The 57,671-nt window shown below is 40.3% G+C and carries 53 protein-coding genes (2 of these 53 running past the window's edge); 22 read left to right on the top strand and 31 right to left on the bottom strand.

The window, feature by feature from the left end:
* The 9 genes from J4526_08640 to J4526_08600 all read right to left on the bottom strand — a co-directional run.
* On the bottom strand, positions 1–737 hold the 5' end (the start) of the coding sequence (locus J4526_08640; GenBank protein ID WFO75126.1) for a right-handed parallel beta-helix repeat-containing protein. Its footprint begins 3,124 nt before the window's first position; 737 of the gene's 3,861 nt are visible here — the first part of the coding sequence; the start codon lies at positions 735–737; its stop codon lies off the left edge, out of view.
* 218 nt (positions 738–955) lie between these two features.
* Entirely contained in the window at positions 956–3,850 is a 2,895-nt protein-coding gene (locus J4526_08635; protein WFO75125.1) for a metallophosphoesterase, read from the bottom strand.
* 65 nt (positions 3,851–3,915) lie between these two features.
* Entirely contained in the window at positions 3,916–6,162 is a 2,247-nt protein-coding gene (locus tag J4526_08630; protein WFO75124.1) for a beta-galactosidase, read from the bottom strand.
* On the bottom strand, positions 6,159–7,064 hold the full coding sequence (locus tag J4526_08625) for an ABC transporter permease (protein ID WFO75123.1): 906 nt from the start codon (positions 7,062–7,064) through the stop codon (positions 6,159–6,161). Before J4526_08625 ends, J4526_08630 begins: the two co-directional genes overlap by 4 nt.
* A 5-nt stretch (positions 7,065–7,069) precedes the next feature.
* Complete coding sequence (locus tag J4526_08620) at positions 7,070–8,062, bottom strand: ABC transporter permease (protein ID WFO75122.1); 993 nt, start codon at positions 8,060–8,062, stop codon at positions 7,070–7,072.
* Positions 8,063–8,149: 87 nt separating this feature from the next.
* Positions 8,150–10,123, bottom strand: coding sequence for an ABC transporter substrate-binding protein (locus J4526_08615; protein WFO75121.1), 1,974 nt, complete (start codon positions 10,121–10,123; stop codon positions 8,150–8,152).
* Positions 10,124–10,195: 72 nt separating this feature from the next.
* Positions 10,196–10,396 carry a hypothetical protein gene (locus tag J4526_08610; GenBank protein WFO75120.1) on the bottom strand — a complete coding sequence of 67 codons (201 nt, stop codon included), beginning with the start codon at positions 10,394–10,396 and terminating at the stop codon, positions 10,196–10,198.
* A gap of 9 nt (positions 10,397–10,405) precedes the next feature.
* Positions 10,406–11,431: an ABC transporter ATP-binding protein gene (locus tag J4526_08605; protein WFO75119.1), complete on the bottom strand. Its 1,026-nt coding sequence runs from the start codon at positions 11,429–11,431 to the stop codon at positions 10,406–10,408.
* A complete protein-coding gene (locus J4526_08600) occupies positions 11,410–12,471 on the bottom strand; it encodes an ABC transporter ATP-binding protein (protein WFO75118.1) in 1,062 nt (353 codons plus the stop codon). Before J4526_08600 ends, J4526_08605 begins: the two co-directional genes overlap by 22 nt.
* Positions 12,472–12,645: 174 nt before the next feature.
* On the opposite strand from J4526_08600, the gene J4526_08595 reads away from it, so the two are divergent.
* The 3 genes from J4526_08595 to J4526_08585 all read left to right on the top strand — a co-directional run bounded on the left by J4526_08595 (position 12,646) and on the right by J4526_08585 (position 16,600).
* Complete coding sequence (locus J4526_08595; GenBank protein ID WFO75117.1) at positions 12,646–14,187, top strand: hypothetical protein; 1,542 nt, start codon at positions 12,646–12,648, stop codon at positions 14,185–14,187.
* A 128-nt stretch (positions 14,188–14,315) separates the two neighbouring features.
* The gene (locus J4526_08590) at positions 14,316–15,257 is read left to right on the top strand and encodes a hypothetical protein (GenBank protein ID WFO75116.1); all 942 of its coding nucleotides are present in this window, start codon (positions 14,316–14,318) and stop codon (positions 15,255–15,257) included.
* Between the two features lie 14 nt (positions 15,258–15,271).
* Complete coding sequence (locus J4526_08585; protein WFO75115.1) at positions 15,272–16,600, top strand: hypothetical protein; 1,329 nt, start codon at positions 15,272–15,274, stop codon at positions 16,598–16,600.
* A gap of 48 nt (positions 16,601–16,648) precedes the next feature.
* Here J4526_08585 and J4526_08580 read toward each other — a convergent pair whose 3' ends face one another.
* From J4526_08580 to J4526_08570, 3 genes are all read right to left on the bottom strand, one after another.
* Complete coding sequence (locus J4526_08580; protein ID WFO75114.1) at positions 16,649–17,635, bottom strand: hypothetical protein; 987 nt, start codon at positions 17,633–17,635, stop codon at positions 16,649–16,651.
* Positions 17,636–17,806: 171 nt separating this feature from the next.
* Complete coding sequence (locus J4526_08575) at positions 17,807–18,832, bottom strand: hypothetical protein (GenBank protein WFO75113.1); 1,026 nt, start codon at positions 18,830–18,832, stop codon at positions 17,807–17,809.
* Positions 18,833–18,976: 144 nt separating this feature from the next.
* A complete protein-coding gene (locus J4526_08570; GenBank protein WFO75112.1) occupies positions 18,977–19,978 on the bottom strand; it encodes a hypothetical protein in 1,002 nt (333 codons plus the stop codon).
* 157 nt (positions 19,979–20,135) lie between these two features.
* Between J4526_08570 and J4526_08565 the strand changes: the two genes are divergently transcribed.
* Positions 20,136–20,852, top strand: coding sequence for a phosphoglycolate phosphatase (locus J4526_08565; protein ID WFO75111.1), 717 nt, complete (start codon positions 20,136–20,138; stop codon positions 20,850–20,852).
* The gene (locus J4526_08560) at positions 20,849–21,646 is read left to right on the top strand and encodes a hypothetical protein (protein ID WFO75110.1); all 798 of its coding nucleotides are present in this window, start codon (positions 20,849–20,851) and stop codon (positions 21,644–21,646) included. Before J4526_08565 ends, J4526_08560 begins: the two co-directional genes overlap by 4 nt.
* A gap of 76 nt (positions 21,647–21,722) precedes the next feature.
* Here J4526_08560 and J4526_08555 read toward each other — a convergent pair whose 3' ends face one another.
* Positions 21,723–22,163 (bottom strand): hypothetical protein, encoded by a 441-nt coding sequence (locus J4526_08555; GenBank protein ID WFO75109.1) that lies wholly within the window; start codon positions 22,161–22,163, stop codon positions 21,723–21,725.
* 184 nt (positions 22,164–22,347) lie between these two features.
* On the opposite strand from J4526_08555, the gene J4526_08550 reads away from it, so the two are divergent.
* The 3 genes from J4526_08550 to J4526_08540 all read left to right on the top strand — a co-directional run bounded on the left by J4526_08550 (position 22,348) and on the right by J4526_08540 (position 24,823).
* Positions 22,348–22,794, top strand: coding sequence for a metal-dependent transcriptional regulator (locus J4526_08550; GenBank protein ID WFO75108.1), 447 nt, complete (start codon positions 22,348–22,350; stop codon positions 22,792–22,794).
* A 146-nt stretch (positions 22,795–22,940) separates the two neighbouring features.
* Positions 22,941–23,201, top strand: coding sequence for a hypothetical protein (locus tag J4526_08545; protein WFO75107.1), 261 nt, complete (start codon positions 22,941–22,943; stop codon positions 23,199–23,201).
* Between the two features lie 407 nt (positions 23,202–23,608).
* The gene (locus tag J4526_08540; GenBank protein WFO75106.1) at positions 23,609–24,823 is read left to right on the top strand and encodes a hypothetical protein; all 1,215 of its coding nucleotides are present in this window, start codon (positions 23,609–23,611) and stop codon (positions 24,821–24,823) included.
* A 117-nt stretch (positions 24,824–24,940) separates the two neighbouring features.
* Here the strand turns inward: J4526_08540 and J4526_08535 are convergent, their stop codons facing one another.
* The 6 genes from J4526_08535 to J4526_08510 form a co-directional block, all read right to left on the bottom strand.
* On the bottom strand, positions 24,941–26,110 hold the full coding sequence (locus tag J4526_08535) for a radical SAM protein (GenBank protein WFO75105.1): 1,170 nt from the start codon (positions 26,108–26,110) through the stop codon (positions 24,941–24,943).
* Positions 26,111–26,379: 269 nt separating this feature from the next.
* Positions 26,380–26,829: a hypothetical protein gene (locus tag J4526_08530; protein ID WFO75104.1), complete on the bottom strand. Its 450-nt coding sequence runs from the start codon at positions 26,827–26,829 to the stop codon at positions 26,380–26,382.
* Positions 26,830–26,994: 165 nt separating this feature from the next.
* A complete protein-coding gene (locus J4526_08525) occupies positions 26,995–27,942 on the bottom strand; it encodes a class I SAM-dependent methyltransferase (GenBank protein ID WFO75103.1) in 948 nt (315 codons plus the stop codon).
* A gap of 128 nt (positions 27,943–28,070) precedes the next feature.
* A complete protein-coding gene (locus tag J4526_08520; GenBank protein WFO75102.1) occupies positions 28,071–29,162 on the bottom strand; it encodes a saccharopine dehydrogenase NADP-binding domain-containing protein in 1,092 nt (363 codons plus the stop codon).
* Positions 29,163–29,589: 427 nt separating this feature from the next.
* On the bottom strand, positions 29,590–30,633 hold the full coding sequence (locus J4526_08515; protein ID WFO75101.1) for a hypothetical protein: 1,044 nt from the start codon (positions 30,631–30,633) through the stop codon (positions 29,590–29,592).
* A gap of 62 nt (positions 30,634–30,695) precedes the next feature.
* A complete protein-coding gene (locus tag J4526_08510; protein ID WFO75100.1) occupies positions 30,696–31,163 on the bottom strand; it encodes a deoxyuridine 5'-triphosphate nucleotidohydrolase in 468 nt (155 codons plus the stop codon).
* A gap of 177 nt (positions 31,164–31,340) precedes the next feature.
* Between J4526_08510 and J4526_08505 the strand changes: the two genes are divergently transcribed.
* From J4526_08505 to J4526_08495, 3 genes are read left to right on the top strand one after another with little or no spacing between them, the layout of a single operon-like run.
* On the top strand, positions 31,341–31,757 hold the full coding sequence (locus tag J4526_08505; protein WFO75099.1) for a helix-turn-helix domain-containing protein: 417 nt from the start codon (positions 31,341–31,343) through the stop codon (positions 31,755–31,757).
* On the top strand, positions 31,738–32,106 hold the full coding sequence (locus tag J4526_08500) for a hypothetical protein (GenBank protein ID WFO75098.1): 369 nt from the start codon (positions 31,738–31,740) through the stop codon (positions 32,104–32,106). The genes J4526_08505 and J4526_08500 overlap by 20 nt, the downstream gene beginning before the upstream one ends.
* Before the next feature lie 19 nt (positions 32,107–32,125).
* Positions 32,126–33,637 carry a B12-binding domain-containing radical SAM protein gene (locus J4526_08495; GenBank protein WFO75097.1) on the top strand — a complete coding sequence of 504 codons (1,512 nt, stop codon included), beginning with the start codon at positions 32,126–32,128 and terminating at the stop codon, positions 33,635–33,637.
* Here the strand turns inward: J4526_08495 and J4526_08490 are convergent.
* Together J4526_08490 and J4526_08485 are read right to left on the bottom strand one after the other, a co-directional pair.
* Complete coding sequence (locus J4526_08490) at positions 33,620–34,105, bottom strand: DUF488 family protein (GenBank protein ID WFO75096.1); 486 nt, start codon at positions 34,103–34,105, stop codon at positions 33,620–33,622. The two genes, J4526_08495 and J4526_08490, sit on opposite strands and share 18 nt — an antisense overlap.
* A 55-nt stretch (positions 34,106–34,160) precedes the next feature.
* Complete coding sequence (locus J4526_08485) at positions 34,161–34,712, bottom strand: hypothetical protein (protein ID WFO75095.1); 552 nt, start codon at positions 34,710–34,712, stop codon at positions 34,161–34,163.
* A 433-nt stretch (positions 34,713–35,145) separates the two neighbouring features.
* Here J4526_08485 and J4526_08480 point away from each other — a divergent pair, with 433 nt between their 5' ends.
* The gene (locus J4526_08480; GenBank protein WFO75094.1) at positions 35,146–35,823 is read left to right on the top strand and encodes a restriction endonuclease; all 678 of its coding nucleotides are present in this window, start codon (positions 35,146–35,148) and stop codon (positions 35,821–35,823) included.
* Positions 35,824–36,080: 257 nt separating this feature from the next.
* On the opposite strand, the gene J4526_08475 is transcribed toward J4526_08480, so the two are convergent.
* From J4526_08475 to J4526_08465, 3 genes are all read right to left on the bottom strand, one after another.
* Positions 36,081–36,731 (bottom strand): RNA 2'-phosphotransferase, encoded by a 651-nt coding sequence (locus tag J4526_08475; GenBank protein ID WFO75093.1) that lies wholly within the window; start codon positions 36,729–36,731, stop codon positions 36,081–36,083.
* Between the two features lie 144 nt (positions 36,732–36,875).
* Positions 36,876–37,625: a hypothetical protein gene (locus tag J4526_08470; GenBank protein WFO75092.1), complete on the bottom strand. Its 750-nt coding sequence runs from the start codon at positions 37,623–37,625 to the stop codon at positions 36,876–36,878.
* 114 nt (positions 37,626–37,739) lie between these two features.
* Positions 37,740–38,411: an ATP-binding protein gene (locus tag J4526_08465; GenBank protein WFO75091.1), complete on the bottom strand. Its 672-nt coding sequence runs from the start codon at positions 38,409–38,411 to the stop codon at positions 37,740–37,742.
* Between the two features lie 103 nt (positions 38,412–38,514).
* Here J4526_08465 and J4526_08460 point away from each other — a divergent pair, with 103 nt between their 5' ends.
* Positions 38,515–40,644: a beta-propeller domain-containing protein gene (locus J4526_08460; protein WFO75090.1), complete on the top strand. Its 2,130-nt coding sequence runs from the start codon at positions 38,515–38,517 to the stop codon at positions 40,642–40,644.
* Between the two features lie 266 nt (positions 40,645–40,910).
* Here the strand turns inward: J4526_08460 and J4526_08455 are convergent, their stop codons facing one another.
* Positions 40,911–41,555 carry a DUF47 family protein gene (locus J4526_08455; GenBank protein ID WFO76387.1) on the bottom strand — a complete coding sequence of 215 codons (645 nt, stop codon included), beginning with the start codon at positions 41,553–41,555 and terminating at the stop codon, positions 40,911–40,913.
* A 177-nt stretch (positions 41,556–41,732) separates the two neighbouring features.
* On the opposite strand from J4526_08455, the gene J4526_08450 reads away from it, so the two are divergent.
* A complete protein-coding gene (locus J4526_08450; GenBank protein WFO75089.1) occupies positions 41,733–42,263 on the top strand; it encodes a THUMP domain-containing protein in 531 nt (176 codons plus the stop codon).
* A 77-nt stretch (positions 42,264–42,340) separates the two neighbouring features.
* On the opposite strand, the gene J4526_08445 is transcribed toward J4526_08450, so the two are convergent.
* On the bottom strand, positions 42,341–44,008 hold the full coding sequence (locus J4526_08445) for a phenylalanine--tRNA ligase subunit beta (protein WFO75088.1): 1,668 nt from the start codon (positions 44,006–44,008) through the stop codon (positions 42,341–42,343).
* 157 nt (positions 44,009–44,165) lie between these two features.
* Here J4526_08445 and J4526_08440 point away from each other — a divergent pair, with 157 nt between their 5' ends.
* The 3 genes from J4526_08440 to J4526_08430 all read left to right on the top strand — a co-directional run bounded on the left by J4526_08440 (position 44,166) and on the right by J4526_08430 (position 46,576).
* Positions 44,166–44,918: an NAD-dependent deacylase gene (locus J4526_08440; protein WFO75087.1), complete on the top strand. Its 753-nt coding sequence runs from the start codon at positions 44,166–44,168 to the stop codon at positions 44,916–44,918.
* Positions 44,919–45,057: 139 nt separating this feature from the next.
* Positions 45,058–45,627: a ZPR1 zinc finger domain-containing protein gene (locus tag J4526_08435; protein ID WFO75086.1), complete on the top strand. Its 570-nt coding sequence runs from the start codon at positions 45,058–45,060 to the stop codon at positions 45,625–45,627.
* Complete coding sequence (locus J4526_08430; GenBank protein ID WFO75085.1) at positions 45,620–46,576, top strand: radical SAM protein; 957 nt, start codon at positions 45,620–45,622, stop codon at positions 46,574–46,576. Before J4526_08435 ends, J4526_08430 begins: the two co-directional genes overlap by 8 nt.
* 45 nt (positions 46,577–46,621) lie before the next feature.
* On the opposite strand, the gene J4526_08425 is transcribed toward J4526_08430, so the two are convergent.
* The 4 genes from J4526_08425 to J4526_08410 form a co-directional block, all read right to left on the bottom strand.
* Positions 46,622–47,269 carry a hypothetical protein gene (locus tag J4526_08425; protein WFO75084.1) on the bottom strand — a complete coding sequence of 216 codons (648 nt, stop codon included), beginning with the start codon at positions 47,267–47,269 and terminating at the stop codon, positions 46,622–46,624.
* 33 nt (positions 47,270–47,302) lie between these two features.
* Positions 47,303–48,292, bottom strand: coding sequence for an ArsA family ATPase (locus J4526_08420; GenBank protein ID WFO75083.1), 990 nt, complete (start codon positions 48,290–48,292; stop codon positions 47,303–47,305).
* Between the two features lie 35 nt (positions 48,293–48,327).
* Complete coding sequence (locus tag J4526_08415; protein ID WFO75082.1) at positions 48,328–48,597, bottom strand: hypothetical protein; 270 nt, start codon at positions 48,595–48,597, stop codon at positions 48,328–48,330.
* 147 nt (positions 48,598–48,744) lie between these two features.
* On the bottom strand, positions 48,745–50,634 hold the full coding sequence (locus J4526_08410) for a carbon starvation protein A (GenBank protein ID WFO75081.1): 1,890 nt from the start codon (positions 50,632–50,634) through the stop codon (positions 48,745–48,747).
* 268 nt (positions 50,635–50,902) lie between these two features.
* On the opposite strand from J4526_08410, the gene J4526_08405 reads away from it, so the two are divergent.
* From J4526_08405 to J4526_08390, 4 genes are all read left to right on the top strand, one after another.
* Positions 50,903–52,066 (top strand): cation:proton antiporter, encoded by a 1,164-nt coding sequence (locus tag J4526_08405; protein ID WFO75080.1) that lies wholly within the window; start codon positions 50,903–50,905, stop codon positions 52,064–52,066.
* 157 nt (positions 52,067–52,223) lie between these two features.
* A complete protein-coding gene (locus J4526_08400; GenBank protein ID WFO75079.1) occupies positions 52,224–53,462 on the top strand; it encodes a phosphoglycerate kinase in 1,239 nt (412 codons plus the stop codon).
* Between the two features lie 7 nt (positions 53,463–53,469).
* Complete coding sequence (locus J4526_08395; GenBank protein WFO75078.1) at positions 53,470–54,501, top strand: type II glyceraldehyde-3-phosphate dehydrogenase; 1,032 nt, start codon at positions 53,470–53,472, stop codon at positions 54,499–54,501.
* A gap of 3 nt (positions 54,502–54,504) precedes the next feature.
* Positions 54,505–54,930, top strand: a complete 426-nt coding sequence (locus tag J4526_08390; GenBank protein ID WFO75077.1) for a universal stress protein — start codon at positions 54,505–54,507, stop codon at positions 54,928–54,930.
* A gap of 58 nt (positions 54,931–54,988) precedes the next feature.
* Here J4526_08390 and J4526_08385 read toward each other — a convergent pair whose 3' ends face one another.
* A complete protein-coding gene (locus tag J4526_08385; protein ID WFO75076.1) occupies positions 54,989–56,941 on the bottom strand; it encodes a glyceraldehyde-3-phosphate ferredoxin oxidoreductase in 1,953 nt (650 codons plus the stop codon).
* A 288-nt stretch (positions 56,942–57,229) separates the two neighbouring features.
* On the opposite strand from J4526_08385, the gene J4526_08380 reads away from it, so the two are divergent.
* A protein-coding gene (locus J4526_08380) for a YkgJ family cysteine cluster protein (GenBank protein ID WFO75075.1) crosses the window boundary here: on the top strand, positions 57,230–57,671 show its 5' portion. 119 nt of this gene lie beyond the right edge of the window; 442 of the gene's 561 nt are visible here — the first part of the coding sequence; it begins with the start codon at positions 57,230–57,232; its stop codon lies beyond the right edge, outside the window.

Here is a 57,671-nt window from a genome sequence, read left to right as displayed (position 1 = left end):
ATAAATGAAGCTGGCCCGGCCGCATCTTTACCGCTTACAGTTGAGTTTACAACATAAATGTTTAGACCAGATGTTGATCCATCAACACGTATCAGTCCTCTCCAGTCAGTACCCCAGCCTACGTCATCTCTGACGCCATAGAGATTTGAATTGAAGACATTTAGTGTCACGTTGTCAACATTACTTACTCTTATGATATGTCCGCCCCAGTATAGTGTTGAGTTATCGATTAAGACCATGGTGTTGTAGGAGTCCTCTATTGTAAGTACTGCCTCCCACCAATCTTTTGATGAAGCATTGTATAATACTGAATTCATTACGTATATAGTTGAGTTTGTGGCACTAATGTAGAGTATTGGTCCTTTGCCTGTTATTCCATGGAGTTTACAGTTCATTATAGTAAGATGTATGTTGCTTACGTTCTTCCATATATTGAGGAGGTAATCGCCTCCATTGTATACTTCGCTATCCTTTATTAGTATGTATCCTCCAGTGAAGTTTGTTAACCATATCTTTCCGCCTTCTAGGGGTAGTGTGCCGAACTCTAGAATCCATGGATCATCGGGTGTACCGCTACCGCCTTTAAAATACTGGGAGTTTGTAATATTATCTTGCGTAATAACGATCTCTACTGGTGTTTGCGCGTATGCTACGTATTTAAGTCCTGTTATCATGGATGGTGGTATTATGCTGAGGATAAAGAGTAATACAACTATTGCCGAAAGAAGCCTCTTCACGGTAGAACACTCTCCAACTGTCTATTACCAAGATATATATGTAGAGTGTACGAATATATATACAAATTTGATGATTCCTAATAACTAATGGGTTAATGAGGTTTTCTTGAAATATTTAGAGATTGAGAATGAGATTAACCATTAGGTAAACCAATATTTTATAGAACGTATTGAATGGGGTTAGGTTAGGGAATTTTGTTATAAAAGAATTGTATGGATTAACGTTTCTTTCTTGTTATTACTATGAATATCACTATTATAAGTAACGCTATAATGGTAATGATTAATGGTTGCAGGAAACTTGGTAGAATTGTAGGTGTTGTAGTTGCCGCTGTTGTTTCTGTAGTTGTGGTGGTCGTTGATGTTGTTATTGTAGTGGTTGTTGTCGTAGTCGTTGTAGTGGTGGTCGTTGTTGTTGTGGTTGTTGTGGCAGGAGATGGTTTTCCTATATGTACTATTTTTGTTAGTGAAGCATTATTACCTGCCTTATCATAAGCGATTATCTTAAGCGTATACGTTCCGTTACTTAATAGACCTAGCTCCCAAAGTTGGTAATCATTTTTCGGAGTACCATAGTATTTTAGTGTATTATTCACGTAAATAGCGATCTTATCAGGGTACGTATCGACGACAAGTATCTTTATTGTTGCAGTGATATTAGGTTTTTCAATGTAGTCTGGGCCAACGAATATTATCTCTGGAGGCGTCTTGTCTATTATTATATTGTAGTCCAGTGATGATTTGTGGCCAAAGTGGTCATAGGCAATGATCTTTAGTACATGTTCTCCTTCACCGTACTTCGATACGTCTATTGTGACATTGATAATGATGCAGGGTTTACTGGCTTTGTCTGAATACACTAGATTATTGTCAACATATATTGAGATGTTGTCTAGTGTGTAATCGGAGACCTCTATTTGTCCTGATATGGTTATCGAGGTGTATTTCGGGAGATACTTTACAATTATTTCCGGAGGATAGACGTCGATGAGTTTTTCTTGTTCCAGGATCTTTGATACATTGATACCATTGGTAGCTATTATAGTAATATTGTAATACTCGTCCTTGGGAATGAAAACGAAGCCCTTGGCTAAAGTATTGGTAATTGGTGTTATCTCATTAGATGAGATTATCGTACCCGAAGATACTATGGAAGACAATGATACCAGGGTGTCTTGTGTAGTATTTAAAGTAAGCAATAATGTTCTATTAGTATCTATTGTTTCTAATATTGTCTGGATACTTGATGGTATATCAAAACTCTTAAGATCAACTATTACAGCACCATTGACTGGATTGTAGAGCTTGTTTCCGATTAAAGCAAACCAGTCACTATCGGCAGGTCCTTTTATTTCTATTGTAGTGTTAGTCATTTTGATTTCTATATTTGTTGTACCATAAGGTGCCTTAATGAATACTTGTACATGGAGTCCCTTGAGGTACTTCTCTATCCTCAATGGGAATATTGTGTGTTCCCCATATACTGTCTCCTTGTAGTTCATTATAGTGTATCTCCAATCTAGAGGACTGATCATTTCTTCTCTGATAGATATGGTTCCCTTATAGGTTCCTACCGGGATGATTTCGTAGGTTCCATCGGGCTTCAGTATAAGGAACACATAATGGTATACTGGTAGGCCTACTGATGAACTAGATAATGGTGCTCCTCCGCCACCCGTTATAATGAGTTTTGTGCCATAGTAGTCCTCAATCCTCCATACATGCCAGTGCCCTGTTATCACTAACTTTATCTTATCACTATGGTCTCTAACCAGTTGACGTAAAAACTCCATTTGTTGATAGCTGAAATCTGTTGGATAATTGTAGTTACTTGTTAACGGGGGCACGTGGAATACTAGTATTATGCTTCTCGACCCACTGTTTTCGACTAAATTTACTATATCGTCTCTACTGATTTTGTTATCGATCGCATATCCGTTTATTAGTATCATTCTCCAGCCGGGTATATCGTCGCGATAGTAAAGGTTTGGTGCAACCATGGTCTCCCAGTAATTGCGATCTGCTCCTAAGTGTGTGTAGCTCCAGTCATGGTTTCCTGCTGTAACCCACATGTTGTTATAGCCTATGAGTACCTTGAGGAACTCGTCTATCTGGTTCCTCTTGCCTGCGCCAACGTGATCACCTGAACCTAGGTAAGCAACAGGATTAGCTATCATGAATTGCGCTAGATTATCATAGAATGGCTGGTCAAATTTATACGAGTTAACCCAGTCACTGGGTCTATTATCGCCATATGCTATAACAGGGTACCAAGGAAGATACTTTGGTATAAATCTATACCACACCCATAACGGTGCCTTGTACTTTTCCAGTACGTTATCAGGTATTTTAGCTAATGGTATTTCTTCAGAGGAAAACGAGACACTAAAGGTCTCTTCAGTACCGTCTACAGTTATGATTATAACTAATGTGGACTTGCTTGTTGACGAAAATACTGTGTCATCAAACAGGACTTCAAGATCCATTGCCACAACCGTCTTTATGGGATAGTATATTCTCCCCGAGGTATTGATGTATATTCTGTAATTCACGTAGCTAGTATTGCTAAGCGGTTTGTCACTAAATACTATGCCTATGTAGAGGTACCCGGGTTTCCGTGTTACCAATACTTTCTCTATGGCAGTACCAGGATAAGCCGGGTAATCGTCTACGCTATTAATAGCTATCTCTTTGTATCGTAGTGCACTCCATTCATTTACGAAACCATCTATTAACGGGCCTTGTCTAGCCATTGATATAATGTCTGGTGCGCAGAAGCTACGTCCATTAAATGGGCTGAATCCACTATACAATTCCTCAAGATCATATAGGCCGTCGCCATCAGTATCGGTTGTGAGCACTTCTTGTAGAAGCTCCCATGCATATACAGGATTTGATTCAACAATATTGTATGCTTCAAGAAGCTTATAGTAAATATCATAATAGGGGATTACATCTTTATACATGTTATAGTAGTAGTTTACAGCAGCAACAATATAATCTGTGTCAATACTTGTTGTGTTAGCCATATAATTAATGTCTTGGGCATTTATAGGTAGTTGAGACAGTAACATTAAGGCGAGTATAAACAGTATAGCCATGTACTTATACACTGTAGGGTTCCCCCTCAATAATGTTTCTAGCAAACTAAGTCGGGAAACCCCTTATTTACTTGACCTTACTTATTAAGTAGTAAAAGTATTGATTCAAGAGACTTGTTCTCTTGAAGAAGGAGATCTAGTTCACGGTAAACGTTGTCGATTAAAGCGACTAATTCATTGTATTTGTCGGTGCCAGGCTCCATGTATAGTATTCTGGAGTGTTTTTCTCTTAGCATAAATAATATCTCCGGGAAATACGATCTATTGTTACATCCTAGCTTCAGTAATAGTGACTCTAAAAACTCTTTCCAATAGATATTACGCCATGAATGCCTTAGTGAAGTTGCTATGTAGACAGCATAGCCTTTACCATACTTTTTAATGGTAACAACAGGGTGTCCATGATAAGCGCCTAATGCTTCAACATCATTGCTGGTGACATTAATGTAGTCGAAATCTGGTCCAAGAACAAGTCTATAGGTCTTGTTACCTAATGCTATACTAACAATACCAAGAGTATGCTCTGTACTATAGTCCATTGGATTATGCATAATGTATTTCCCTGTTCTCGTCACGCCAAATAGTTTTTGAAACACCTTTTGGTCTCCATTGATAATCCATTTAGCGAAGAACGCATCAGCTATTAGTACTCCCCCGTTTTCAACGTATTTGAGTAGATAAGACATTGTCTTGTTTGATACAAAATATGTTGCAGGAGCGAATATCACTGGTAAACTCCAGGGGATTTCATTGGTGAACCCGTTTACTGTTATTCCATCGTATATAAAGTATGGTTTGTAACCAAGAGTGTAAGAAATTGTTGTACATGCGTACAAGTATGAACGTGCCCATATCCAGTCGCTCACTATAAATAAATTATTGTATTCACTATATATGACCCCTGCATCATACTTATAGGATCTATAATACTTCCCTATATCAACCAGGTAATCTTCTAGGTGGTTTAATAAGGCAAGAACCTTCTTTAATTTATAGTATTGTTGTTTAGGTTGTTTATACGGGTCCACAAGCCCATAATATCCTCCATCCATGTAATGGAACATGTCATCCCATTCAAACCATATAATGGCTTTTGCACCATATTGGAGAGCAGCTGATATCCATCGTAGTATTTGTTCTTCAGAAGGATATCCATCCTTGCAATTAATCTCCATCAATGCTATTTCTTTATCTGGGTGAATAGACATCATTATATCGTAGCTAAGTGTAATCCATTCGCTTGTGGTTTCTATAGGATATATGTCAAGACCCATTATGTCGGCTGGATTATAGCTGTAGTATGGGCTTGTACTTGAGTAGGCTCCCTGGCTCCACAACCACCATGGCATAATGTTGATTATGATTGGTTTACCTGGATCAATTGATCTCACTATCTCGGCTAGGTCTTGTGTAAAGTTAGATAATGCCTCGATATGGAATTGACGCCAGAGAATCCATTTTGTAATAAATTCTCTACTTAAGCTCCATGTGGTCCACACATCGCTTCTAGGTCTCGGGATCTCATCTGGTGAAATGTCTATGCCATACTTGTTTCTAGCCCATTCAATAAACGCATCTATAGCATAACTACTATAATCGGCAAGTCTATTGCCCCAGTACATGTTCTCGGGATAATGGGGTTCATTAACTATATTGTAAGCCACAATGCATCCGTAATTCTTTGTTACATTAACTGTTTTCTCAAAGAATGTCTCTATAAACGATCGTACTTTAGGGTTAAATATGTTTGGGAAACTAGTTGGAAGAAGTTCTCCATTCTGATCCTCCATCACGAAGCCTCTTTCCCACATCCAATCAGGAAGAGTATAATGGATAGTCACTATAACACTAAAATTCATTTCACAAGCAAGGCTAAGGAACTGTTCTAGTTTATCATACTTATATTTTAACCCATAAGGAGAGCTGAGCACTATATTTGAAGGAGCTACATAGAATATTCTTATGGTGTTGAAACCAAGATCTCTCATCAACAGTAGGTCTTTTCTCCAGGATTCAGGAGTGTTTTCAAGTGCATGGTATGCTACGCCTACAAGAATTTTCTTGTAGAGAATATGTTCTTGTTCTATTTCTTGTTTTGACGTCGTCGTTGTGGTTACAGTAGTTGTGGTAATGGGAGTGATCGTAGTGGTTGTTTCAATGAGGGTTGTAGTTGTTGTGGTTGTAGTTATTGTTTGAGTGATTGTTGGGGTGGTGCTTGTGTACTCTTGTTGTGTTGGTGTGAACGGTAATGTGGTGAATATGAATGCCACAAGTATTATGAGTACTATTATTGATGTTATGGCTATGATCGTGTTTTTCTTCATTTCTTGGCGCCTTTTCGTGAGATCTTCTTTTTGAACTTCTTATAGTACTCGGATCTTATTCTTGGGTTGAATATTTCTTCGAGAGCGTATGAGAACATTATGAATCCTTCTTGTAGTAGTACTATCGCGAGAAGCGGTGCTATGAGTAGGTAGTATAGCCTGGGTGTTAGGAAAGCGCCGCTTGTGTTGTAGACTATGTTGAGCATCATGCCCCAGTTTGTTGGGTCTACTGGTAGTATTCCAAGGAAGTATAGTCCTACGATCGCATATACGGCTCCTGTTGCATTGAATATGAAGTTTACTGCTATGTAGCTCATGATATTGGGGGCTATTTCACTGAATACTATGTGTCTAGTCGGTAAACCAAGACATTTTGACGCCTCAACGAATGGTTGCTGTTTGATACTTAATACTTGTCCACGTATGGCTCGGGCGAGACCCGCCCATGATGTTATACTCAGCACTCCAGCTATGACGAGCGGGTTGTAGGCTAGCTCTGGTACTCTCTGGAAATACGCTGCTATAGCTATGTATAATGGTAAGCCAGGTATATTCAGTACTATATCAGTTACAGCCATAAGCCCGGAGTCTACTTTTCCGCCTTTGTATCCAGCTAGAATACCTAGTGTGACTCCCACACCCGTCGTTATTAATCCTACAAGTAGGCTTATGAGGAGTATTTTTGCTGCGCCATTTGCAAGGAGTACAAGCATGTCTCTGCCTAGAGGGTCTGTTGCAAGAGGATGTTCAAGGCAAGGCATAATGTTTGATCCTTCATATCTTATGTTGGAGAATGGGGCTATGTATAGTCCTAGGATACCAAGCGCTATGAACATAAATACTAGCATTAAACCTATGAATGCTCTCTTATTCCTCCATATAATCATCAAGATCTCGTGCATGCTCATCACCTACCAGAGACACGCACTCTAGGATCGATTAAACCGTAGAGCAGGTCGGCAAGTGTGACGCCAACTATGATTGCAAGTACCTCAATGAATAGACACGCTTGTACTACAGCGTAGTCACGAGCCCACGTGGACATTATGAAGAAGTATCCTATTCCCCTGTAGGTGAATAGCCACTCGATAAAGTTTGATCCACCGAACATGTAGCCTAGTGTTATGACGAAGCTTGTGAACAGTGGTAGTATAGCGTTTTTACCAACATAAGTAATCGCTATTCTTCTGCCGGGCAAACCACGTGCCTCGGCTGCCGCCACATAGTCTTCGCCGAGGACACCTATTGTGCTACCCCTCATTGCTAGGGCCCATCCGGGGAATCCTACTATTACATATGTTAGTATAGGGAGTGTTGCATGCCATAATACGTCCTTGAAGAACTCTAGGTTGAAACCAGGAGTGACTCCGGCACTATACTCTCCGTAGTACGGGAATAGTTTGAGTTGTACGGCAAATACTATGAGTATAATGATGCCGATAACGTAGTCTGGAATAGCTCTCCAAGCCATCAGCATTACTGTGACTACGCTATCGATCTTGGTTCCTCTTCTATACGCTATCAGCATGCCTATAAGTATGCCTACTATGAACTGTATTGTTATTGCTATGGATAATGTGAAGACAGTCCATGGTAGAGCGCTTAACACAATATCTATTGCTGGCCTGCCTTGGTACTGAAAGCTTTGCCCGAAATTACCGTGGAAAACCGATCTAATGTAGTCGAAGAATTGTTCCCATAGTGGTTTCTGGGGATAAATAGCATAGAGTGTTTTCGCTCTACTATAGGCTATGTCTGGTGGAACACCTTGGGCAAGCTGGCTGTTGATATATGCCTGTATAGGGTTACCTGGCATAAGACGGAGGAGCATGAATCCTATGATAAGTACGGCTAGTAGCGTTGAGAAAGCCAGTATTACTCTGCGGGCAAGCCAGTACAATCTCGCTAACCCCTACTTGATAATATTGGCTTCACGCACTTATTCTATGATGGAAAAAGGGTTTTGATAGATAAAAGATTTTGGTAACTACGTTTTCTTCCTAGCTAGAACAAGCCCTATTGCGCCTAATATGATTACTACAATGGCTGCTAGAAGTAGAGTCGTGTTAATACCGGGGGCAGTTGTTGTCGTTGTTTCTGTGGTTGTTGTCGTCGTGGTTGTGGTTGTCGTTGTTGTAGTGGTCGTGGTTGTTGTAGTTGTGGTGGTTGTCGTTGTAGGCGTTGTCGTTGTTGGTGATGTTGTTTCTGTTAGTGAAGTCTTTGGTATGATTTTTACCTTTCCTAGAAGTATCATCACTATTGTTGTCTCGAATCTACTTATACTGCCATTCCACCAAAGTGGGTCATCGCTTGGAGGCCATTTCATGATGAATGGGCTATCAAGACCCTCTCTTGTGCTAACGTATACAGGTATTCTCTTCTCGCCTATCGGTAAGATGGGTAGTTCTTTGTTTACAAGGATAGATAATAGCCTAACAGCGTTCCTAACAGTGTTCTCGTCACTGCTCTCAAGGTCTCTCCATAGTTTGCTAGCATTAAGAGCACCATAGCCCTCCACGACAAAGGTTGTATTTAGTCCGAGACCCTCGAATCTGCTAACCCATTGCCAGTGGCATGTCCATGGATGTAGTATGTTCCAGGCACCCCACCAGTTGAGGATCATGTCGAATTGTAGGCCAGCCCATATTTGGCTCCAGTAGGTTGTATCTTCTACTGCACGGAAATCTACTTCAAACCCGAATTCCTCGAGCTGTGCTGCTATGGCTTGACCTATGGCAGCCCAGTCAGTCCATCCGCTTGGTGCATAGAATCTTATTGTAAACAACTGGCCGTCAGGGGTATACCATTTGCCGTCGGGCCCCTTATAGAAGCCTATGCTTTCTAGTAACTGTCTTGCTCGTTCGAGATTCTTTTCATATGGGTCGAGCATGTTGATTGTAGCTGGGTCTAGCCATTCGCTTCTCATCCAGTCATGTAGTGCATCAGGTATTTCTACAGGTGTATACACTGATCTCCAGCTTTGGACTGCTTCTGTTCTATCAATAACATAGGCTATTGCTTGTCTAACTTCTGTATAGTTGAACCAGGGTGCTTCGGTATTGAAGTAAATTGCTACACCAGAGTCAGGTACTTTCACTATATATGCCCAAGGCTTGCTGAGTACTTGTGCCTCAACATTCGGGTCCATTACAGCGTCTCCACTGTCAACAACACCGCCTAGATAGTACTGCCACATGTGGGGGTTGTCTTGTGCACGGATAACTTTGATTTTGTCGAATACCTGGCTCTTTGGTCTCCAGTAATGTGGATTCTTCACGAGTATGGCTTCAGCACTTGTTCTAGACTGGAGTATATATGGTCCTGTACCTATTGGTTGAGATGGGTTATAACCAAATACCTGGGCCAAGATCTCTTGTACTTTCGTCATATTACCGGAGGCTTTTGCCTCAACAATTTCTTCAGCCCAGTGTCCATAGATATGGTAGGGCATTGCTATGGGTACACTATACAATATAAAGTATTCTTCGAGGAGACGCCATGTACCGGGTTTTATCTCTAGAACAACGGTGTAATTGTCAGGCGTCTCAATATTCGTTATGTCTTGGTATTCACGCCATCCCCACTCCTTTACTATGATTATTTGTGTCCACAAGTCTTTGCTTGTAAACGGACGACCATCATTCCATGTCACGTTTCTTCTTAGGTGAATAATTAGTTTGTTTCCACTCCACTCCCATGACTCCGCTAGCCATGGTATGAATGAATTGTTTTTACGTACATAAATTGCTAGTTTCTCCCAGATGAGCTCGTTAGCTAGATCCCACCAGAATGCTGGTCCTATGAGGTTGAATTTTGTATCAGAGATTGGTCCAACCCATGATGGTATGACAAATACTTTCTCCCCTTCATTGAACGCTCTAGGTGATAATGCTAGTGTTGTTGTTAAGAGCGATGATGATACTAGGAGTATTAACAGTATTGTATAAACGGATTTTGTCACTCTTGGGACACCCCTAGTATTTAGAATTTTCAACTAGAGATATATGTATTGTCTTTACTTACAGAAACTTACCTATATCTCTCTGTAGGCTCTGGCCTGTCTACGTATATCGATAACCAGTATCATTACGAGAACTAGAAGTATAATCAGTGATATTAGAGATACATAATATTGCGGTGTTGAGGGGTCCAAGTAGAGTAATGGAAGAACCGCCATTACAATCAGTATTAGGAGTATAGTGAAAATCATTTTGCCAAAAACTGGTTCAACCAAACACACCACCTATTTCTTTGCATATAGGTGGCATGCAACATAATGATCTTTCTCGACTTCAATGAGTTTAGGTCTTACCTTTGCACATATATCCTTCTCTAAAGGACATCTTGTATGGAATTTGCATCCAGGAATATACTTTGTTGCACTAGGTATATCAACTCTTCTTAATGGTAATTCCTTTGTCCTCTTTAGTCTTGATAAATCAATTTCTGGTGTTGCTTCAAGTAATGCTCTAGTATAGGGGTGTAGAGGATTAAATATTACTTGACTAGGCTTACCTATTTCGATTACTTCTCCTAGATACATTATAGCTATTTTACCGTTTGTCCTCTCGGCGAAATATCTGCCGCTGGCGAGTTCGTGTGTTATAAAGACATAGCCTATCTTGTATTTCCTCCAGAAATCAATCATAAGGTTCATCAAGTCTATTCTTAAACTAACATCTATAGCTGATATAACCTCGTCTGCTACAATAAGTTTTGGTCTAACCGTTAGAGCACGTGCCAAGCTTATTCTTTGTTTTTCACCGCCACTAAGCTGGTGTGGATACCTGTAAATATACTCCTCGGGTGGTGTGACCTTAACGTCTTCAAGAAGCCTAATCACAGCATCCACAGCTTCTTCCTTCGATTTAACCAGACCCCAGTATTTCAGTGGTGTAGCCAATATATCAAACACGGTCTTAGTAGGGTTAAGCGATGAATAAGGGTCTTGGTGTACAAGCTGTACGCTCCTACGATACTCCATATACTCTTTACCGCCAAGCCTATAGACGTCTCGTCCTTTGAACAATACTCTACCACTGGTGGGTTTCTGTAAGCCAGCTATGACCCTACCGAGTGTTGTTTTTCCACAGCCGCTTTCTCCCGCAACAACGAGTACATCGCCTTGATCTAGGTCAAGCGATATCTCCTCTAATGCACGTACAATAAATCTCCTCTTGAGGAGACCACGTCTTATCTCAAAGTATACTTTGACTTTATCGAGTCTTATTAGGGGGTAACCATGGCTCAAGTCTTGGCTACCTCCCATGGATCGAGTCCAGCCATTTCACTCCATCTATGGCATGCAACCCAGTGCTCTTTGCCAACTTGTACTAATGGTGGATGCTTCTTGAAACACTCTTCACGGGCGACAGGACACCGTGGACTAAACCTGCACCCAGGCGGGGGCTCAATGGGATCAGGATGCTCACCAGGTATTGGTCTAACTTTGGATAAATCGCCTTTAACGGGAGGTATTGATCTAAGTAAGCCCTTGGTGTATGGATGAAGCGGGTTCGTTAGTATCTCCTTTATCTCCGCGAACTCTATTATCTTGAACCCATACATTACTGCAACATAGTCTACAAGACTTGATATTAATGGTAGGTCGTGTGTTATGAATATCATTGTGATACCTGTTTTCTCATGGATACTCCTTAGTAGATCCACGATGACTTTTTGGGATATCGTGTCTAGTGCTGACGTAGGCTCATCAAGTATTAATACCACAGGATCCAATAACAGGCCCAGCGCTATTAGTGTACGTTGTTTCATTCCACCGCTAAGCTGGTGCGGGTAAGCCTCAAGAACACGGTCAGGCTCTAGTTTGACTATTTCTAGTAGTTTTGACGCTTTATCTAGAACAGCTTCTTTATCATACCATCCATGCGCGTAGGCTGTGTCTAGAAAATGGTCTTTGATTTTTATTGTTGGGTTAAACGCGTTTTGTGCCCCCTGGAAAACCATTGCTATTTCTTTCCATCTTATTTTCTTCAGTTGTTTCTTCGGTAAAGATAACACATCTATTTCGCCGAGACTAGGACTCCTAAACAATACTTTGCCAAGAATCTTGCCCGGGGGAGGTATTGTTTTTATTATTGCTGACGCAAGCATTGTTTTACCTGAACCGCTTTCACCAACAATACCTGTGATCTTGTTTTTAGGGATATCTATATTGACGCTATCGACGACACGTGCAATACCACGGGGCATTTTGTATACAACACTCAACTGGCGTAATCCTATAATAGACCACGATGGTAGTCTTGGCTCGGTAAAAGCCTCTAGTGATGCTAGTGTTTTTGCCAACTATGTTCTCCTCCACCTGGCTAGAACGTACTCTAAGACCTAGGTACTAGTTTTGCCTAATATTAATCTTAAAACTAGTTTACATGCCCATTAGTAATAATTATACCTACTTAAATAAAAGAACTGGAATAGAGTATTTTAGTCGATTAACAACTTTAGTAGGAGGATAGCATAGTGTCTAACGCTAAATTGGTGAAGTATCTCACCATACTAGCGATTATACTAGTTGTAGTAGCCTATCCTGTTCTATTAACATTTAACATTAATGTATATCATGATGTTATGGAGCGCTCTGTAAGCTATCCCTACGAGCTAGTCTATACGATAAAGGGATCAACTAATACAATGCAGTTCTCAATACTGTACAATGGATCTTTCACTATAGTTGTAGACAAAAATGGTATCTGGGTAAAGAACTTCACATATAATTACAATATATATTATTATGTACCTGAGGAGCAAGTTGACAAGAAAGAACTCAATGAGAATCTTGTAAACGAAACAATGTTTAAGAAACTGTTCATGTTAAGTAATCCGCTCGTCTATAGTCTCGGCAATAACGTTATCGACGAACTCTTAGCATCAGGAGGTAATCTAGTGGTTATAGATAATGTTGCCCTGATGTATAGAGGAGAAGACACTATTAAGCTTGAAGAATTAGCTAATGCTGTTGCAAAAGTCATTATCATGAGAGCTGGAGAGTACAAGAGAGACAATATTACTGCAGGAGAGCTACCACTAGTTATCACCATACATAAGTATACAGGTATAGCACTAAAAGCAGAATATTATTCATCAAACAAGTATACAACAATAAGAGTGTTCTTGACAAACTATAGTAGTCATCCACTAAAGGAATACTTCCTTTATGCAATAGTTTATGAGCGTCTAGTTGATGTAGATTATGGTAAACACATCATCTTTAATACAGTATTATTCTTTGGGACAATAATAGTTTGGAGTATGCTTGTTGGAGAACTTGGTGAAAAAACTTGTGGCAGGAAAACATATGTGTTAATGATAGTCTCCGGATTAACGTATGCAATAATCGCATTAATGATTGCATCAGGTTATAAGTTATTATATATGGTTGTAGTCTACTATCTATCATTGGCTATATTGTTGTCATGCTTGTCACTATGGTTACGTGAATATACTGGGAGTAGACAAATAACATATACTATCTTGTTGTCTTCAGCGGGACTATTGGTTTTACTCATATACACGTTGATGATGCCATTAATGTATGCAGGAAGTCTCTATAAAATTGGTATAGAAAGTGGAGTTATCACCGAGAACGAGACAGTGCTCTCGCCATATGACCTTATTCAGCGTGGATTAGATCCGTTAATAGTTGTTAAAGAGAATCTCTACTATAGTGTTGAAGGAGTTAATGCAGTGCTTATACCTATACTCTTCTCATCGATCCCATTGATATTGAGTGGTGTTATTGTTTTAAGGTATATCGGTAAGAAACTTGATGCCATATGTTTGATCGTGCTTGGCCTAGCTAATCTGGCTCCAGGACTTGTTGTTCTTAAATTTAATGAACTGCTAGGAATTATGAAGAACAGTATAATTAATTATAAATATTATCTCATAACATTGGGTCTTGACTTAGGGACTACATTCTACGATTATTTGCTTACAATTACTAGCATTATAGTAGCTTTGCTAACTATAAAGTATATTGTATTTGAGCGTACACGTGGTTGAGACGAGCAGTAAGGTAAGTAATGTGTTTGGTTATATAGGTTATATACATGTAATTACTAAACAGCTTTTACTTGAAATTGCTAGTCTTGTTTGTACTGGGTCAGGTTTAGTCTAAAGGGGTGTAGTGTTTGACACTAAAAATACCTAAGCCTCTTGGTACACTGAAGAAATATCCTAAACCCGTCTTAAAACCAGATAATGTAATATGGCGTAAAATAGCTGTATTTAATCCGGCAATATATATTGACAAGGAAGGAAGATTTAAGCTATTGTACCGTGCTATCGGCGAACACTATAGGTATATCAGTAGAATTGGTGTTGCTATTAGTGAAGATGGAATAAACTTTACCTTTATGGGCAACAAGCCCATACTCTATCCTGAAAGGCCTGAGGAATGGTGGGGTGTTGAAGACCCTAGGGTAACATTTATTGATGGAAAGATCATTATGACGTACACTATGTGGGATAGGAGAACAACTCTAGTGGGTATAGCCGAGATAGTAGATATGGGAGACAAGGTTGTCGCCAAACGTAAAGGTATAGTCAAGTTCCCCGCCTACAATAAGAATGCAGCCTTCATAAAAATAGGCGATAAAATACTCTTGATCCATAGACCCTGGTACTGGGGTGTTCGCCCTAGTATATGGGTTTCAAGAGTAGACACGTACAAGGGTATTGTAAAAGCTGTTCCAAGCCAGTCTTGGATACTCTATGACACTCCTGTCAACGACATAAAAGCAGGCATGGCTGCTCCACCGATAAGACTTGATAATGGTGAGTGGCTCTTCTTGTATCATGTGGTTCATCCTCCAGAGTACTATACAGTCCATGCCGCACTTGTTGACAAAGAGTTTAACAGGATAATAGCGGATGCGCCTAAGCCAATACTAGTGCCTTCAACGATCTGGGAGCTGCATGGAGATGTGCCTTTTGTAGTCTTTCCATGTGGTGCAATAGTTATTGATGATGAACTTAGGATATATTATGGTGCCGGAGACAAGGTAGTAATGATGGCTTATGGTAGTTTAAGCGAGTTGGTATCAATACTAGACAAGCATAGAATTGAGTAGTAGGGAAAACCACTATGGTATTGGAATGTAAACGTCCCTTATGCTCAGCAACGGTTTTTGCATGTAACACGGCAGCTGCTCTCTTAGACACATACACTAAGCTTGTTCCAGTGAAAACAGAATACACTCCCCCGGAGTTCACTAGGCTAGACCTAGATGATGAAGCGAGAATTGTTACAGATCTATACAAGCATGGTAAATACGAGTACGTAGTAATTGGAGCGCCAAGCGGCGGTGCTGCCCAGTTAGCTATACTGTTCAATGCACCTCTCCTTCCATGCAATATTCTTACACCAGTTAAACGAGATAGGAGAGGCCATCCCGATGATATTGATTCTTATCTTAGTGAAGCATTAGAACTGGCTCTATTGCTTGAGCGGAGGACTGGTAATAAAATCGATATTTTGATCCACTATGACCCTATTCACGACAGAAACTGGGTTACACATAACCTGACAATAAGAATTCACTTTAAGAAACTACCCCAAGTATACAAGGAGTTCATCAAGGGTAAACTAGTATCCAATGGGACAATAATATATGTCGATGTGAAGCATCCTTGGATACAATACAAGTTTACTGAAAACATATACGTGCAAGTGGGTGGAGCAGATGACCTGGATGACTGGGAGTACGTAGAGGAGTCCGATAAGATAAAGAAGTATGTTGATGTATTTAATATAGAAAAGTATCCTTGGAGAACAGATCTTCTTGATGAAGCAGAGAAGACGAGATTACCTGAAAGCGAATGGGGTTCAAGAGAGCAGCTTCTAGAAGACGTAAAGCATTTTGCTGAAGAGAATGGCTACAGGCTAGAAGTGATAACACTTGATAACTTCTACCATACAATGTTTCTTGGAACCTCGGCTTACTTGGCGCTGATGGGGGAGTACAAGGGAGTTGTTGTAGAGAATTATAAACAGAGTTCTTCAACACTATTTGTCAAAAAGAAGTACTTGCCTCTATGGAGTGTGTTTACTACGCGGAAATCACTGTATTATACCGACAAGTTGTTGGAGAAGATAATCGATGGAAATAAAGTAAGCGAGTTAGTGTACGTGACTGTCCCATATGGTTATAAAGAACAGAGGACCAAGTGGCCAGACGCTCTTAGTGTTAATGACTGGCTTGAAGTATTCAATAAGTATGCTAGGGATACAGTACTTATTCCAAGAGAGATCAAGCCATATCAATCTACGCGGACACTAGATGTAATGAATAAAATCTATGAGGAGGCTTGGAGTCTAGGACGGGAAAAACCCTACATTAAAAGTAATGTAAATAGCGAGGCTATCTTGAGTGTAAAGAAGTTTCTAGTAGAATTTATTCATTACATTAGTTAACCTATGTGGTATATTGTTTTACATTGTATCGTAACTTTTATTTTGTGTTTATTTAAATATACTCTTTGCAGTAATTGCTACTATAAAAGCGGTGAAGAATATTATTGTGGTTAATGCGATAATTTTTTCTTCATAAGTAGGCTCGCCTGGTAACTGTATTGGGCCATGGTCGAACACTATAGGTGTTGTTGTATTGTTTTCTCTGGTATACCCTATGAAGTGTACTCTTATTATCCAGTTCTCAAGGTTTGTCACGTTTACGTGTAGCTCATAGGTGCTGAGTACTAATGCTGATGTCTGCATACTCCAGTGTAGTTCAACAAAGTATATGTCTATAGTCTTGTTGTCTTTATGTATAACAGGGTTCTCTAAATTACATACATAATGTACTACATCTTCTGGTGGCTGGTTTATAGGGAAAACAAGTACTCCATCGGGTCCGGTACTCCATACTCTAACAATAATTACGCTGTTGTTAGGAGCGGGTTTCCACGCGATGACTGCCTTATTGTACCCCGGTATTTCTTGCACATATGGTGTCCAATGTGGTATAAAGTCTAGTTTCATATAGCCTGTGGTTTGGCTGGAAACGTTTACCTCTATGTTTTTCTCAAGAACTTTCTTGGAGTTTATGAAGAACAAAATAGTGTACTTCCCTTGCTCGGGAAGGCTAATGTGAATTTTTTTAATTATAATAGAGTGTAGTGTTGTGTTCAAGGAGTTTTTATTCACAATTACCAGCACTTCAAGTATGATGTACTTAGTATTATTAACTTCTATAATTGATGGTCTAAACCAATATACATTATATAGTAGGGACCTCAAGTAAAACCCTGCATTAACAACAATAGTGCCATTAGGGTACTCAGCTATTTTACTAACCCAAGGACTAGTTATCAAATACAATGGTGCAAGAATGTAGTCCTCTGAAGATAAAGCATGTATCCCATATGTAAAACCAGAACATATAGGTGCTATAAGGCTTGTAACCATAATAGTCAGCATTGTCATTATTCCAACGGAGACTTTCTCCAAAGAGTACTCGCCTCCCACTACTATTTGTGTCAAAAACAGTATATGAATAGATAGTTGCATAACAATATAGTAACTGTATGTACGGTAATACTATGTAGTCGAGAAAATATGGTTGTATTATTAAATAGTTCTTGTTGTCATGTCATCTTTTGTCAGGTTATTTTCGACTACTTATTTTATTGTTTTTGTCCCGGCTATTCTTTCGGCTTGTTCTATCTTTGAGAAAAGTATTGTAAGTACTGTAGATACTATTGCTATAGTTGTTACCACTAGTATGAAATGATATACATTGAAATCAATGTAGAGTCTTGCTGTTCCTTCATCGCTTGGAGTCGATGATTTAGATGATGTAGGGAGCACGAGTTCTCCATTAATATAGACTTTTATCTTCCAATTAGTCAAGGAGAGTTCATCTACATAGTAAGTATATGTGTGACATACTAAGGCAAGACTTACTACACTCCGTTGTAGCTCCAGGAAGTAGAATTCTATAGCTCCTTCATCTTTGTCAACAATGGGATTTTCTATACCATGGGATTCAAACATTATTTGTTCTGGAGGATTGTTAATCGGGAATACAAGAACTCCTATTGGACCGGCAGTCCATATTTTTATTTCTACTTTATGGCCGAAAGCCATGGGAGTTATTTTTACCTCGACTTTAGGGTGTCCTTTGGGAGTCCAGTGGGGGACTGTGTGAAAAACACAATTCGTGATAGCTTCAGCGTCTTTACTGGCATAGTGTAGCTCCATTGTTGTTGTTAAGACTTCCTCTCCGTTGATAAAGAATATTACAGTATAGATGCCTGGCTCGGGAACTGCTACGGGAAAACTTTTCGAAAAGTAGTTTAGGGCTCTAGTCAGGAAAGGCTTAGAAGTAATGACGATTGCTTCAATAATAATATATTTTGTGCTTTCATTGCAGAGAATGACTGTTGGTTTGAACCAGTAAACTCCTATACGGGCATTATGTAGCAGAAACTCAGCTCTGATAATAGTAGTGCCGTTGAGATACTCCTTTACTTTAGCCACTTTTGGAGAAATCACGTTGCTTGGTGGAATAAGCTTGTATGCGCTATCATGACTATCATAGCTATAACTACTTTCAGCATTAACCACATTAAATGAAGGTAATGGTGTCAATGTAATGATCATGCCAAGTAAAAGTAGTAGTGTAAATACAGTGTTTTTATTCAATATTGTTTCCCCGCGACTCTATCTAAAATATTAGTTTAGTTAAGACTGGTTTTTAGTCAAAAGGTTTGAACAATTATATGTAAAAGTACTGTCTTTATGTGGGGGTATGAACTGATAGATTATAGATAAGGCGTTATTCTTTTCTTATGCTACTTTGTTGCTAGGCTGTTTTCCTTCTAGTACTTGTTTTATTGTATTAATTGTCTTATCGAGTATTCTGTGGACGGCTTCCCATGTATTGTATGCTATGTGTGGTGTTATTATTACGTTGGGGTACTTCATTAGGATATGGGCTTCCAGACCTTTCTTTAATTCTTCAAGACTATACTCTTTTCTTCCATAGATGATGTCCATTTCTTCTCTGAGTACACGTTCTCCCTCAATAACATCGAGGGCTGCCCCCGCCAATATGCCTTTGTCTAGTGCTTCTACAAGAGCTTCAGTCTCAACTAATGGGCCTCGTGCTGTGTTTACCAGTATCGCTCCTCTTTTTATCAAATGTATATTGTTCCTATTGATTAAGTGGTAGGTCTCCTTGGTTAATGGTAGATGAAGCGTTATGATGTCAGAGTTCTTTAGTAGAGTCTCTAGGTCAACGTACTTTACACCATATTTTTCCACGAGTTCTTTCCTTGGGTATATATCGTATGCGAGAATCTTCATGCCGAATGCGTGGGCTAGTTTCACGACATAGCTTCCTATTCTCCCGGTGCCCACGACACCTATTGTCTTGCCCTGGAGTTCGTGTCCACGTAGTTTGACCGGATCGAACCACTTGCTCTCCTGGATCTCCTTGAGTCTCCTAAGCAACGCCATTATGAGGAGGAAAGTGAATTCGGCAACAGTATTCGAGCCATAATCAGGTATATTATAGACTTCTACTCCTCTCTCACGACAAGCATCAAGATCTATGTGATCGTATCCTGTGGATCTTGTTACAATAGCTTTTAGTCTAGGTAATTGCTCTAAGACATCTCTGGTTATACGGGAGTAAATGAAGATACTAAGTATTTCGGCATCGCTAATTCTACTAATGATTTCAGGAGCTAGCTTCTCCTTTAAGAGAACAAGGTCATGTCCACTAAGTTCTCTTCTTATAATAGGTTCCTCCCAGCCCTCGAGCTCAAGGAAGACAATTTTTGCCATGCCCACCGCCGCTCTTCTTTCTCGGCATTGGGAGAATACTAAGGGGATATTTATTATTTATTCCCACCAAGTTCCCACGAGGTATGTTTTAAGTTAATAATCCACTTACTCGTATAGATTATTCTCCAAGGTAAGTACAAGTATTGGTGAGAGAAGCTTGGTCAAAGTTCTTGCAACGGATATTGATGGCACTATAACTATTGATAGAACAACTACTATGGTTGATACTGATGTTATAAAGTATATGAGAGCCCTTGAGAAGAAAGGTGTATACGTAGTTCTTGTATCTGCTAATGCGCTACCTATTGTGGTTGGTTTAAAGAAATACTTCGGGCTTAAAGGGCCGTGTATCGGTGAATCTGGTTCACTAGTATTCATGGATGGTAAAATATATTCGCTGACCAATAGGAGTGCTGCTAATGCAGCCAAGGATATAGAGAAACTGTTTAGCGAGTGCATATACCCTAGTTGGCAGAACGCTTTCCGTCTCCACGACTACGCTTTTCATGTGAGAAAAGAGTGTATTAATAACGCGGATAAAGTGATCAATGAGTTAAGGGAGTATATTAGAAAACATTATCCAGATATTAAAGTCGGGTATAGCGGGTACGCCATACATTTAACCCCAGTTGATGTATCTAAGGAGAAAGCGTTATCGTTTATAGCAGAGAAATTAGGGTACAGTCTCGAGGACTTTGTAGCCATAGGCGATAGCGTTATGGATAAAGATATGGTTGAAGCAGTTGGTTTCGGTGTGGCTGTTGCCAACGCTGATGAAGAATTAAAGAAAGTCGCAAAATATGTTACCAGAGGAGCTAGCTCAAAAGGTTTTATCGAGCTTGCCCAAATGATTCTTGAGGGAAGACTAGGTTGAGTAACAAACGGCAACTTGTCTTCGTTAAAATAGGGGGTTCTTTCATAACTTACAAGGATAAGCCATTCACAATAGACTATAGGGCTCTCGAGAGTCTAGCCAAGATCTTAAAGAAAGTAGCAGAGCATGGTGGAATAAGAATTCTGCTTGGACATGGAGGAGGCTCTTTTGCGCATCCGGTAGTAGAGATGTTCAAGAAATCTAGTGATCGCGTGAAAGCTATTGTTTATTGCCAGAAAGCTACAAGGCATCTCAATAAGATTATTCTCGACTATCTTGTCGATGAAGGTATTCCTGTTGTACAAGCCCAGACAAGCATGGTTATTTGTTGCAGTGATGAACTACATGTGAATATAGAACCCATAGTTACTGCTCTAAATAACAACCTTATACCAGTTATCTATGGAGAATGTATTCACGATAAAAACAATGTTTATACAGTGTACTCTACAGAAAAGATCTTCAAGGTGCTTATTGAAAACAATTTGCAGCCAAATAGAATAGTGTTCCTTGAACGGGTTCCAGGAGTCTACAATAAAGATCCTTTCCTCTATAAGGACGCAGTATTGATAAAAGAGATCAATAGGAGAAATATTGGTTTGATCAAAGAGGGGTTGGGTGGAAGCAAGGGTATAGATGTAACAGGTGGTATGGCCTCCAAGATTCTCCTAGCATTAGAGATAGCGAAGAAGTACAAGATACCAAGTATAGTGGTATCGGGGTTCAATATAGAGGACTCAGTGAAAGCAATTGTCTCGGGGAACCCTGGAACTGGCACAGTAATATACTGGTAGAAACAAGACTACGAATAGGGATGATGTACGCTGGATTGTCTGAACATGGTGATGTCTTCCGGCCTTACTGACCTTTTTACACGAAGTATATGGTTGTGGTATGGTCTTCTTTATCTACATAAGCTTGTCTTTTAGCGCTTAGAGAGACTGTTATTGTGTCGCTCGAAATGATTATGTATTCATATAAGTGTGTCCCAGGTGTTACGATCGTTATGTATTCCTCGAACCCGAGGTCCTGTCTCCGGATCTCGTAGTTCTCGATCAAAACCTCTTTGACAACTTCTCCTCTGCCCTTGAAGGGCTCAATGGCTTCTTCAAGGTGGAGATATATGACTTTCTTCCTCTTAGTCTTACCGATCTCTGTTTCCTCGTAATCCCTGATTTTATCCTGTAGAATAATTGCTCGAGGCCTTAGCTCCATTACGAGATTACTTGACTGAAGCGTAAGTATACCTGATTTAACGACAATATCGATAAACCCTTTCTGGAAAGCTATTCTCCTACCGCCAGTCTTCATGAAACATCCCTTCAAACCATAACTATACATGCTATCCTACAATAAATAAGAATATGCTTTTACTTCAAGTAAAACCTGCTAAGATATAAATGAGGTTTACACAAAACTATTTAGAGCTAGTAGTTGTTGCCGAGAAATACTATTGCATAGTAGGTTATTTCATATGAAAATAGGGTGCATATAGTTGCCCCAACAAGCCCCGCATGGCAAGCGTTTCGAAGATTATCTTGAGGCAATATATTTGCTTGAGAAAGAGAAAGGCGTGGCCAGAGTACGTGATCTATCGAGACTCCTCGGCGTAAAGCCCTCGACTGTAGTAGAGCATCTCGAGAAGCTTTCTCGCGAAGGACTTGTTGTCTACGAGAAACGAGAGTATATCAGATTAACAGAGAAAGGCATGGAGTTGGCCAAACAGATATACGAGTACCATAAGGTTGTAAGAAGGTTTCTCAAAGAAATACTGATGCTCCCTGAGGAGATCGCGGAAAAAGATGCATGCTATATAGAACACGGAATCCACAAAGACACTATTATTAGACTAAAACTATTCCTAGAATACTTCGATAAACACTTCAAGGAGAAAGAAAAATTCCTAGAGGAATTAAAACAGTATTATACTGAACATCAGTAACCCCGTTCTAGGCTTTTATCTATAGCTTATTTTCTGGTATCAACGTGTATGTATAGTTTTATTTAAGGCAATAGTTTATATTCTACTATAGCTGTTTAATGAATACTCCTAGTGGAAAATAATTGAGTAGCGGAGGCGCCCGGGATATGCCTAAGACCCCTAGTGTCATACTAAAGAACATGCTTGCCCAAACACAGTACGAGCTACTTGATATCTACAGGTTTAAAGACCATGATCTCGTTCGTGTAAAGAATACCTCCACAAACAAAGTATACCTCGTCAGAATAGAAAAACACGTCAATGACCTTGTCAGCGAGGAAGACTTCAAGAAAACAGTAGAGCAAATACTCAACGAAGTAAAGAAGCTTGAGGAAGAAGAAAAGAAGAAACAACAGAAACAAAGCTAGTCCCCCAGATTTAAACAACCCAAGCAAACAATAATTTTCAATACAATCGACTCGAAACCATCCAGTACATACGTGTCCATAACATTGTACCAAATATCTTCGATGACCAAATACGAACAATCACCATAAACTCATTATTGTAAACGCTTTACTTAACCATATTCTTGGCAATCAATATTCGATTAAATAGTGTTTTGTACCTTAGTAGAGAAAAAATAAGCTTGTTAATGAGAAAGTAATTACTTAGGACAGGTGAAGCTGTTATGTCACAAAGGTCTGGCGAAGTTGTATTAATAGGTCATTTAATAGGTGCTGATGTCTTCTATAGCTATTGGATGAGTGTATATCAAGATATTCAAACCCTGGGTATAACCCCTGTACTAGCTTCCTGATCTGGGTGAAACTGTATGAGAAAACATGGATATCTATTTGTCTCACTCATATTAGTTATTCTACTAACATCGACGACCATGCATATTGCTTTTGGTGTATTGGAGTATAGTAGTGTAGGTGGCAAAGAGCTGTATCATGTCTATAATTATGGAGATGTTATCGTATTTAGAGTAAATCGCCGGGTGTTCACATATGTTAACGGTAACTTCTACGTGTATATCTCGTCGACACCGAATGAGTTCTCCAGTCAAATAGATGAAATCACTGGTATTGTTTTTGAGAAGAATCAAATGCTAATACCCCCAGGTTTTGACCTCAACAATATCGATCTTGATTATGCTGAGAAAAATAAGATGAATTTAAGTACTGTAATGAATTTATTGAGTGAACGAGAAGACCCATATATTGTTTTTAGCTACTTCAATACAAGTATTAGCGGGCTTATCAAGTATAAAGTTGTAGCTAGGTATTTTCATCTAATAGGGCAAGTTGATGCCGAGAAGCTAGGCAATAGTGTTAGCTCGTTCAAGACATATTTACTAAGAATTGTTAAGAGTAAAAGTGAAGCACATTCCATACACTATATGCTAAGAAAATTCATGAACAGCCATGGAGTCCGGAAATACGATGTTGAGGAAATGATCGTGGTAGACGATAATGGTATCAAAGAAAACATCATAATATACATAGATAATGTAGAGCTACCGACAAATCTTCTCGAAGAACTTGGGAGACAAATAAAGAACTCGTTTAAACAAGTCAATACAGTAATAATACTAGACCAGCCCTGGAGTCCTTATAGTTACTACTATCTGCATAAAGATATTCTTTCTCCTCAACTCTACCATGTACTAAAGAATGAGATACCTTGTTTCAATGGCATAGGCTCTATGCAGCTATATATTGACTTCATACATTTGCGTAGTGATTGCGTAATAGATATGACGAATGGTAATACGGGTTTAGAAGAGTTTATAAATAAGATAGTATTCAAGTTGCAGAACATTGAAGAATATGGTGATCTATTTAAACAAGGCGCGTGGCTTATAATAATAGAGCCGCGTACGACAATTACAGCACAATTACCATCTACTGGGGAGGATGATATAGAAGACAATGAGACAGCAGGAGCTGTAGATAATAGTTTATACACAATCATTGTAATAGCTATTCTACTTTCAGCAATTTCATCTATGCTAATAGCTAAGAAGTATTTACCGGGAAGATAATAACCCTAAATAAACACCATATTATTTTTTCAAAATATTCGATGGGTATTGTAGTTTGTGTATCTACAGTCATTTATGGAAACCGGCCGGTTTCCAATAGTGTTGCTAACCGTTATGCTAGTGCTTGCTTTGTATTTTTATGCATATTCTATAGTGGGATTTAATGAGTTCTCCTAGGAACAAGGTTTTTGTTTTGTCTCCCCTGATCTTTATTATTGCTTTGTCTCCTCTAGGAGTTAGTTTTATTTCTTCTACCCTTAGCCCTAGGTGTTTGGCTGCCTCGGTTATTTCTTCGTAGTCTACTTCGGGTGGTTTCTCGAGCCCCTCTTGGAAAGTGGCTATGTTTCTTGCTATCATTGGGTGGCATAACTGGTTGTGGGTGTAGAGGTTCGCCATGCAGGCCATTGGGAATGTTTTGAGCCCGATTGCTCTGGCATGCTCTAGTATCCTGGTTTTGATATCGGTTGTGTCTATATCGACTTGTTCTGTTCCATGAGGAGTCTTCTTGAGTCTTCTCTTGATCTCTCTTGTATTGATCCCTATTTTCTCGAAGAGGAAGAGTATTCTCTCGGTTACCCTAAGCGAGCCAGCGACAACACCCACAGCGCCAGCTTTCTTGGCGCGCTCAAGGATCTCAGGATACTCCCTGTCATTAACACCGGGTATTATTGGGCGGAGAAACAGTATAGGTTTAAGTCCTGCTCGTGCCAGGTTCTCTATGCTTTCAAACCGCTCGTCGGGCGAGGGTGCTTTCGGCTCTAGTCTGCTACTATACTTTATCGTCACGATTGTGACGAGAGGGCTGATACCAGGCTCGAGCTTATAGAGTCTCTTCGCGTCGTCAAGCGATAAATATGCTTTCGTTGAGAACTGTATAGGGTTCCCTAGGAACCGGGATATAGCCTCAATATACTCGAAAGCCTTCTCTCTGGTTTTCTCCAGGAACGGCTCAGTAACAGAGCCCATGGCAATAAAAGTGCCCCTCGGACCCGGGATGAAGAACGGGTTGTTTGCAAGAGCATAAGCGAGCTCGAGGCCAGACAACGGGTAAGGCTTGGCGCCCCACTTAAACCCCATGTCAATGATGTAACAATAAAGACAAGCATAGTCACAGCCAACACCAGTATGGACAGTCATACCGCAAGGGCGAGGCCTCCTACGAGCATGGTAGTCACGGAGAGCACGCCTCCTAGAACCGGGATCAAGAAGTTTCTCTAGCTCCCTCTTAACATTCTCCTTAAACTCGATAACCTCAATAAGACTGCGTGGCTTATTCTTCAATACCATAGACTTTACACCATGGCTTCTACAAGAACTTATGTCCATTAACCAATATAAATACCATTGATATAGGCTCCTTAATTATAATTATGTTCATGAACCCCTACCCAAGGATTCGGTAATGTATTTATAAATTCGCTGTAAAACATCACATTAGCTTCTTCTCTTCTCCTAACCTCCCTCAATACTTTATCAACTGGTTACAAGCAATAGCTCGTTTACTATAGCTGTTGATACGTGTATTGGGTTGAAACGTTATGCCAGAGACCCCATGTTTAAACTGAGGACTGCTTGGAAATAGATTCATGCAATCTGATCAATGTATCGTATTTCATGTATGCTATTAGTAGTAATGCACCTACTAGGATCCATGAGAAGACGAAGCCTAGGATCATGTAGATCAATGTAGCGTTGCGGGCTCTCTTATACTCTTGTCTCTTAATGAGGTTGTTTACGTCGCCGAGGCCTAGAAATATTATGAAGTTTACTATGCCTGAGGCTAGCATAAACAATACGATGGCAAAAAGTATTCCTTTGAAAAAGAATGGCGGTGGCGATGTTGATGACTCAAGCATATGTGATGTTATTGCAAAGAGGAAGAGTGCATATGGTACCTCTATTATGAATATAATGAACGCTATTATTCTCGAAATAGTATTTAATGTCTTCACGAAGTTAGCTTCTTCAAGAAGCTCGTATTGGAGACTACTAGCGGTGTTAGACAATGATATTCACCTTGGTATAGCTATGTGGTTAATTGCGCTGTATCCATGGCAGATTATAGTGTTCCCAAACATACATTGTGTTATGAGTGCTAAATAAATTTTGTACTATGAATCATAGTAGTCAATTATAAGCATGATCTAAACATTGCTTCCACTTAAAACTAGCTATTGTTTAGTTGTTTTTACGCTTATCGTCACTCCAGCAGGGTCGCTTAGTACTGTTATGGACTTGTATTTCTTGTAAACATGTTTAATGTAGTTGGCTGTTAGGTCGCTATTTGATATAGTGTTGTGTGCCAAGATCACTGCTCCTTTAATCAAGTATTGTTCAAAGGCTTTAAGGTAATCGAGGTACTCATCTTTCTTCCCATCAATAAACAACAAGTTCACCTCGTCAGCAAAATCTCTAGGATTCCTTGCATCACTACAGACAAGCTCCACATGATCTATGAGGCCAAGCTTTTTGAGAAACATTCTAGCAGATTCTATACGTTCAGCTGATACATCATAAGAAACTAGCCTGCAACCAGTCTCCATACAGGCATGGGCAAGCCATAGTGTCGAGAAACCTCTGCCAGTACCTACTTCAACGACAATCCCCTTACTATAGTACCTGCAAGCAAACTTCGTCATGATGTATAGAAGGTAGGCAGTATTATAGTGGATTGGATTAGGGCCTTTAATAAATGATTCACGATAAACCTCTATGGTTCCTCTAAGAAAATCGTTGTCAAAACCCCTTCTAGCAAGTAACGCTATCCCTTTGCCAACGGGAATCCATGACCTAGCAAACCCTTGGGAAACAAGCTTTTTCACGAGAAAAGGATCCTTGTAAACACCAAGAATAGGCTCGTCAATAATCAAGACGCCGTTAAAACTCGTGGTAATGCTAGTAGCTACATCATTATTAATATAATCCATTGAAGTATACACGATATCGGCATCAACAAAACCACGGCTCTCAACTAGATCTATAGATAATCTATCGTCGCTAAGGTAACGAGATAATTCCTCACGTACACATTTACTAGGAACAATAATCTTACCACTATCCTTTCTTTCAATAACAATACTGGATAAAACATCAATAAAAACAAGAACAGGAATCTCCACGCCTGGCACACCCAAGTATCTTGATTGATTATATTTTATATTTAATTACTTAGCTGTTCATAAAATAAACGTCTTGTTAAATTAAATACAATTATCTTCTCTAAATAACGAAGCATGATATGGCAATGCTATTTGTACTCTATTTTCATGTATTTGCCTAGGTATTGTTCGTATTCTTCTTTATAGTTGTGGAGTTTTTCTAGTGGTTGCACACCTGGTTCTATGTTGTTTCTTAATGCGATATCTATTGTTTTCGCGTATACTAGTGCTGTGTAGAGTGTTGTTGCTGGTGGTTTCCCGTTTCCTCCTATAAGGTATGATAGGTGGCGTAGTGTTTGTTCTTTCTTCCTGGCTATAACCTCCAGTATGGCGATGTCTTTCGTTTTTATCGATAGTTTTTCTTCAAATAATTTCGCAGTCAGTTTCTTAGGCTCAACACGGACTCCATCGACTTCAACAGGTTTATCCTGGAAGAAGCCCAGTGTCTTCAGTAGCTTCATTGCTTGTAAATGTCCTGGATGCCTGATCGTTATTTCGGCCATTTTCTTGGCCTTTATGTTTCTTAGCATAGTCCTTAGCCCATCACTGTAGAATCCCTCGAATACTCCAAGCCCTTCTATCTCTACACGGTGGATTATCGACAAGGGGTCGACGTACTGTATCGTGTCGTTAAGAACTATCCGGGCTGGCCTAGTATACTCCTCTATTAAATCCAGTGGATTCCACGTGATAACATAGCCTATTGGGGGTACTGGCTCAACAGGTATGCCGCCAACATGTATGATGAGCTCGTCTAGCTCGCCACCCAGTTTATCCTGGAAGAACCCGGCTACGAGATTACTGTACCCGGGAGCAAACCCTGCATCGGGTACGTAGAAAACATTATTCTTCACGGCATCAAGGTCAAGAAGATAAGGGTCTTCGCGAATAAACGATACATCAACAACGTTTACTCCATGATTAATAACCTCCTTGGCGACACGGAACGCTACAATAGAAGGTAACGCTATACAAGCAAGAGAAGCCTCCGAAGCAACCCTAGCTATCTCGCTCGGAGAACTCGCTTTTACAAACTTAGCCCCAAGCTTCTCCGCCAAATCACTTCTATCAACAGCATCAATACAAGTAATACTATACCTGTCGCCATTAAGGTCTTTCAGAAAGAGTTCGAGAGCAAGAGAACCAACACGTCCAAGACCTATGAATACAATATCACTCAATACTTACAACACCCCATAGCCACGGTATTTCCACTATATACTATATTAAGCATGGTTATCTCAAACTTAGTATTAAAGGTGTATAATTAATAAAACTGGTACAGCAGGAGAAGACTGGCAAGCTATAGAGATAGTGTTTGTTACAAGCAATTTTCTTGGTTTGCCGGTATACATTACATATAAGTTCCATAGAGAAACCATGTAAAGACCAGCTATTTTGAATGAGAAGATCTTTTCTAGTCTTTATTTTAAGAGACTTTTGGTTTGAAAACCGCTTCAAGATAATCATGTTCATGCAAAACATACTTGGCATGTTCTGGGTCTTTTTCCTGTCTCTTCATAGAATTTATGGCGTATTTTCAAGAAACACGACACAGACTCTCTTGTTTTCTACGTTAACCTATTACTTGCTGATATAGGTTATTGATTACATTGTGATGTATTTGCTGGCCTGTTTGTATCTTTGCCAACCCATTATCTTGATTAAGTCATTTGGCTGTAGTTTCTTGTCCTTGCGTAGAGCAATTATTTTTCTAGCTGTACGGGGACCTATTCCTGGTACACGTATCAATCTTTCATAGGGATCATTATTTACGTCTACAGGGTACAAGTGCTTGTTCATTTTAGCATATAATACCTTGGGGTCTCCTGGCATGAGCATGCCGTTCCCGTCAACTATAGTCTTTATTTCGTCGAGAGTGAAACCATAGGCTCTCATGAGCTCTACTGCTTTTACTACTCTTAAGTACCTATGATGGTTAATAGGATTCTTGTTCTCAAGAGGGGTTTGTTTGTAGGGACGGAAACCACTTATGTAGATCCGGTCGACGCCTACTTGAAGAAGACGCCATACAGTCTCAATTACCTCGAGATCGGTTTCATCCAGAACACCAAGCATGATCTGCGTATCTATTCCCGATGAGAGGTAGCCTGGTCCACGTCTTTGCTCTCTCCGGAACTTCCTTTTCAGCCATACAAGCCATTCAATCCTTTTTATGATATCGTTGAGCCAATCTCCTTTACTAGGAGCAATCTCGTGGAATACGTGTCTAGGGGCTTCTATGTTGATGCCAGCTCTATCGGCTAGGACCGCGGCATGGAACAAGAGGTCTTTAGGTGTACCAGGCATTAGCCGTAGATGAATGTATCCACGATAACCCCTCTTTCTAAGTATTTCTACAATAGATAGCTCCTTCTCAACAACAGTCTCCGGATCGTTGAACAAGCTACTAGACAAGAATAAACCGTCTACACGGCGACTCTTATAGGCGTCTAGGAATACTCTAACTAGCTCGTCTTCTCTCCATGAAGCTCTAGGGTAGTTGCAGTGTCTGCTGAATGGACAATACTTACAATCCATTCTGCATGCATCAGAGTATAGAGTCTTGAATAACCTGTACTTAGGCTTCTTGTATAGGTCGATCCTATCCTTATCTAGTACAGCTCCCTTGATCAGTTGTTCATAAGACATAGCGGCTATTACCCTACTATTATAGACTGTTTTTTATACTGTGTTTACTCCCTATTGTTTAATTATCGCTCACCATAGTATACTCCACGATATGGCTTCAACGATTCTTCTTCCATCCTTATATAGACTAGTTGAGCTACCTGCACACCTTTCTGCAGCTTAACTCCATGGGGATTTTCTACAAGAAGTAGACCATAACCTCGCCCCTCATAGCCGGGGTCCCAAACAGCTGTGAAGAGGGTTACACCCATACGTAGTAGGCTTGACCTAGGTATGGCTAATGCTATTGTGTCACGAGGGATCTTAACGTATTCGTTATACCTAATGACATAAGCTCCTTTATCAAGATAGAAGTATCCCTCATGATCAGGCTCTAGGGCTCTATACTCAGGCAAAATCCTTTCATCAGTGCCAAGTACTCCCTGCGAAGCAGTAACATATACTTCGGCAAGTGTCAACTTAAGGCCACTGCAATCAATATTCTCGCTGCTGAACCCTAGGTCCACTAGTTTCTGTGGTGGGATGATCACGGCTCTATACACCTCTATGGAAAAGTTGCTGGCAGGTAGTCTTCTTAGAAACTAGGGGTTATCACTGATCTATTGGCTGGGTGTTGATGCAAGCTTATATATCCGTAATGGTCACCTAGTAGTTAGGAATATATGGAGTGTTCGGAACAAACCGAACAGTCGCGCGGGAGGGATGTGTTGATGACGTTTATCGCGAATAGTATTGGAAGATTAATGATGCTACTTGGGTTCCCGCCGGTAGCTGCCGCTATAGTAGCGATATTATTAGCTGAGGGTAGGCCATTGACTCTTAGTGAGTTGGCTGAGAAGACAGGGTATGCTAAAAGCCATTTGTCTTCGGCACTAAGGATTCTTGAGGAGAGGTTTCTTGTAGAGCTTAAACGTGGTAAACGCAGGAGTCTACTCATAAGTCTTAAGCCTGGTGCTATAGAGAAGGTAATAATGGATCATATCAGGGAGATAAGAGAGAATCTGAGAGCTGTTCTAGATTACACGCCTTCCGAGCTCTCTCACGGCATTGATTCGTTGATCAAGGAGCTTGATTCTCTTATCGAGAAGAAGGAGGTGAGAAGTAGTGAAAACCATGTTGTTTGAAGAGAATGCTTTCCATGTAATACTCGTCTACAATAATGGTAGCGATAGTGTGGCTACGACAGCTCTGGCTAAGTTGTATGAAATTGCTGTGAAGGGGTATAGGAGATTTATTATACACGTCATATCTCCTATGGGTAAGCCATATTATGTTGAGAAGCTAAGAGACCTTATCTCAAACAATATCGCTTATACATTAATCATAAAATACCGTGGACCCAATGTAGAAGACCTTGCTTCCCTGGCTCATGAAGTAAAGGACAAGCCTCATCTTGTTCTTGTCTCTCATGATATGATCGAATATTATAATGTTGCTCTAACTCGTGGCCTCTCTGTTGAGAAAATAAGTTAATTTCCTTTGGGTGATGCTCATGCCTGGCTATGAAGTTGTATTGTCTACAGATAGGACTATGATGAGTAACCATCACGGTAGAGAGTTCCTAGGCTTCCTTGCTACAGGCCCAGCCATAGGGGTTCCTGAGAAAGTTTGGATGTGGCTTGCAGCACCAAAGGTAAAAGTTGATAGTGAAGGCAAGCCTGTTGAAGCACCTTATGGCATGAGGAAGGTTGAGGCTAAACTTATTGAAGCAGGGTTTAAAGCTGCTATAATAGATCCTGATCACTTACATAAACATCTTGATACTATGAAGGTTCTCATGATAGGACACCATGATTTCTTCGCTTTATGCCCGCCTAGTAGTGAGTGGTGGATGATCTCGGGCAAGGAGCCGGTGAACAGAGTTAGCTTCAGGAAGTTCATGGAAAGTCCTGTTGTCAGGAAGGCTAAGGAGAAAGGCGTGAAGATCATTGTTGGAGGCCCAGCGGCATGGCAATGGATATGGGAGCTCGAAAGCTGGAAGAAATGGGGTGTAGATACTGTTATCGATGGTGAAGCTGAGAGAGTTATAGTTGATGTTGTAGAGAAAGCTTTGAACAATGAGCCTCTCCCAGACTACATCTATGTAGGACCCCGGGACAGCCCAAGTCTCGAAGAAATACCAGTCATAAAGGGTGCTAGTGTCAATGGTCTCGTGGAAATTATGAGGGGTTGTCCAAGAGGATGTAAATTCTGTTCAGTAACACTTAGGCCATTAAGGTTTATGCCGCTTGATATGATCAGGAAGGAAATAATGGTTAACCTGGAGAATGGTGTAAAGAATGTTATACTACATAGTGAAGATGTCTTACTCTACCATGCCGATGGAGTAAAACCAAGGCCTGAACCATTGATTAAACTCCATGAAATGACTAGAGATACCGTGCCAGGAAACATAGCTTGGAGTCATGCAAGTCTAGCCGCGATAAAATACGCTGAAGACGAGTACAAACTTGTATCAAAAATAATGCACGACATAATACTGATTAAACAAGATTTCTTAGGAGTAGAAGTAGGCATCGAGACTGGTAGCCCTAGGCTAGCAAAGATCATAATGCCGGGCAAAAGCCTCCCCTACCCACCAGAGAAATGGCCCGATGTAGTTGAAGATGCGTTCATGATAATGCATGAAAACAAGATAATACCGGCTGCAACAATTATCCTTGGACTACCTGAAGAAAAACCTGAAGATGTTATAGCGACAGCAGAGCTCATAGACAGGCTGAAACCGTACAGGAGTATCATAGTCCCGATGTTCTTTGTCCCAATGGGGGCATTGAAGAACAAGGACTGGTTTAGGAAACATTCACTGAAATCAGAGCACATAGATGTTTTGATAAAGACGCTGAATCACACACTATACTGGGCTGAAGATATAATGAACAAGTTCTATCTGAAAGAACCTTATCTGCTACCAGTTAGAGTCGGGTTAAAGCTCTTTATGCGGTATGTCAGGTGGAAAGTCAAGAAGGTAATACCGATGATAGAATCAATGATTAGGGAATAAATCCTTTAAATCAAGACCATATTTTTCTAAACCATACCTCTGTTCAATAGTATTTCCCTTATCAATTATGTGAACGATTCTATAGCCAAGACTATACAATGTAGCAGCGATAAACCTTCTATGACAATGCCATGGAAGCATCTCCCTACACATTATCACCGAGAACACGTTTCTCGAGTAACCATTCTCTACTATTTCGATCAAATGTTTGATGCCTTCTCTAAAACTAGGAGTCTTCATGTACTCTATGTAGTCTCCACGGAATCCACCTAGTTTGTCACCGAGCCAGAAATACTCTACGCTATGCTTTGGAAGGTTTTCTTCGAGAAAATCTCTACTATAATATTCTATTCTGCTTTTAGGGAACCTTCTAACATCGATAACGATCTTAATACCATAGTATGCAAGTATTCTCAAAAAAGAATCAAACCCTCTCGAATTGTAGCCTATCGTATATATTTTCTTCAAAGATAAAGCCACCATTTATATGTACAAAACTAAGGATGGAGTATACCAAGTAAAATCATTTCCTGAACTTATTTATTATCTCTATTAGTTCACCCAAATTCTTTGCTCCACGTACTCTCTCCATCTTCTCTATTTTACCATTAGAAACCTTCATTAGTATGGTTGTCGGCGAGGCATGGATATCGTATTCCTCGAAAGACTTCTTGGCGGCTTCTGATTTGCATTCACGTGCAAACCAGTCGCATAGTATGATAACGAACTCCGTATCATCCATTGTTCTACCAATGGTTTCTACATAGACATACCATGAGAAATCATATATACGGCAAGCGGGGCATCTAGTGTTGTCGAAGTAGATAATCCAGTATCCGTCTTTCCAGGGCTTAAAGGCTTCTCCATCAACCATTACTAGGTCCCATAGCTTGTCCTTCTTGTTATAAACATATACACCATGAGGGCTCTTTACATCGACTATCTTAACTCTCTTTAAAGGCTTTAAAGGCTTGACAACTACTTGGCTGCTCATAGTCTTCTCTTCCTTCTTTCGTGATATCAGGTTTTTTACAATCTTATCGAGTATGTTTTCAAGCTCTTTATCCGTATCCAAACCCCCCTGTCTACCCCCTCTTTCCCTCCAAATATACAACAACGTGCAGGTTATAAGACTGTAGCGTTTCTTTTATTAAGACAAAAACTATAACACACTAATACTTATTGGAACAATAGAATTTAGATGCCTAGACCCACTATTTATACGGCTTATCTTTTAATGTTTAAACTTTTGTTCCTTAGTGATAATGGGATGTAGATTAGTATTGTTTTCTTCAAAAACAGCCGCCATTGATAATGTGTTATGGTGTGTCGGAGTAGCTGGGGGATTCCTCATCCCTGGTTCTCGGGCACCCAACAGCTCTTCATCCACACCATTATATAGTATCTGGGTTGTTCCAGCCTATATTGTTTTGTTGTATTGCTATAGAGGTGGAGATATTAGCTAGTGATCCATATATGAAGGTGAACCTGGAAGGTGGTTACTGGCCTTGGTTTCTCCGAAGCGGCGGTGGAGGAGTAGTGAACGTATTGCTGTGGAGTTGCTTGAGTCTCTTGGCTACAGGGTTATAGAGCTTCGTAAGAAAATTAAAATTGATGGTGTTGAAGTGGGTGAAGTCGATGCTATTGTAGAGGATGAGAATGGTGTAAGGTATGCTGTTGAGATCAAGGCTGGTACCATAGATGTAACAGGGCTCAGGCAAGCCTACGTTAATGCACTCGTCCTTGGTCTAAAGCCTCTCGTTATAGCTAAGGGGTATTCTGATGAGTCCGCAGAGGCATTAGCCAAAGAGCTTGGAATAAAAGTTATTCTCTTGAGCGACTATTTCCTCGTGGAAGCTGAAGAACTAGAGCTCCTGATCAAGGAGGCTTTCGAGAGCATTATAGTGGAGTCAATAAACACAATTATGGTAGACAAACAGCTTACTCCAGAAGAGAAGAGAGTCATTGAGGCAATAGCTACATGCCCAACAATAGCTGATGCGGCAAAAACCCTTTCAACAGACATTAACAGCCTAGTGAAGAAGATAAGGTTTCTTCAAAACAAAGGATTGATCCCGAGGTCGACGAAATCATATAGCATGATACGGTATTATGCCTCTCTGCTCTTGTTAAAACAGAAAATCAATGAAGTATTAGAGCTCATAAAAGCAAGTGTTAGCAAGTAAGAGAGGAACAAATCATTCATACACAGCCAAAACCAGTAATCTGTGAGTTCTAAAATCTATTATCATAGAAAACTTTGTTGTATGCTGGGATTCAAGAAAATCATGGTGGCGGTGTAATAGAGTTTATCTAGCTATCTAGTAAAGGCGCGGGTTCATCTCTTGAGGAAATATGTGAGAAGATCGTTAGGGTCTGCAATAGTCATAGTGTAGTATTAAAAATTACTTTACAACATGTCTATCGACTGCTTCGGTAACTCTTACCACTTTTCCTTTTTCCTTATACACTCTGGGGGGACGTGTGGGGCTAGGTATACTGTTTTTGAAGCCCTATACACTGGTATGTAATGTTTCTTCAAGCAATCAACATCGACTACAAGTACTACGGGGGTACCGTGTCTCTTAGCGTTCTCGAAAGCATCTTCATAACTAGTTGTCATGTGAACAAACTTTCTCTTCATGGGCTTTAGTCCTTCCCTGAGTATGCTAGGTAATTTATCGACACTCGTGCCATGATATAGTCTCATACTTGGGTACTCCAACTGGTATTCAATAGAGACATCTATGCTATGCCCGTATCTAGCTCTTATTTTATCTTCGCGTATTTCAAAACGCCCCTTGGGGTCAAGAGTAGCTACGGCTATTATGTGTTCACGTGTAACCCACTGGTATAACTCTTTGTTCCTCCAATACTTTCGAATACCCTCAACAAGCTCGTCTATGGAAACCCAGCCCTCCTCAACAATCCTGAGTCGTGCTTCCCAGGGATAGTGTCTCAGCAGACCCGATAACAGCTTACTTAATCTAACTCTATGTCTAGCATCAAGAAGTAAGATGGCTTGTTTACCACAATGGAATGGTTCCTCAATGTATTTACCGCAAACCCTACACTTGTAGATGTTCTTTGTCAATTTCTGTAGCCTTCTCCTTTCATTAAGTCCAGTATTATGGAACAATACTTATGGGACTTATTTATTTTACTTCAAATAACTACTAACTCATTGATTCACGAAGAAATATGGTTACAATTGTTTATGCCTACGTAATGACTTGTGTTAGTTTTGTGGCTGCAGAATGATTTCTAGTTCGGAGAGCTCGTTTTTCAACATACTGCGTAGTTTTTCTACAAATTTTTGGTGAAAATACTTGATGTATATTAAGGTTGTAAAGAATATAGGGATCCCTCCCATTGTGAGGCTTAGGAAGAGGAAAATAAAAGTTTCATAAGCACCCATTCTCTCGAGTGATGTTGATATTAAGCTGAGGACCACAGTGGCTCCGGCAACACCTCTTAAATATGTTAGAAGTTGTTCACCAACGTTCATCACATTACCCGTTTTCTTGTTTTGGAAAAACCATTTACTGTCTATAACGACCCAGAGGAATGGAATAATAGAAGTTATGACGGTAGAGAATCCAAGTAAAAGTATTACAGGACTTTCCAGAACTTCTTCAAACCCTTGAATATCAAGATACCTAAGTGTGTAATTTATTAGCCCAAACATGAATAGTATAGGTAAAAACGATCTATTGATACCTTCGGTAAACAATAATTCCTTCAATGACATTTCCCGGGAGACCTTGGTTGCTAATAAGAAGTGTTCTCCTTTAAAGAACATTTGTGTTGCCTTAAATATTTTCCCAAATACTTTCTCGGATAGAATAATCTTGTTTACTAAAAACCATATAATAACTCCTATCAGAGTAGCCATTACTAAGAGCCAGAGACCATATATTACATAAATTAAGGTCATTAGAAAGAGTAGAAGCAACCATAGGATTCTCATTGTTTTTATTAAATCCAATGAATGCACCAACAATTTTTTGGATGTGTTATGTGAATCTGTATTATTATCACTAATAAACTTAACGGGCTTAGATAATGGATTCTTTTATGAAAACACATACTTAGATAAAAATTAGCGTTGTTTATTCTTTCTAGTATAGTGTTCAATAACTATTTTTAGTGCTCTATCTACACGTTTTCCAACGTCATCCATGTAGGGTATCTCGACAGTCTTATTTCGAAACAGTTCCTTATGCAGTTTTATTATTGCATCATGTATTCTCTTCGCATAGACTTTGTCTTCCCATCTTTCAGCGTCGGTAGTATAGAATGGTGCTTCTGTTGTGAGCAACACCAGGTCTACAAGATCTTTATACTTTAAAAGATCATTGTATATCTCTGGAACAGGTACGTTGTCTACACTGCAATATGCTTTTGCCACGAACCCGCCTCCGTCTTCGAGAACAATATCAGCTTTCACAAGGCCTTTAGTTAATTTCACGTATTCCTCTAAGTGTTTCTCAACAACTTTTTCCTCGAACAAAACCCTGTTGGTCCACGGAAGTATGCCTTTATCTCCCTTCTTTTTCTCTTCTCTAATAATCTCCCTAGCCCAATCCACTATGACATAAACACTATATCCTCTCTTCTGGAGTTCCTCAGAGAGTCCCTTGACCAGTGTAGTCTTCCCGGTACAAGGGCCTCCTGCTATGAGTACAAGGAGCAATTGTCTAACACCGTCAGCCATGGCGTTTTCGTATTTCCCTTGGGAGTAGTTGAAGAAGTGATATATAATGTTTTTCATTTGTTCTCCATGTGTACAAGTGTCTTGAACATTGGTGTATAGTTGGTGTACTATTGAGTTGTCTTTTATAGTATGGTAAACAAAGTGCTATCATGGTGGAAGAATGGCTGTGTTTAGTAGAGTTATTTTGTCAGTAGTATTAGTAACGCTGGTTGTTGTATCGGTGTTTATTATATTGCTTGGCCAACTAGAGGTAGGCTCGGAGGAGGGAAGTAAGAAGGATACTGGTTGTGTTCTCAAGAGTTTTAGTTCCTATAGCGAGCTTACAAGATTTCTACTTGAAAACACTAGGTACGCTAGTATTTTCTCTCAATTATGGCGGACTCATGAGAACACTATGGTCTACGGAGTACTTCAAGCGGCTACTCCAGCGGAAGCACTAAGTTCAAGAAGTGCTGGAGTCAAGTCCCCGGTTTATTCCCAAACAAATGTTCAGGTACAGGGTGTTGATGAACCTGAGATCGTTAAAACAGATGGCTACTATATATACTTCGCCAAGAAGAACATCGTGTATATTATAAAATCGTACCCGGTAAATGAGACGAAAATAGTGTCAAGTATTAATATAGCGGAGTTCTTGGGTGATCGTATAAAAAGCGGGTATCATGTAGTGGGCTTGTTTGTAGATAATGATAAACTAGTAGTAATAGTTACAGTGTATCAAATCTACATTTCTGCTCCAAGCATTATAATTGATGTAAGGTCTTCTAGTTATATTGAGACACCAACAACGATGCTATTGGTATTCAATATTTCCGATAAGAGTAATCCTAGACAACTATTGGTAAAGGAGGTTGATGGATACTACTTTACTGCTCGTCTTCTCAACAGTACTGTCTACTTGATAACAAGAAAATATATTGGATACTATAGTGAAGACGAGCTAGCGTATGCTATACCAGTATACGATGGGAAATACTTGCCGCCAACAAAAATATACATGCTGCAATCACCGTACAAAGACTACTATAATAGTTATACAATTATACTTGCTGTAAACCTAGAGACCCTTGATGCTGATGTAAAAGCTATCCTTATGCCGAGTAGTAGCTGGGTCTATGTTTCTCTTAACAACGTGTATCTTATAGCCTACAGGAGTTTCCATAATGAAATAAAACGCGAAATAATGGATATGCTGCAAGATATTATGGCAGATAAATTGGGATTGCTACCACCAGTAGACCCTCTGATCATTATCGAAGAGTATAGTAAACTGGATCCTAGCGAGAGACAAGAAATACTCAAGACCATCGAGGAGGAAATCAATGAAATCTATGTGAATAAGAGTATTAGTGGCTCTACAATATACAAGTTTAGGCTAAACAATACACAAGTAGACTTTGTAGCACAAGCAACAATACCCGGTAGTGTGCGAGACCAGTTCTCTATGGATGAATACAATGGATACTTTAGAGTAGCCACAACATCGAGTACAATTAAAAAGATCAAGGTAGACGAGATAACACTTCACTATGGTTATAAGTCCAGCGGTTCAGGAGCATCACTAAAATTACTTTACCCACACATCGTGACCACTACTACTATTAATAACATCTATGTTCTTGACGACAACCTAGAGATTAAAGGTTCCATAGAAGGGCTTGAACCCGGGGAAAGAATATATTCAACGAGATTCATAGGCGACCTTTGTTTCCTAGTGACTTACAGGAGAATAGACCCCTTGTACGCAATAGACCTTAGCAACCCCGAGGATCCTAAGGTACTTGGTTTCCTAAAGACTCTCGGTTTCAGTGAGTATTTGCACCCAATAAACGATAGCTTACTGCTAGGTATAGGATATGAAGCAGATGAGGAAGGGCGTATTCTAGGTCTAAAGGTAAGCCTCTATAACATAAGTGATCCCATGAATATAACCGAGGTCTCAAAACTCGTCTACGAACACGCTTGGTCTCCTGTACTATACGACTATAGGATATTTGTCTACAACCCCTACATGAACTACATTATGTTCCCAGCTACGATAAACCTAATTAATGCGACAAGAATTGTTGGTCAGCAACACCAGACCAGTAAGCTATTATATGCAGAGGGAATACTAGTCATAGAGCTGAACAAGAGCAAACTCCAGGAGAAATGCTTTATAGCACACGGTGACTGGGATCTAGTTAGATCGCTGTACGTAGATAAGTACATAGTGGTTGTAAGCTACAGCAAAATATTATTCATAGACTACGAAACACTGAAGATACTGGCTGAAATAGCATTGCCGTAAAGCAAAAACGTTATTCGCAACCTATTTTTGATTAATTCTAGTCTCGTACTCAATTGCATCTCTCTTTAGAAGCCATGAAACCACTGCTGACAAATATAAAAGATTTGAGAAACACAATACAGCATCATTAATATGCAAAACGATGTTATATCAGGAACTATGTGAAAAACTCCAAGGATGGGCATTAAGAAACGGATATGTGTTAAATATTCCTGCATTTTTAAAATGAAAACATAGAATGGCTTATATACTATTGAATATGTGGCTCACGATTTTGTTGAATATTGTACTATTAGTGCTCTAATGTAGTCGCCAGCGTCCTCGCAGGCATCTGCTGCTTCTTCTAGGTCTGTGTTGAATTCTTGTATCAGTATTGCTAGTGAATATGGTTTTATCTGGTCAGCATAGTCTAGGAGCATTCCTCTTATTGTAACGTTTATTTCGTCGGCTTCTTCCTCGAGGACTTCTATCTCGTCAATTAGTTTCCTCGCCTCATTGTATTTGCCTTCGATAAACATTGTTATTGCTTTGACAACTCTCTTGGATAATTCTTCTACTTTCGATATGAGTTCCTCTAGTTTCTCCCTTATGGGAGCAGGGATCTCTAGGTAAGGCATTATCGTTAATTCACGTGCTGCCTCTTTAACCCAGTCAGCGATTAAATCTACTCTCTTTATGAGGTGGAAGAAATCTTCTTTAAATTCTGGTTCTACTTGTTCTTTCTCCAAATGATCTATTATCTTCCTACGAATCTTGTCGGCATCTTTCTCGCTTCTCATCGAGTCAGCTAGTTTTACGCGTGCCTCACCTGTACGCATTCCGTTAAGCATTGATACAGCGTCTTCGAAGCTAGAGACGGTATCTTGGATTTTCTCCAGATAGGAGAATAAGAGAGGCTTTATCTTATTAATAAAATCAGCGTATTGATTCAATATTCTTCCCCAAGGGTTTTAGTGTAGCAGATTTACCTGCCGTGTAGACATAGCTAAAAAGAGATATTTATTCTTCTAGGCTGTGGATTTGTGTTTAAAACAAGGTACCTATATATAGTTCTTAGCGAATTCTATTACCCAAGGTGATCAAGAAGGTTGAGTAGTACCTTCAACCTTATAGTAACACATGAGCCTGGACCCGATAACTACCGGTACGTCGTTAGCATCTTACGGGAAATAATACCCGATCTCGTACTCGTTGATACTGGTCCAGCAGTACTTTTGTTTAAAGTAAAGGACCCTTATAGTGTTGTCGAAGAACTCTCTAAGAATAAGGATAAACTAAACATGGTCTATAGAGTTATACCTGTTGATAGAGTCACGGAGGCTTATGTTGAGACGGTGGCTGAAGAAGCCTCAAAGCTTGCTGAAGAAAAGATACCCAAAGACAAGACGTATAGGATCTCGCTTAGAGGCAGGCTGTATTGGAAGGAGACAAAGATGCCTGCCCACAGTCTCGACGCGATCAAGGTTATAGCAGAGAAAATAGATAGAACAGTAAGTCTTACACATCCAGACTACGTTGTGTACATAAGAAGTCTTAGGCTATATAGATCACGTAGAGTAGCAGCAATAACAGTGACTACTCCAGATAAAATACTATCGCTAGCCTCGGGCAAACCATGATATTTATATAATTACAACTGGTGCTAAGTTTTCTTAATCTATGAGTAAAGGAAAAGTAAAGTTGACGAAGATCTCTTTTATTTAACTAAGTCAAGTAGTTTGTTTAAAATTATTTCTCCTACTACAACAGGTGTTTCTATCCCTAGTTTTACTAGTACACGTGGATCTACTTCACCTACAAACCCTACTTCCTTTCCCTCAACTATAATTGATGCCGTTCTAGGTTCAAGTAGTCCCTTAATCTTCTTTTTCACAAGTTTATAGTCTATTTTTAGTGTTTCAAATAGAGTCCTTATGACAGCTAGTCCATCGGTTAGTGTAGTCTTCTCATGCGTTATAGCGAATCCTACTCTACGCTCTATTCTCGCCCCGGTATCAGCTGTTGGATCCACTATTGCTACATCTCCTATCTCGAAGAGTCTGAGCTCCTTCTTTCTCCCACTATTGAACACTATGACTTCCAGTAGCCCGGGTGTAAGCCATCTACGTAGACAAGTGTATTTCTCCATTTTCGGGTTCGATACCGTTATCAGTGGCTTGTCGTCTTCGAAAACCTGGTTCTGGATCCATGGATTGCTCATCATGTAGTTGGCTACTTCCGAGAACCCCATTCCAATAAATAGTGTCCTCATTAGTGACGACAAGTACTCTAGAGGATGTCTACGACCTGGATGTGTTGCTGGCGGCAGTTTTGTTGCAGCAGAGCCTATTACATCGTATCCTATAGCCATAGCCACGTCTTCGACAAGATCAATCCACTCCATAACATCTATACGGTATGGTGGTGCTTCAGCAACTACTTTCTCCCCACTAGATTCGACGATCTTGTACCCCATTTTCTTGAGTGCATTAATAATTCTTGGCGCCTCTAGTTCAATACCTATAATAGACGAAGCATCGCTATACTTTAGCTCAACAGTAACACCTTTGCTGCGCGGAGCTCTGATGGCTTCACCTGTAGGCATTATGGTGTCGACGAATATTATTCTTCTAGTCTTGCTTCTCTCGGCTACACTTGTAGCCATTATGGTGACCATGTCAACAACTATCCTTGGGTCAAGACCTGTTGAGTCGATTAGCACTCTCCTTGTATCTGGGGTGACCTTGTTTTCCTCAGCGTTTATTATGGGTGGTAGTGAGAGAATATTGCCCTCGCTATCACGTAGAATAGGGTATTTCTCCCAGTCAGCAATCAAGTGTCCATAGATCCTGCCTTTCTCCGTCTCCTTTAGGATCTCTCTTAAACTCAACAGACGAGTATCATCAAGAGGAACAAACTTCGTCTCATCGGGATCCACGAGTTCATAGTAGACTGGGAGCTTGATCTTATCGAGGTCATATAGTCCAATACTAGCTTTCCTACGATTCCTAGCATAAGTTATATGGAGCTTTTCCTGTAGGTTAAACAACTGCCTTATAGCCTCGTCATCAAGCTCGAGATCCTCCACGATAGCGAAAGCAATATAGGGTCTCTTTGGGACACCTTTGTTAAAACACTTAACGCCATTGTCTTCGAAAACAAAATCACCAAGGCCAATACCAAGCAGTAACCTCAAAGCCCTGCCGAGTCCTTCAGCACTAAACAAGTCCGGGCGGTCATGAGGGGCTTCATAAGATACTTTCTCAGAGTCAAGTTCTTCTATTTCACATTTAACACGTGGTAGTAGATCAATTATCTCGTCGTCACTAAGCTTTCGACCAACAAGTCTATCAAGATCCCATCTAGCAACCTCGATTACAGGCATACCCTAATGCACCCAGATTCGGTCTAAAGAAATGGAAGTATGGGTAAACCTAAAATATATTTTGCATGAACTTATATTAATTAGTCATTGAAGACAATAATCAGCTAGTTTATTCACGTCTTTAAAGTAGGCTTTTTGATTCTAGGTGGTATAAGCATTGTCGCAAAACAACATCATAAATAAGGTGGCAGAGATCATTATTAGGTCAAAATACTGTATAGCCTTTACTGGTGCAGGGATCTCTGCTGAAAGCGGTATACCTACTTTCCGTGGCCGTGATGGATTGTGGAAGAAGTATAGGCCAGAGGATCTCGCTACACCCGAGGCTTTCGCAAGAAACCCTGTTCTGGTATGGGAGTGGTATAAGTGGAGAATGGAGATAGTGTTCAAGGCGAAGCCTAACAGAGCCCATATCGCTCTCGCTGAGCTTGAGAAAATGGGTTTACTCAAATGTGTTATCACACAAAACGTTGATGGCCTCCATAGGGAGGCTGGTTCCAGGTGTATCGTAGAGCTTCATGGTAGTATAAGGAGGGTTAAGTGTATCGAATGTGATTATAAGAGTGTTGTTGATAAGCCACCAGAGGAGATCCCGCCTAAGTGTCCTATGTGCGGTGGGCTATTGCGCCCAGATGTTGTCTGGTTTGGAGAGCCTTTGCCAGAGGATGAGTGGAGGAAAGCTGTCGAGCATGCATCAAGAGCTGATACCGTACTAGTCATCGGTACTAGTGGTGTTGTCTATCCAGCAGCTTACATACCATATCTAGTTAAGGAGAACAATGGTATTGTAGTAGAGGTCAATATAGATGATACCCCTATAACTAGGATTGCCGATTATGTGTTGAGAGGAAAAGCAGGTGAAGTACTTTGGAGTATACTCGAGGCAGTTAAGGCTCTTTACAGAAAATAGCATTACATCCATTATATGGTATGGGTTTGCAGGAACACCATTATTATTAAGAGCTAATGGTGTATAGTATTCAAAGACTATGGTAAGATATATTTACAGGCAAAAAGCCCAGCTATATTCTGTATAAGGAGGAGCAGGAATGTCAGGTAGTAATACATCGGTTAATGAACTAGAGAAAATACTTGAGTACGAAATAGAGTGTCCTATGTGCAGGACCCAGATGAAAGTAGAAGAATACCTGTATAACATGCCTATGGTGGGGAAAGTCCTGATAGCCAGTGGGAGATGCAGAGAGTGTGGATACAGATTCAATGATGTACGTTTAGCAGAGCCACGTGGTCCCAGAAGAATAATCTATAGGGTTGAGCAGCCAGGTGATGAAAACGCTCTCGTGATAAGGGCTTCTACAGCATCAATAAGAATACCCGAGCTAGGAATAGAAATCACGCCTGGCCCAGCGTCCACAGGCTATATAACGACTGTTGAAGGAATACTAATGGATGTTCTCGAGAAAGTAGAATTCCTGTGTTCCACAGGTGAGGCATCTAAGGAGAAATGTGAAGAAGTCAAGAAAGCTATAAGAGAAGCCATGGACGCGAGAAAGAAGTTTACACTCATAATAGAAGATCCCGAAGGTGTTTCAGCAATATTATCAGACAAAGCTGTTATAGAGGCCTACACACAAGAAGAAGCAGCGGGTGATGAGTGAGACGAGGAGAAAATACACCTTCGGACCTGTTCCGTCGAGAAGACTAGGGCTATCACTGGGAGTCAATAACATTCCATTTAAGCACTGTAGTTATTCGTGCATATACTGCCAAGCTGGTGAAACAATTAATTTAATCATAGATCGAAGAGAATTCTATGATCCCTATGAGATCTCCTCAGAAGTAATAAATGTTGTAGATAAACTTGAGAAAAAACCCGATTATATAACGTTTGTTCCAGATGGAGAACCAACACTTGATATAAATCTTGGTAAGGAGGCCGAGCTTATTAAGGAATCAATAAATATTCCATTAGCAATACTGACGAATTCATCGCTATTGTATAGAGATGATGTACGAAGGGATCTCATGATTTTTGATTTGGTATCACTGAAAATCGATACTGTTTACGAGCAAACTTTCAAAAAGATAAATAGACCACATAAAGAATTATCTCTAAAAAGAATTCTTGAAGGCATAGTGATTTTCTCTGACGAATACAAGGGTACGATCATTACTGAGACAATGCTTGTTGCAGACGTTAATACTCATGTAAAAGAGTACTTGGGTATTGCTGAGTTCCTAAAGAAAATCAAGGTAAGCAGAGCATACATAATGATCCCAACGAGACCCCCTGCTTTAAAATGGGTTAAACCGCCAGCAGACAACGAAGTAATTACTGCTTATGATGTTTTTGTTGAAAAACTTGGTAGAGACAAAGTATACTTGACTACATCTTATGAGGGAACAGGTTTTGTTGTATCTTCAAGAGACTTCATTAATGAAATAATGAACATTATATCTGTTCATCCGCTTAGACTTGACTATTTCGAAGAACTGGCTCGACAGAAAAGAATTGACCCTAAGAAAATACTCGACATGGTTTTGAAGCAGGGTTTAGTTGAACTAGTTGAGTATGGTGAACACAAGTTCCTGGTAAAGAAGAGATAGAGGCCTTGAGTCTATGGTTTTTATAGTGTCTTAAACAATATTTAGCTAGGCTAGGCTCATTGCTAATTCATAAGTTTTTCTAAGGAAATCATTTAGGTTCTCTTTATCAAGTCTTGCAGCTACATATAGTCTCTTTAATTTAGGGACAACTGCAACATGGTTTATCATGTGTGGGTTTTTGAGCGAGGATATGTAGTCCACGAGTTTTTGAGCCATACTCTTTTGAGTATAGATTAAGTAGTAATCTTTCCCATTAATCTTTGTTTTTTCAACCTTCATTTTCTCAATATTCTTTATAGCCCTCTTTACTCCTAGTCTATAGTATCCTTTCTTAACTACGTGGGCTTCAACAATCATTTCTCTATTATAGTTAAATATTAGATAGACTTTGTCGTGTCTCGATGTTAGTCTTGCTATAGGCATGTAGAGTAGACTTTGTCTAGGCAGCAACAGGACTGTTGCATGTATTGTGGATAGTGTTTTCCGGTATATTTTATAGAAAGCTGTGTAGCCGACGTAGATTCCTATGATGGTGTAATTCTTGTCTTTGGGGTCGAATATTTTCTCCATTGCTCTTATGCTATGCTCGAGGATCTTTAGGTTTATTCTTCTACCCTTATAGAATTGGAGGACAGAAACAGCGGCTAGAATAAATGTGAGTACTAGTAGGAAATAGATCACTAGGTAGTCCATTACTCTACACCATGGTGGTACTTAGCTCATTACTTAGTCTATGTTCTTGATGTAGATGAGCAGTTTTTCTAAGTCTTTTAATCCGCGTGGTTCTTTAGGCTGATATGGTATCTTGACTATAGTAGTATCCTTAAATATTTTCTCAGCTTCTTTAATGGCTTTCTCTTCTTGTTCGAGCCTGGGTTTGAGTTCATCGGGTAATTCTTTGATTGCCAGTACCTTATTTATAGCTATGTATTTTGTATTGATTTTTATTCTTTTCAGGAAATCATAGGCTCTCTTGGCTTCAAGTATTGTTAGTGTTTCAGGGTTTACGATCATCACTATATTTGTTGTACTTGGGTCTGTGAGTATATTGTTTATGAACTCATATTCTTTCTTAAGGCCTACTAGTTCTTGGTATATAGGGTCTTCAGATACTTCAACAGGTATTTTCATTTTCTTGCCAGCTATAGTTATTTCCTGTTGTTCACCAATTGTTTTCGCTATTATTTTCCTCTTTTCCAGGATAGCAAGTCTTAACTCGATTAGTTTATCGATCCAAATAATTGATATTGTTGGCAACGCCATTATCCTGAGAGTTAGACCTGTAGGTGGGGTATCGAAGACAATTACATCGAATTTCTTCTCCATACCATATTCTTTTATTATCTCGATTATTTTCTCGAGAGCAGCTTGTTCTTCTATTCCAGGCGAGTGGCTTAGTACATCAATGTACTTTTCTAGATTGAATATACGTAGGTAGCCATAGATGTCCTTGATTTTCTCGGTAAGAGTTTTCAAGTGTTTTTCAACCATTTTATCGTAGTTGACCTCTATTGCTACAAGATTACGTGTGATCTTAGTTGGTTTGTCGCCAAGCTCAACACCAAGAACGTCGCCAAGATTATGAGCTGGGTCAAGGCTCACGATGAGAGTCTTCTTGTTTTCACTAGCATTCTTCAGGGCGTAGGCTGAGGCTATTGTTGTTTTTCCCACACCACCTTTTCCCATGAACAACCTTATTTTGAAATCATGTTTCAAGCATAGATCACCAGAGTACATTATCTAATCTAATTTTATTCTATATCAAATAATCCAGCCATCTCGCCTAACATATCATCAAGTCTTTCACTTATTCTTGTCATTACAAGTAGTTCCCGGCCCATATAGGGGAGTATTCTTAGGGATATGAATGTAGGTGGGCTCGGGAGGCCTATGAATGAGCCTATTGTAATTAAGGCGAATATGTTCTCCAATTCCCTAAGTTCTACTTCTATGTATTCAACTGCTTTGCCCTTGAATATCCCTGTTATTATATCTATTATGCCACGTTTTTTCTTACTCAAAACACGCCCCCACTTAACTTCTGTTTAAAACAGTAATTTATGAAACTATGTAGTAAAGAAAGGTTTTCCCGGGTATTCTTTAAGGAAATATGGTTTGTACTGAAGGAAAAAAGGATGGTGTTTATATTCGTTGAAGCCCCCTCCTCTTTATTTTCTCATTCTTCTTATCCATAGAGCGAATATTAGTAGGTTGAGTATTATGCCGATAGCTGTTATTACGCCTACAATTATTCCTGCTAACTCGCCGGCTAGCATCTTTGGATATACTACGACGTACTCGAACCATAGGAGGGCTATTGTTACTGTTATCCACATGAATATTGCTGGTGCTACTACAAGTGCTTTACCGAGACTGCTTGCTTTCTGTACTTTTGCTACCCAGACGGCTACAGTCATTAGTGCAAGGCTGCTGAGTAGCTGGTTCATGCCGGCGAATGCTGGCCATAGTAATAGGAATTGCTTGGATGCAGCTAGCCACATTCCTATTAGTGCTAGTATTGCTGATGCAACCCATTTGTTTGCAATGACTTTGTATAGTCCTGGAGCAGACTTCTTTAATGGGGACATTAACTCTTGCCAAGCATACCTGCCTAGTCTAGTGGCGGTGTCGAGGCTCGTTAGAGCGAATCCTGTGATCCATAGTGTGCCGAATATGGTCATTGCTGTAAGGCTTAGTCCGAATGCCTTGTTTGTAGCATAGGCATAGCTCTTCGGTATTATTGTCCACTTGAGTTTTCCGGCAAGTTTAGCATAATACTTGCCGAAAGCGGATGGTGTGTCCGCGAATTTACTCATGAGTGTTTGTGCATAATCTTTTGTTATGTTGTCTGCAGTGACAGGCTTCATACCTAGGTCTGAGGCTATGGAGTTGACTATGTTTGTAACAGCTGTATTGCCTCCGCTTACGGCAGCATAGATGGTGTCTGCGAAAGCTAGTACTCCGAAGGCGGCAATAGTGGCTATAACCATTGTTGATAGGAAGCCTTCTGTCTCCATGCCAGCGTAAGCTACTGTTAATCCGTGGAGCTCGTTGGCTAGCTGTTTACTTGATGTACCTGATCCTACTAGGCTATGGAATCCTGATAAAGCACCACATGCTATGATTAATGGTACTGCTGGCCAGAATGGTGATGGCATTCCTCCGACAATATTTGCTGTGAATGTTGTGTAGCCTGGGAATACTAGATTCCCTGCACCACCCTGTAGGAATAACCAGATCATTGCACCGCCGCCTATTGCTAGGCTAGCCCATAGGATATAGGCGTTCATGTAGTCTCTGGGCTGTAGTAGCACCCATACTGGTATTGATGCTGCTACTATGATGTAGATCAATAGTATATATATCCAGGTGTTGAAGTCCTTGAAGTACTGTAGGAACCATATGTTATCGAACCAGTTGCCTTCTTGTGCCATGATTCCTATGAATACTGCTATTATGATGAAAATCCATGCAATAGGTGTGCCTCCTTTTACTCCTAGAGATGTCTTATACATTAGGTACCCTGTTATCACTGCGAAGAATAATAGTAGCAACGCCGATAGTCCTGCGCCAGGTATTCCAGAGAACAGTGTTGATATGACGAAGCCAAAAGCGGCTACGACTAGTAGTAGTGAGAACCATATGTATGAGTTGAATATGTACATCGTCTTTCTTCCCATTAGCTCGCCGGCAACCCAGCCAATGGACTTACCGTCATACCTCACGCTAGCCATTAGAGCCAGGTAGTCGTGGACTACGCCGACAAAGACGTTGCCAAACCAAACCCATAGGATTGCTGGAAGCCAGCCCCAACCTAGTGCGATAGCAGGTCCTACTATGGGTCCTGCTCCAGCGATGGATGCGAAGTGGTGTCCGTATAGTACGTATTTATTGGCAGGGACATAGTCTACTCCGTCATAAAGTCTCTGTGCTGGTGTTGGTTTGTTTGGGTCGGCTTTGACGACCTTGTTTTGTAGATAACGTCCGTGTGTAAAGTAGAATATTGCGTAGAGTACTAGTGCTATTATAATTAATAACCCGCCGTGAACAGGATCCATTGTTCCAGCCTCCCAGAACCAGGTACTTGTATTTACAATTTAACACGCACTTAAATGTAAACTTTTCTGTAAAACGCTATAATAGATACTTATACATTTTATGCATTATTAGTAATATATTGTGTTAAACTACTTTAGTGGAAGTATTTTGATTAACTTTAATAAATTATTTTAAAGAATTAATTTATCGAACAATTATGTATATGCTTTAATTACGGTGATTATGATTATTCTCTAGAGTAGACAATATCTTAAAGACGTGGTTGACATGTCCAGTGAAGCTCTTATACTGCTCGACATAACATTGGTGATTATCTGTGCTAAAGTTCTTGAAGAATTGTTTGCAAAAATTAAACAGCCACCTCTTCTCGGCGATCTTCTGGCTGGGATTCTTCTCGGCCCAACGATTCTAGGCATAATAAGAATTACAGATAACATAGAATCTATTGCCTGGCTCGGAATAGTACTGCTCATATTCCTTGCGGGACTAGAGTCTAGTATCGAGGATCTAAAAAAGTACGGTAAAAGCGCTGGTATCGTTGCTGTTGGAGGTGTTGTCGCGACTTTTTCTCTAGCTCTTCTGGTGTCTCTGTATCTCGGCTATAGTATCGAGACATCGTTGTTCATAGCAGTTATACTTGCACCGACGAGTGTAAGCGTCACGGTTGCGACGTTAATGGAGATCAACGCGATCAGGACGCCTGTTGGGGAAACTATTCTTGGTGCAGCTGTAGCCGACGACGTATATGCTATGGTGTTATTCAGTATAGTCTATAGTATGCTTGCAGAAGAGGAGGGTAACCCTACTTACAAGGTAGTAACGGGTATAATCTTACTACTGGTAATAGCTTTCGTGATATCGAAGTTCTCTAAGAAGATAATCGGGTTCTTTATGAAAAGCAGTCTTCATGATGCCCAGTTCACGTACCCTATAATAGTAGGGCTTATTGTAGCGACAATAACTGCTTTCTACGGCTTATCTCCTATTATAGGAGCATACTTCGCGGGGCTGTCACTAAGTATTGCGCTCCCTATGACTAGTAGGGCTAGACAGTACTATCCATTGCTCGTGGATTTCATAAGCCCGTTCTTCTTCGTTTACGCTGGTATACTGCTTGACCCATGGAGTATTCTCGGGAACATAGAGTTGTCGAAAGCATTGACTACAGCCTTCTTGATAGTAGTAGCTGGTGTTGTAGGGAAGGTTGTTGGATGTGGTGTAGCTGCTTGGCTCCAGGGATTCGATAAAAGATCGTCTCTAGCAATAGGTGTAGGAATGATGCCTAGAGCTGGAGTAGATCTTGTGATAGCAGTCACAGGCTTAAGCCTTGGGGTATTAACCATGGATCTATACTTCAGTGCTCTCCTCTTAATATATGTAACAAGTATTACGACACCGTTTCTATTAAAGAAACTAGTTGCCGAGCATTAAGAAAATACTCATATAGTCTTCTATAATAGATCTTTAATCAGCTACATAAATTAGTTTAGACGAAAATCTAACAAATACGCATCAACGGTTAAAACAACTAATTCAGGTAACAAACGTTTTATACTCTAAGAAATATTTAATATACAGGTGGAGAGATATGGCGTTCATAGAAATACCTAAGATACCAACCATAAACGACATTGACTTGAAGGAAAAGAAAGTGTTTCTGAGAATAGACATCAACAGCCCAATAGATCCTGATACAGGTGATATAATAGACGACAGGAGAATACGTGTACACGCTAAAACAGTAAGAGTTCTCGCGGAAAAATACAATGCAGCTGTTGTTGCTGCATCACACCAGGGTAGACCTGGTGAACAAGATTTCGTCTCATTGGAGAAACATGCTGAGTTGTTAAGTAAGTACAGTGGGCTTGAGGTAAAGTTCATAGATGATGTTATAGGTCCTGCGGCTAGAGAAGCTATAAGAAAACTTGAGCCAGGGCAAGTACTTCTTCTCGACAACCTTAGGTTTGTTAGCGAGGAACTTATTGAGGCTGTTCCAGAGAAGCATATGAACTCCTATATTGTCAGGAGGCTAGCCCCTCTAGTTGATGCTTATGTTAATGACGCTTTTGCTGCAGCACATAGAAGCCAGCCAAGCATAGTAGGATTCCCAATGATACTACCATCTGCAGCCGGTCCAGTGTTTGAGAAAGAAATACTTGCTTTACAGAAAGCTTTCGGATCACTCGTCTCACCCAGAATCTTCGTGTTGGGCGGAGGCAAGGTACACGATATACTAAGGGTTATAGAGCATCTTGTTAGGAACAAGGCTGCTGACAGGATTTTGACTGCTGGCTTCGTGGCACAGTTATTCCTTGTAGCCAAGGGGCTTGATATAGGTAGGGAAAACCTTCGTGTCCTAGAGGAAAAAGGTATTCTGTCATTGTTGCCGAGAGCGAGGAGACTATTGTATCTTGGAGCGCCGATAGAAACTCCTGTCGATTACATCACGTTTGATGGAAAGGAGGTTAGAGAAGAGTACTTGGGTAGGATAAAGGGTAAGATCATGGATATAGGTCCTAATACAATAAACATGTATAGAGACTTGATGAGGGAAGCAAAAGTAATTGTGATGAGGGGTCCCGCGGGCGTTATTGAGGACGAGAGATTCCGTAATGGTACACAGGAACTAGTTAAAGCAGCACTCAATAGCCAGGCATTTGTAATACTGGGTGGCGGACACTTAGCATCACTGGTGGGCGACCAGGAGATAGATGAGAGTAAGTGTCATGTATCAACAGGTGGTAATGCATTACTCTTATTCCTTGCTGGAGAAAAACTGCCGGCAATAGAAGCTCTCGCGATGTCGGCTAAAATGCATGTATGGTGAAGAATTTTTGTCGCGAATAAGAGTTGGAGTAAACGGTTATGGTACTATAGGTAAGCGTGTCGCCGAAGCAGTAGCGAAACAACCTGACATGGAGCTTGTTGGTGTGGTAAAAGTTACCCCGGATTACGGGTACTATGCTGCTCTTGCAAACGGTTTCAAGGTGTATACTATTAGTGAGAAAATAGAGTTGTTTAAGAACCAGGGACTTGAAGTAGCTGGGACTATAGAGGACTTGCTCGAGCAAATCGACGTTATTGTAGACGCTACTCCAGGAGGCTATGGTGAGAAATACAAGTCTCTCTACAGGAAGTATGGTGTGAAAATGGTTTTCCAGGGCGGTGAAAAACCCAGTGTTGCCGACGTAAGCTTTAATGCATTATGTAACTATGATGAAGCTGTTGGTAAGGAGTCAGTTCGGGTTGTCAGCTGTAATACAACTGGTTTACTAAGAATAATATGTAGTTTAAATAATGTGTTTGGAGTAGAGAAAGTTAGGGCAGTGATCATTAGGAGAGCATCTGACCCGAAGGAGATCAAGAGAGGGCCCGTCAATGCTATTGTCCCTGATCCAGTCAAACTGCCTAGTCACCATGGTCTTGACGTAAAAACAATACTGCCTTGGCTTGACATCATTACTTCAGCAGTTATAGTGCCTACAACGTTGATGCATGTACATATAGTAAATATTGTGTTAAAGAATGAGGCAAGCATAGGTAAGATTATAGAAGTGCTCGATGAAACGCCTAGGATTGTCCTCGTTGATAGCATGAAGACTGGTATCAAGAGTACAGCCGAGATTATAGAGTATGCTAGAGATCTTGGTAGAAAACGGTATGACGTGCCAGAGCTTGTTGTATGGAGGGATTCCATACATGTTAATGGCAGGGAGTTATTGTTGATACAAGCAGTGCACCAGGAGGCCATAGTGGTTCCAGAAAACATTGATGCGATCAGAGCCTTAACGGGGCTAGCTAGTGATCCATGGGAATCTATTAAATTAACGGATGATACATTAGGTATTGGTAGGAGGTGGTTTTAGACTATGAGCTATAAACCTGAACCAACGTATGAGATAAGCTTCTTGTTTAGGAGAATACTTGTACCGATCGATGGTAGTGAGAATAGTTACCGGGCACTTGATTTCGCAGCGGATATAGCGAGACGCTATGGATCAAAGCTAGTAGTGTACCATGTAGTAGTCAAGGGGCTTAGAGAAGAGAAAGACCCCATAGAGGTAGCGAAGAAGCGACTAGAGAAATATGGGTTGATGGTTGAGTACAAGACTATTGAAATAGACCCTGCTGAATCAAGTGTTGCTAAAGCCATTATTGATGAACTGAACACTGGAAACTATGACATGGTTGTTATGGGTGCACGTGGTAGATCTTTGTCTGCAGAGATAAATCTTGGAAGTACTGCTTTAGCTGTATCGATACATTCCCCGGTAACCGTTGTCATAGTAAGGTAGATAACAATTTATATATGAAGTTAATGTATTTGGAGGAAAAAGATTATTAGAAAAGATTTCACTTCAGACCAAGAATTTCATACATCTTTTTGTAGAACCTGTCCCACCACTCACGGGCAGCCTTTACTTTGTCTTCTTCAAACTTCTTTGCCCACTCTTCGTTGCCGAATTCCTTGGCTCCAAGTGCCATGTAGTCAATTATCTTCTTGCTATCCCAGAATACAGGGTTAGCAGCTGCCTTGTCCTGGTACTCGATTATCTTCTTGTAGACCTCTTTTGCTTTAGCCACGGGGTCTACTCCATAGTATGTCTTGGCTAGTTCTGGGAGGTATTTCTCGGCCCATCCACGGTGGAATCTACAGAGACCCATGTTGTCGATGAATAGCTCCTTGATTGCCCTGTCAACTGCTTTTGCTGCATACTCTTCTGGTTCAACGAATACGCTCTTGTATAGAGTCCAGTACCTGCCTAGAACAGCTAGTGGTGCAACCATACCTGGTGTCCAGTAGAAGTTTGGTGTAATGTGTCCTTCCTCGCCGAATAGAGCATAGACTGCTAGGTCCTCGAACTTCAAGCCAACGGTCTTGACTCTATCCTCGTAGAGTATATCGAGGATCTTAGCGGCACTCCTAAGTCCTTTTTCTCCTATGAGTCTTAGTAGTGGCTGGCGACCCCATGCCAGGTCGTGTAGTATTTTCACTGCCAGCTCGATGTTCTTCTTGCTGCACTCAAGCGTATATGTCTCTGGGTTGAAGCATGGCTTGTCTCTAAGCCCTACTTCATCTGGTCTAAGTAGTCCCTTTTCTAATGCATCGAATATCCAGGCAACAACGTTGCTTACCTCGATAGCGTCGAATCCAAGGGAATCTATTGCTTCCACGCCTTTCTCGATCTCGTTGATGTCGAAGACACCTATTATCGGGCCTTGTCCCTCGTAGGGCTCATAGTCTGTCTTGTACTTGCCTTTTCTTACTTTCTTACAAGCGATAGGACATGGTTCTCCACAGGTCTTCCACTCACGTGTCTCAATAGCTTGTTTGTTGAAAGGCTCCCACATGTACTTCATTATTATCTCGTGGAATTTCTGTCTCAGCTCAATGGGCATATAGATCATGTTCCAGTTGAACATAGGTGTTAGTGTCTTGAGGTGCGGGTAGTTGCCGCCGAAAGTACCTCCTGTCTTGAGCTTCTCGTCGTACCTATACTTTGTACCGGCTTTAATCACGACAAACGGGTATGTTTCGCCAGCTAGTTTCCTAAAGATATCATTGATCTTTCTTGTATCAAGTAGGTCTTGCGGCCTCTTCTCTCCAACATTATATTTACCGCCGTAGACAATAGCTGCTACGTGGTGAGCACGATAAAGTACGCTACCAGGCCCGCCTCGTGCAGCATACTCCTCGCTACCACGGTCCATGACTCCCTTGTTGAGCGTTATTGACACGAGTGCTCCGAGACTAGTATATTTTGCAGCTGGCCCCGTTAGGATTGATCTACCATTATACTCCTTGTAGAAATCAAGGAATCTCTCTGAAAGCCATTTCTGGAGAGCATAGACACCTTTCTCGTCTCCGAAACCACTCCATATATTCTCGAGCAACCCTTCATCTACTTCATGGAACTCTACTTTAGGCTCGCCGTTACCCTCGTCATATACTTTGAGTATTAATGGAGTCTCGCTATAACCTACAATAACCATTGCATCAGCATTAACGTTGAACTGATATGCCGCACCACCCATTGAAGCAACGTGGAGCCCACGTGTCAACGGGCTTCTGAATACTACTGTAAACCTGTGGACTCCATAGAGTTTTGTACCAGCGAAAACACCTCTACCTATGACTACAACGTTATCTGGACTGTATACTGGCTTCTTATAGGTCTCATATTTCTCTAGATGAAGCTTAACGCCAAGCTCTATTGGTCCGCCAACTTCCTCTATAGGGTACTCTTCAACCCAGTAATCTCTCTTACCTACATCAATAAATAGAACCCTATACACGGCGGGCAATATTATTCACCAACCATATACACGTATCTACCATGTGTTTACATCAAAAGAATATTTAAATCATACGCAGCCGCTTAATTAACCGATGCAATAGCTCTAGGGGAAGAACTATTGCTGTGTAGAAGCATATTTAAACAACTATTTAAAAATAATTGTTATTCAGCGGCTACAAGAAGACAGTCATTATGGTTATATACAGTACCCATTTCTAATTGTTAAAACAGGAATCAAGGATAGTAGCACTTAATTATATGATCCACTAATAGAACTTGTATCGGTGCAAAAGTTATGAGTAATAGCGTTTTTAAATGCCTTAGATGTAGAGAATGTTGTTTCTTTAGCAACATCGATGATTGCCCTGTTGTTTATCCTTGGGAGAAACGTGTCCTAGAAAAACTAGCTTTAACACACGCTGGTGGCGCAAAGCTTTCGTTTAAACCATACCTGTCCTTCTCAAGCAAGGATAAACTAGTTGTTGTCCTGTACAAATGGATTATAGAAGGCTATTGTCCATTTTATGATAGAGATAATAGAGCATGTAGAATCTATGAGGATAGACCTTTCTCCTGTAAGATGTATCCATTGATACTAGGGTTGAAAGACAATACCCTCAGGTTATCAACGACATGCAAGTGGGTACAAGAGAACATGAAGGAGCCAGCACAGCCCATAGACCCAAGTAAGGTGTTTCCGTACGAATATGATGTTGCGGTAAAGAATTTCGTTAGAC

The sequence above is a fragment of the Desulfurococcaceae archaeon MEX13E-LK6-19 genome, assembly GCA_029637525.1.
In the GTDB taxonomy this organism is placed as follows: Archaea; Thermoproteota; Thermoprotei_A; order Sulfolobales; family Desulfurococcaceae; genus MEX13ELK6-19.
The sequence above is the reverse complement of the archived record's forward strand: the minus strand, read 5'-3'. Positions and strand labels throughout refer to the sequence as shown.

Bases quoted from the DNA above. Each gene is read 5' to 3' on its own strand.
- J4526_08460 (WFO75090.1), top strand. From the start codon at position 38,515: ATGGCTGTGTTTAGTAGAGTTATTTTGTCAGTAGTATTAGTAACGCTG.
- J4526_08540 (WFO75106.1), top strand. From the start codon at position 23,609: ATGAGAAAACATGGATATCTATTTGTCTCACTCATATTAGTTATTCTA.
- J4526_08570 (WFO75112.1), bottom strand. From the start codon at position 19,978: ATGGCAAAAATTGTCTTCCTTGAGCTCGAGGGCTGGGAGGAACCTATT.
- J4526_08630 (WFO75124.1), bottom strand. From the start codon at position 6,162: ATGAAGAAAAACACGATCATAGCCATAACATCAATAATAGTACTCATA.
- J4526_08430 (WFO75085.1), top strand. From the start codon at position 45,620: ATGAGTGAGACGAGGAGAAAATACACCTTCGGACCTGTTCCGTCGAGA.
- J4526_08425 (WFO75084.1), bottom strand. From the start codon at position 47,269: ATGGACTACCTAGTGATCTATTTCCTACTAGTACTCACATTTATTCTA.
- J4526_08445 (WFO75088.1), bottom strand. From the start codon at position 44,008: ATGCCTGTAATCGAGGTTGCTAGATGGGATCTTGATAGACTTGTTGGT.
- J4526_08465 (WFO75091.1), bottom strand. From the start codon at position 38,411: ATGAAAAACATTATATATCACTTCTTCAACTACTCCCAAGGGAAATAC.
- J4526_08535 (WFO75105.1), bottom strand. From the start codon at position 26,110: ATGGTATTGAAGAATAAGCCACGCAGTCTTATTGAGGTTATCGAGTTT.
- J4526_08390 (WFO75077.1), top strand. From the start codon at position 54,505: ATGAGCTATAAACCTGAACCAACGTATGAGATAAGCTTCTTGTTTAGG.
- J4526_08410 (WFO75081.1), bottom strand. From the start codon at position 50,634: ATGGATCCTGTTCACGGCGGGTTATTAATTATAATAGCACTAGTACTC.
- J4526_08555 (WFO75109.1), bottom strand. From the start codon at position 22,163: ATGAAGACTGGCGGTAGGAGAATAGCTTTCCAGAAAGGGTTTATCGAT.
- J4526_08585 (WFO75115.1), top strand. From the start codon at position 15,272: ATGGTATTGGAATGTAAACGTCCCTTATGCTCAGCAACGGTTTTTGCA.
- J4526_08435 (WFO75086.1), top strand. From the start codon at position 45,058: ATGTCAGGTAGTAATACATCGGTTAATGAACTAGAGAAAATACTTGAG.
- J4526_08545 (WFO75107.1), top strand. From the start codon at position 22,941: ATGCCTAAGACCCCTAGTGTCATACTAAAGAACATGCTTGCCCAAACA.
- J4526_08515 (WFO75101.1), bottom strand. From the start codon at position 30,633: ATGTCTTATGAACAACTGATCAAGGGAGCTGTACTAGATAAGGATAGG.
- J4526_08625 (WFO75123.1), bottom strand. From the start codon at position 7,064: ATGCACGAGATCTTGATGATTATATGGAGGAATAAGAGAGCATTCATA.
- J4526_08400 (WFO75079.1), top strand. From the start codon at position 52,224: ATGGCGTTCATAGAAATACCTAAGATACCAACCATAAACGACATTGAC.
- J4526_08405 (WFO75080.1), top strand. From the start codon at position 50,903: ATGTCCAGTGAAGCTCTTATACTGCTCGACATAACATTGGTGATTATC.
- J4526_08605 (WFO75119.1), bottom strand. From the start codon at position 11,431: ATGGGAGGTAGCCAAGACTTGAGCCATGGTTACCCCCTAATAAGACTC.
- J4526_08495 (WFO75097.1), top strand. From the start codon at position 32,126: ATGCCTGGCTATGAAGTTGTATTGTCTACAGATAGGACTATGATGAGT.